41 protein-coding genes, 1 rRNA gene and 1 pseudogene are annotated in these 47975 nt (G+C 72.2%); 28 read left to right on the top strand and 15 right to left on the bottom strand.

Going from position 1 to position 47975, the window contains the following annotated elements:
• A 5S ribosomal RNA gene (gene rrf, locus ACZ7GX_RS37980) occupies positions 1-94 on the top strand; the annotation flags it as partial.
• A gap of 49 nt (positions 95-143) precedes the next feature.
• On the opposite strand, the gene ACZ7GX_RS37975 is transcribed toward rrf, so the two are convergent.
• Together ACZ7GX_RS37975 and ACZ7GX_RS37970 are read right to left on the bottom strand one after the other, a co-directional pair.
• Positions 144-1739, bottom strand: a complete 1596-nt coding sequence (locus ACZ7GX_RS37975; RefSeq protein ID WP_498784257.1) for a WXG100-like domain-containing protein — start codon at positions 1737-1739, stop codon at positions 144-146.
• A 1-nt stretch (position 1740) separates the two neighbouring features.
• Entirely contained in the window at positions 1741-2055 is a 315-nt protein-coding gene (locus ACZ7GX_RS37970; protein WP_498784256.1) for a hypothetical protein, read from the bottom strand.
• A 93-nt stretch (positions 2056-2148) separates the two neighbouring features.
• Here ACZ7GX_RS37970 and ACZ7GX_RS37965 point away from each other — a divergent pair, with 93 nt between their 5' ends.
• Both ACZ7GX_RS37965 and ACZ7GX_RS37960 read left to right on the top strand, forming a co-directional pair.
• Positions 2149-3717, top strand: coding sequence for a deoxyguanosinetriphosphate triphosphohydrolase family protein (locus tag ACZ7GX_RS37965; protein ID WP_498784254.1), 1569 nt, complete (start codon positions 2149-2151; stop codon positions 3715-3717).
• A 144-nt stretch (positions 3718-3861) separates the two neighbouring features.
• Positions 3862-6651 carry a S8 family serine peptidase gene (locus tag ACZ7GX_RS37960; protein ID WP_498784252.1) on the top strand — a complete coding sequence of 930 codons (2790 nt, stop codon included), beginning with the start codon at positions 3862-3864 and terminating at the stop codon, positions 6649-6651.
• Positions 6652-6712: 61 nt separating this feature from the next.
• Here the strand turns inward: ACZ7GX_RS37960 and ACZ7GX_RS37955 are convergent, their stop codons facing one another.
• Positions 6713-7690, bottom strand: a complete 978-nt coding sequence (locus tag ACZ7GX_RS37955; RefSeq protein WP_077005242.1) for a helix-turn-helix domain-containing protein — start codon at positions 7688-7690, stop codon at positions 6713-6715.
• A gap of 308 nt (positions 7691-7998) precedes the next feature.
• Between ACZ7GX_RS37955 and ACZ7GX_RS37950 the strand changes: the two genes are divergently transcribed.
• From ACZ7GX_RS37950 to ACZ7GX_RS37935, 4 genes are read left to right on the top strand one after another with little or no spacing between them, the layout of a single operon-like run.
• A complete protein-coding gene (locus tag ACZ7GX_RS37950; protein ID WP_498784250.1) occupies positions 7999-8574 on the top strand; it encodes a hypothetical protein in 576 nt (191 codons plus the stop codon).
• A gap of 13 nt (positions 8575-8587) precedes the next feature.
• Positions 8588-9298 (top strand): acVLRF1 family peptidyl-tRNA hydrolase, encoded by a 711-nt coding sequence (locus ACZ7GX_RS37945; RefSeq protein ID WP_498784248.1) that lies wholly within the window; start codon positions 8588-8590, stop codon positions 9296-9298.
• A 50-nt stretch (positions 9299-9348) separates the two neighbouring features.
• The gene (locus tag ACZ7GX_RS37940) at positions 9349-9759 is read left to right on the top strand and encodes a hypothetical protein (protein WP_498784246.1); all 411 of its coding nucleotides are present in this window, start codon (positions 9349-9351) and stop codon (positions 9757-9759) included.
• Positions 9760-9763: 4 nt separating this feature from the next.
• Positions 9764-10279: a SigE family RNA polymerase sigma factor gene (locus ACZ7GX_RS37935; RefSeq protein ID WP_498784245.1), complete on the top strand. Its 516-nt coding sequence runs from the start codon at positions 9764-9766 to the stop codon at positions 10277-10279.
• Between the two features lie 111 nt (positions 10280-10390).
• On the opposite strand, the gene ACZ7GX_RS37930 is transcribed toward ACZ7GX_RS37935, so the two are convergent.
• The gene (locus tag ACZ7GX_RS37930; protein ID WP_498784243.1) at positions 10391-10738 is read right to left on the bottom strand and encodes a hypothetical protein; all 348 of its coding nucleotides are present in this window, start codon (positions 10736-10738) and stop codon (positions 10391-10393) included.
• A gap of 128 nt (positions 10739-10866) precedes the next feature.
• Positions 10867-11640, bottom strand: a complete 774-nt coding sequence (locus ACZ7GX_RS37925; RefSeq protein WP_498784241.1) for an SDR family oxidoreductase — start codon at positions 11638-11640, stop codon at positions 10867-10869.
• Positions 11641-11783: 143 nt separating this feature from the next.
• Here ACZ7GX_RS37925 and ACZ7GX_RS37920 point away from each other — a divergent pair, with 143 nt between their 5' ends.
• The 4 genes from ACZ7GX_RS37920 to ACZ7GX_RS37905 all read left to right on the top strand — a co-directional run bounded on the left by ACZ7GX_RS37920 (position 11784) and on the right by ACZ7GX_RS37905 (position 17007).
• Entirely contained in the window at positions 11784-13412 is a 1629-nt protein-coding gene (locus ACZ7GX_RS37920; protein WP_498784239.1) for an ABC-F family ATP-binding cassette domain-containing protein, read from the top strand.
• Between the two features lie 177 nt (positions 13413-13589).
• Positions 13590-13799, top strand: coding sequence for a helix-turn-helix domain-containing protein (locus ACZ7GX_RS37915; RefSeq protein ID WP_015103570.1), 210 nt, complete (start codon positions 13590-13592; stop codon positions 13797-13799).
• A 66-nt stretch (positions 13800-13865) separates the two neighbouring features.
• On the top strand, positions 13866-14681 hold the full coding sequence (locus ACZ7GX_RS37910) for an enoyl-CoA hydratase/isomerase family protein (protein ID WP_498784237.1): 816 nt from the start codon (positions 13866-13868) through the stop codon (positions 14679-14681).
• A 445-nt stretch (positions 14682-15126) separates the two neighbouring features.
• Positions 15127-17007, top strand: a complete 1881-nt coding sequence (locus ACZ7GX_RS37905) for an ABC transporter ATP-binding protein (protein WP_498784235.1) — start codon at positions 15127-15129, stop codon at positions 17005-17007.
• Between the two features lie 37 nt (positions 17008-17044).
• Here ACZ7GX_RS37905 and ACZ7GX_RS37900 read toward each other — a convergent pair whose 3' ends face one another.
• Complete coding sequence (locus ACZ7GX_RS37900; RefSeq protein WP_498784234.1) at positions 17045-18589, bottom strand: penicillin-binding transpeptidase domain-containing protein; 1545 nt, start codon at positions 18587-18589, stop codon at positions 17045-17047.
• A gap of 86 nt (positions 18590-18675) precedes the next feature.
• Positions 18676-19416, bottom strand: coding sequence for an SIS domain-containing protein (locus ACZ7GX_RS37895; RefSeq protein ID WP_498784232.1), 741 nt, complete (start codon positions 19414-19416; stop codon positions 18676-18678).
• A 103-nt stretch (positions 19417-19519) separates the two neighbouring features.
• Between ACZ7GX_RS37895 and ACZ7GX_RS37890 the strand changes: the two genes are divergently transcribed.
• Positions 19520-20284, top strand: a complete 765-nt coding sequence (locus ACZ7GX_RS37890; protein ID WP_498784230.1) for a DeoR/GlpR family DNA-binding transcription regulator — start codon at positions 19520-19522, stop codon at positions 20282-20284.
• 539 nt (positions 20285-20823) lie between these two features.
• Here the strand turns inward: ACZ7GX_RS37890 and ACZ7GX_RS37885 are convergent.
• Together ACZ7GX_RS37885 and ACZ7GX_RS37880 are read right to left on the bottom strand one after the other, a co-directional pair.
• Positions 20824-22956, bottom strand: a complete 2133-nt coding sequence (locus ACZ7GX_RS37885; RefSeq protein WP_498784228.1) for a transglycosylase domain-containing protein — start codon at positions 22954-22956, stop codon at positions 20824-20826.
• Between the two features lie 134 nt (positions 22957-23090).
• Positions 23091-23480 (bottom strand): hypothetical protein, encoded by a 390-nt coding sequence (locus ACZ7GX_RS37880; RefSeq protein WP_498784226.1) that lies wholly within the window; start codon positions 23478-23480, stop codon positions 23091-23093.
• Positions 23481-23783: 303 nt separating this feature from the next.
• Between ACZ7GX_RS37880 and ACZ7GX_RS37875 the strand changes: the two genes are divergently transcribed.
• Together ACZ7GX_RS37875 and ACZ7GX_RS37870 are read left to right on the top strand one after the other, a co-directional pair.
• Entirely contained in the window at positions 23784-24602 is an 819-nt protein-coding gene (locus tag ACZ7GX_RS37875) for a lysozyme (protein ID WP_498784224.1), read from the top strand.
• A gap of 22 nt (positions 24603-24624) precedes the next feature.
• Positions 24625-25248: a hypothetical protein gene (locus tag ACZ7GX_RS37870; RefSeq protein WP_498784222.1), complete on the top strand. Its 624-nt coding sequence runs from the start codon at positions 24625-24627 to the stop codon at positions 25246-25248.
• A 73-nt stretch (positions 25249-25321) separates the two neighbouring features.
• Here the strand turns inward: ACZ7GX_RS37870 and ACZ7GX_RS37865 are convergent, their stop codons facing one another.
• From ACZ7GX_RS37865 to ACZ7GX_RS37855, 3 genes are read right to left on the bottom strand one after another with little or no spacing between them, the layout of a single operon-like run.
• Positions 25322-25912 carry a nucleotidyltransferase family protein gene (locus tag ACZ7GX_RS37865; protein WP_498784220.1) on the bottom strand — a complete coding sequence of 197 codons (591 nt, stop codon included), beginning with the start codon at positions 25910-25912 and terminating at the stop codon, positions 25322-25324.
• Positions 25913-25916: 4 nt separating this feature from the next.
• Positions 25917-26102 (bottom strand): helix-turn-helix domain-containing protein, encoded by a 186-nt coding sequence (locus ACZ7GX_RS37860; protein ID WP_498784218.1) that lies wholly within the window; start codon positions 26100-26102, stop codon positions 25917-25919.
• Between the two features lie 37 nt (positions 26103-26139).
• Entirely contained in the window at positions 26140-26985 is an 846-nt protein-coding gene (locus ACZ7GX_RS37855; protein ID WP_498784216.1) for an alpha/beta fold hydrolase, read from the bottom strand.
• 221 nt (positions 26986-27206) lie between these two features.
• On the opposite strand from ACZ7GX_RS37855, the pseudogene ACZ7GX_RS37850 reads away from it, so the two are divergent.
• From ACZ7GX_RS37850 to ACZ7GX_RS37820, 7 genes and pseudogenes are all read left to right on the top strand, one after another.
• Positions 27207-28455 (top strand): annotated as a pseudogene (locus ACZ7GX_RS37850) (class I SAM-dependent methyltransferase).
• A gap of 178 nt (positions 28456-28633) precedes the next feature.
• Entirely contained in the window at positions 28634-29332 is a 699-nt protein-coding gene (gene shbA / locus ACZ7GX_RS37845) for an RNA polymerase sigma factor ShbA (protein WP_498784214.1), read from the top strand.
• 22 nt (positions 29333-29354) lie between these two features.
• Entirely contained in the window at positions 29355-30428 is a 1074-nt protein-coding gene (locus tag ACZ7GX_RS37840; protein WP_498784212.1) for a PfkB family carbohydrate kinase, read from the top strand.
• 430 nt (positions 30429-30858) lie between these two features.
• Positions 30859-32973 carry a transglycosylase domain-containing protein gene (locus ACZ7GX_RS37835; RefSeq protein WP_498784210.1) on the top strand — a complete coding sequence of 705 codons (2115 nt, stop codon included), beginning with the start codon at positions 30859-30861 and terminating at the stop codon, positions 32971-32973.
• A gap of 291 nt (positions 32974-33264) precedes the next feature.
• Positions 33265-34206 (top strand): M23 family metallopeptidase, encoded by a 942-nt coding sequence (locus ACZ7GX_RS37830; protein ID WP_498784208.1) that lies wholly within the window; start codon positions 33265-33267, stop codon positions 34204-34206.
• Positions 34207-34482: 276 nt separating this feature from the next.
• Entirely contained in the window at positions 34483-35433 is a 951-nt protein-coding gene (locus ACZ7GX_RS37825; protein WP_498784206.1) for an LLM class F420-dependent oxidoreductase, read from the top strand.
• A gap of 2 nt (positions 35434-35435) precedes the next feature.
• Positions 35436-36017 carry a TetR/AcrR family transcriptional regulator gene (locus ACZ7GX_RS37820; RefSeq protein WP_498784204.1) on the top strand — a complete coding sequence of 194 codons (582 nt, stop codon included), beginning with the start codon at positions 35436-35438 and terminating at the stop codon, positions 36015-36017.
• A gap of 9 nt (positions 36018-36026) precedes the next feature.
• Here ACZ7GX_RS37820 and ACZ7GX_RS37815 read toward each other — a convergent pair whose 3' ends face one another.
• A complete protein-coding gene (locus tag ACZ7GX_RS37815) occupies positions 36027-36491 on the bottom strand; it encodes a peroxiredoxin (protein WP_498784202.1) in 465 nt (154 codons plus the stop codon).
• A 109-nt stretch (positions 36492-36600) separates the two neighbouring features.
• On the opposite strand from ACZ7GX_RS37815, the gene ACZ7GX_RS37810 reads away from it, so the two are divergent.
• The 6 genes from ACZ7GX_RS37810 to treZ all read left to right on the top strand — a co-directional run bounded on the left by ACZ7GX_RS37810 (position 36601) and on the right by treZ (position 46462).
• A complete protein-coding gene (locus ACZ7GX_RS37810) occupies positions 36601-37524 on the top strand; it encodes a LacI family DNA-binding transcriptional regulator (RefSeq protein ID WP_498784260.1) in 924 nt (307 codons plus the stop codon).
• Between the two features lie 121 nt (positions 37525-37645).
• Entirely contained in the window at positions 37646-39553 is a 1908-nt protein-coding gene (malQ, locus tag ACZ7GX_RS37805; RefSeq protein ID WP_498784200.1) for a 4-alpha-glucanotransferase, read from the top strand.
• 88 nt (positions 39554-39641) lie between these two features.
• Entirely contained in the window at positions 39642-39980 is a 339-nt protein-coding gene (locus tag ACZ7GX_RS37800; protein ID WP_498784197.1) for a hypothetical protein, read from the top strand.
• Between the two features lie 49 nt (positions 39981-40029).
• Positions 40030-42153 (top strand): glycogen debranching protein GlgX, encoded by a 2124-nt coding sequence (gene glgX, locus ACZ7GX_RS37795; protein WP_498784195.1) that lies wholly within the window; start codon positions 40030-40032, stop codon positions 42151-42153.
• A 287-nt stretch (positions 42154-42440) separates the two neighbouring features.
• Complete coding sequence (treY, locus tag ACZ7GX_RS37790; RefSeq protein ID WP_498784258.1) at positions 42441-44639, top strand: malto-oligosyltrehalose synthase; 2199 nt, start codon at positions 42441-42443, stop codon at positions 44637-44639.
• A 77-nt stretch (positions 44640-44716) separates the two neighbouring features.
• Complete coding sequence (gene treZ / locus ACZ7GX_RS37785; protein WP_498784193.1) at positions 44717-46462, top strand: malto-oligosyltrehalose trehalohydrolase; 1746 nt, start codon at positions 44717-44719, stop codon at positions 46460-46462.
• On the opposite strand, the gene ACZ7GX_RS37780 is transcribed toward treZ, so the two are convergent.
• Both ACZ7GX_RS37780 and ACZ7GX_RS37775 read right to left on the bottom strand, forming a co-directional pair.
• Positions 46422-46937 (bottom strand): ANTAR domain-containing protein, encoded by a 516-nt coding sequence (locus ACZ7GX_RS37780; RefSeq protein ID WP_498784191.1) that lies wholly within the window; start codon positions 46935-46937, stop codon positions 46422-46424. The two genes, treZ and ACZ7GX_RS37780, sit on opposite strands and share 41 nt — an antisense overlap.
• A 234-nt stretch (positions 46938-47171) precedes the next feature.
• A complete protein-coding gene (locus ACZ7GX_RS37775; RefSeq protein ID WP_498784189.1) occupies positions 47172-47531 on the bottom strand; it encodes a VOC family protein in 360 nt (119 codons plus the stop codon).
• Between the two features lie 73 nt (positions 47532-47604).
• Here ACZ7GX_RS37775 and ACZ7GX_RS37770 point away from each other — a divergent pair, with 73 nt between their 5' ends.
• Entirely contained in the window at positions 47605-47787 is a 183-nt protein-coding gene (locus tag ACZ7GX_RS37770) for a CsbD family protein (protein WP_053719160.1), read from the top strand.
• Positions 47788-47975 lie beyond the last annotated feature (188 nt).

The raw sequence follows: 47975 nt of genomic DNA, 5'->3' as shown, positions 1-47975 counted from the left end.
AACACCCGGTCCCATTCCGAACCCGGTAGTTAAGCCTTCCAGCGCCGATGGTACTGCACTCGTGAGGGTGTGGGAGAGTAGGACGCCGCCGAACAATCATTCCCTCAAGGGGGCGCTCATCTCGAGCGCCCCCTTGAGGCGTTTCAGCGTTCTCCGGCGATGATGTCGCCGATCTCGTCCACCGCGGGGTGGCCCGGTTCGAACGGCGCGCTGTGGGGTTCCTCCCAACCGGCGGGTGATTCGAAGACCCGAGCGCCGAACGGCGGATCGATCGGGGTGCGGCCGTGGAACGGGTCGAACGTCGGTGGTTCGGGGTTCCAGGGTGTTGCCGGCATCGTGGCGATCTCGGGGTTCGTGTAGTTGATCGGATCATCCGGGGACGTGGTGGCGTGCACGCGCTCGCCCACGTGCGCCGGGTCGACCCCGTCGAGCCCGAGTTCGCTGACGTGGTGGACGCCCGCGCCGGGGCTCGACACCAGCACCACGTCGTCGGCGTTGAGGCCGTGGTCGCGCGCCGTCTGGCCGACGACCGTCGTGCCGTAGCTGTGACCCACGACGGTGAGGTGCGCCCGGTCCTGGGTGTCCGTCGCACGAAGGCCGTCCTGGAACCGGTCGAGTGCCAGTTCGGCGTTGTCCGCGTAGATCGACCTCCCGGCCTCGGGGATGATGCTGTCGGGCGCGTCGTAGCCGACCCACGCGATGTCGGCGGATCCCTCGCCCGCGTCGAGGGCCAGCCGCCTCGCCCGGTCGATGTCACCGCCGGCCTGGCCGAGCTCGGCGTAGGTGCCGGGCACGTAGGTCGCGATGTTGCGCGCCGTGTCGGGGTTGCCGTAGGACACGATGATCTTGCCGTCGTCCGCGGTGTCGAGGCCGAGCAGGTAGTACCGGTTCTCGGGGTGCTCGGGGTCGGCCGCGGCGAGGTCGCCGCCCGGCCGGAAGCGCTCCAGCACGGCGATCTGCTCGTCCAGCTGGATGAGGCGTTCGCGCTCCTGCTCCCACAGGCCCGGGTTGTTGGAGAACTCGTCCGCCATCCGGAGCCGTTCGTCGTGCAGGGCCGCGAGCCGGTCCCGTTCGGCGCGCAGCGCGGCGATCTCCCGGTCGAGCACGGCGCGGTTGGCCTGGTCGCGGACCTCGGCGGGGATGCCGTCGAGGTTGCGGACCAGGTCGGGGTTGTTCCGCACGACGTCCTCGCGCTCGCCCTGGCCCAGGGACAGCCACCAGGTGTGGACCTCCTGCGGGGTCGCGCCCGGCGGCGGGCCGGGGACCTGGCCGACCGGCGGGCCTCCGGTGATGCGTCCGGCGGCGTCGTTCACGAGCTTGGTGGCCTCGGCCGCGAGTTGTTGGGCGAACGCGTTGCGCTGGAGGTCCTCCCCGATGCCGGTGATGTCCGCGTACCGCTCGGCGTTGGCGTCGAGGAGCTTGACGATGGCGTCCTTGGCGGTGGCGACCTCGTTGCCGAAGATGTCGGCACGGCGGGCGAGCTCGGCCATGTCGGCGGCGGTCGTGCCGGCTCGCTGGAGGTGGTGCTGGACCAGGCCGGTGAACACGGCACCCGCCTCGTCGGGCCAGTCGGCGTTCACGGAGTTCAGGCTGTGCTCGGCGGCCTTGCCGTACTCGGCGCCGGTGCGCCGCCAGCTGTCGGCCAGCGCGTGCGCGGTCTCCTCGTTCGACAGGGGCCAGGTGGCGCCCATGGCCTTCGCCCGCGTCCACAGCTCGGAGGTCGGTTCGGGGATGGCCACCTCAGCCACCACCCGGGAACGCGCCCCTGGAGCGCACGTCGGCGGCGAGGTAGTCGACCACGGCGTCGTGACCGACCCGGCCGTCGGTCAGCAGCAGCTCCGGCACGAGGCCCGCGACCTGGCGCACCTTGGCCGCGTCGGCGTCGTAGACGGCGCGGAACGCCTGTCCCAACGGGTCCGCGCCGATGCCCGCCTCACCCGCGACCAGCCCGGACTGCCCGTCCCGCCAGGTGGCGGCCAGGGTCTCGCCGGCGCCGGTGAGGCGGTGCAGCGCGGGTTCCACGCCGTCGACCTGCATGTGTGCGAATCCACCCATGGCGCCCAAGATGGCGCAGCGCGTCCGGGCGCGGCGGGCGCTGGCCGCTACCGGTCACGCGCCGTGCCGCGCGGGTGCGACTATTTTTCGACCATGCACCATGAGCCCGACCCCCGAACGCAGCGCCGCTCCGGCGGGAACTCCGCCGCCGTCCAGGCGGACCTGGCCACGAGCCCGTTCCGCGTCGACCGCGACCGCGTCGCCAGCTCGCCGTTCTTCGCCCGGCTCGGCGGCGTCACGCAGGTCGTCAGCTCGACCGGCTCCGGCTTGCTGGTGCACAACCGCCTCACGCACAGCCTGAAGGTGGCCCAGGCCGCCCGCGCCATCGCCGAGCGCCTCAACACCCGGCCCGACATCGCCAACCTGCTGGACAAGCTCGGCGGCTGCGACCCGGACGTGGTGGAGGCCGCCTCGCTGGCGCACGACCTGGGGCACCCGCCGTTCGGGCACCTCGGCGAGCAGGTCCTCGACCGGCTGGCCCGGCACCGGTTCGGGTTGTCGGACGGCTTCGAGGGCAACGCCCAGTCGTTCCGCATCGTCACGACGACCGACGTGCGCGGACCCGCGGCGGTCGGGCTCGACCTGACGGTGGCGGTGCGCGCGGCGATGCTGAAGTACCCGTGGACACGCCTGTCCTACCCGAAGCCGCACCCGAGGGACCTCCCCGCCCCGCCGCGCGGCGCCGCCGAACCGACCGACGGGCCGGGCACCGGGTCGAGCAAGTTCTCCGCCTACGTCACCGAGCTGGACGACGTCGAGCAGTCCCGCGCGTTCTACACGGCCAGGGTGGAGCCGTGGCAGCAGACGGTCGAGGCGTCGGTCATGGACACCGCCGACGACATCGCCTACGCCATCCACGACCTGGAGGACTTCCACCGCGTGGGCGTGCTCCAGCACGCCGCCGTCTCGACGGAGCTGAACACCTGGCTGGAGCACGCCGTGGAGCTGGCGGGCCTGACCGCGGCCGACCTCGCCGCCCAGGAACGCCGACCGGGCCGTTCGCTGGAGGCGCTGCGCCGCCGCCTGCACGCCAAGGACTCGTGGGCGGTGCACGACGACGCGTTCGCGCACGCGGTGGCCAAGGTGCGCGCCGAGCTGGTGGACGGCCTGCTGGCGGTCCCGTTCGACGGCTCGGTGGAGGCGGAGCAGGCGGTGGCCGGGTTCTCCGCCCGCTGGACGCGCCGCCTGGTCGACTCGGTCGGCGTGGTCGAGGAGCCCACGACCAGGTCGGGGCACGTGGTGCTGGCGGTGCCTCAGTGGCACGAGGTGCAGGTGCTGAAGTTCGTGCACCGGCGGTTCGTGCTGCTGCGCCCCGACCTCGCGCTGCACCAGCGCGGCCAGGCGCGGCTGCTCACGGCGCTGGTCGAGGCGTTGGAGCAGTGGGTCACCGACCGGCACGAGGCGAACCGGCTGCCGCGCCGGCTGCACGACCTGGTCGAGCTGGCGGGCGAGGAGTACGCGGCGCTGGCGCGCACGGACCCGTCCGTCCTGGTCGGCGCGACGGGGGAGACGCCGTCCGGTCCGGACGCCGTGCGGGCGCTGGCGCGTGGCCGCGCGGTGGTCGACTTCATCGCCTCGCTCACCGACAACCAGGCCGCGGCGCTGCTCGACGCACTGTCCGGACGAACCGGTCAGCTGTGGACAGATGCTTTTGTACTGTGAAATGTGATGGATCTACCGTCTGAGAAGTAGGCCGAACGGTGGCAGACGGTACTTGTCCGTGCGCAATACGTTGACCCCTCGGTCGGAGACATCCGACCGCAGGCCGCGTGCGTCGGGGGCACGCAAGATCTGGGGGAGACGCCTGTGCGCTCACCGAAACGCCGTTTGCGAAGAAACGCCCTGATCGCGGCGGGTGCCGCCGTGCTGCTGACCTTGGGGGCGGTGTCGCCCGCCTCCGCCGATCCGACGAAGGCGTCCAAGGGCGTCGAGGACAAGACCGCGGCGCAGATCGCCGCGCTGCAGGACATCAAGCGGTCACTCACCGAAGCCGAGTCCAAAGTGGACAGCGCGCTCGTCGTCGAGCAGCGCCGCCGGTCGAACGCCACCACGTTGAGCAAGCTCCCCGCCCTCCAGACCGGCGTGAAGGTCCACAGCGGAAACACCGTCGTGGTGGACATCCGCGCGTTCGAGGTCACCGACGACCTGGTGGCCGCCGTGAAGGCCGCCGGCGGCGCGATCCGCTCGGTCTCCACCGAGGGCAGGACGGTCCGCGCCCAGCTGCCGCTCGGCTCGCTGGCCAAGCTGTCCGCCCGCGGCGACATCCGCCGCGTCGAGACCGCCGTGGAGTACAAGACCTTCAACCAGCGGGACCGCAAGGCCGACCCGGCGCCCTCGAAGGAGGACAAGGCCAGGGAGATCGAGGCGCGCACCCGCGAGGCCCTGATCGCGCCGCAGGCGATCCGGACCGGCGAGGGCGACCGGGCGCACGCCGCGGACACCGCCCGGGACGACTTCCGCGTCACCGGCACGGGCGTGAAGCTGTGCGCGCTGTCCGACGGCGTCGACTCGCTGAGGCTCTCGCAGACCGCCGGCGAGCTGCCCGCCGCCGTCGAGGTCCTGGCCGGCCAGGAGGGCTCCGGCAACGAGGGCACCGCGATGCTGGAGATCCTCCACGACATCGCGCCGAACGCGAGCCTCGGCTTCGCCACGGCCGTCAACGGCGACGCGAGCTTCGCCGACAACATCCGCGCCCTGCGCTTCCAGCTGGGCTGCGACGTCATCGTGGACGACATCCTCTACTTCAACGAGTCGCCCTTCCAGGACGGCGTGATCGCGCAGGCCGTGGACGCGGTCACCGCCGACGGCGCGCTGTTCTTCTCCTCCGCCGGCAACGAGGGCAACGTCGCCGACGGCACCTCGGGCCACTGGGAGGGCCAGTTCGTCGACTCCGGCGTCGGCGTCGGCAAGTTCGCCGGCACCGCGCACGACTTCAACCCCTCGCCGGACGCCAAGCAGGTGTTCAACCCGCTGTCGGACAGCTCGGCCAACGTGCCCGTGACGCTGTTCTGGTCCGACCCGCTGACCTCGTCGTTCAACGACTACGACCTGTACCTGGCGAACTCGCAGGGCAACGTGGTGGCGTTCAGCCAGGGCGTGCAGGACGGCAGCCAGGACCCGTACGAGCGGCTCAACACGCCCGCGTCCGCGTTCGGCCTGCGGTTGGCCGTGGTCAAGTTCCGCGGTGAGGACAAGTACCTGGCGCTGACCGCGCTGGGCGGTCGCTTCAAGGACTCCTCCGACGGGCTCAAGAAGTTCGCCACGCCGGGTGTGACCCGCGGCCACTCCGCGGCCAAGGGCGCGATCAGCGTGGCGGCGGCGCCGGCGAACGACCCGCTGCCGTTCGACCTGGAGCCGGGCGACCCGGCCAACCCGCGCGGCCCGTTCCCGAACGCGTTCGACGGCACGCAGAAGCCCGAGCGGTTCACCTCGGACGGTCCGCGTCGCGTGTTCTTCGCGCCCGACGGCACCCCGCGCGAGGAGGTCAGGCAGAAGCCCGACCTGACCGCGGCGGACGGCGTGCAGACCAGCGTGAGCGGCTTCAACCCGTTCTTCGGCACGTCGGCGTCCGCGCCGAACGCGGCCGGCATCGCGGGCCTGGTGCTGTCCGGCAACCCCGGCCTGTCGCCCGCCGAGGTGCGGGAGGCGATGACCGCCACCGCGATCGACATCGTCGAAGCGGGCGTGGACAACCGGACCGGCGCGGGCGTGGTGCGCGCCGACCTGGTGCTGGCCTACACCGGCGCCTCGCCGCAGCCGCTGGCGAAGGCGGCGAAGCCGTCCGTGGTCAACGACGCCGACGGCAGCCAGTACCTCAAGCCGGGCACCACGGCCACGGTCACCGTGCCGGTGGTCAACTCCGGTGACGGCACGGCCGCGTCGACCAGCCTCGTGCTCACCACGCCCACCGCGGGCGTGACGATCGCGCCTCGGTCGAAGTCCTACGGGAACATCGAGGTCGGCCAGACGGTCACCAACACGTTCAAGGTGACCGTGCCCGCGTCGATGGGCGTCGGCTCGGCCGTGCGGCTGGACGCCCGGGTGACGTTCGCGGGCTCCACCTCGCCGACCACGGGCACGTTCACGCTCAACGTCGGCGAGCCGTCCCGCGACACGAAGACGTTCGCCTACGCCGGGCCGGTCGTGGCCATCCCGGACAACGACGCCACCGGCGTCGCGGTGGAGATCCCGGTCAGCGGCATCGGCCGCGGCTCCCGGATCGTGTTCTCCGTGGACGGCGACACGTGCAGCGCGACGACGGGCGCGACCACGGTCGGCATCGACCACTCGTTCGTCGGCGACCTGGTCGGCACGCTGACCTCGCCGTCCGGCGCGACGGCCACGGTGTTCCAGCGCAACGGCGCGACCGGCAACAACCTGTGCCAGGTCGTGTTCGACGACACCGCGGCGCAGCCGTTCTCGTCGGTGACCAGCGCGTTGGCGCCGTTCACCGGCACGTGGCGGCCCATCACCCCGCTGGGCGCGCTGCTGGCCGAGCCGGTGGACGGCACGTGGACGTTCAAGGTCGTGGACGGCGCCTCGTCCGACCGCGGCTCGATCCGCTCGGTCTCGCTGAAGATCAACGGTTACGTCTAGGGTTCGCCCGAGTGTGAGAAGGGCCCCGGGAGCACGCTCCCGGGGCCCTTTTGTTCACGTGTTACTTCGGCCACTCCCAGCGGATGCCGAACACGCCGGGCCCGAAACCGAGCGCCACGGCGTGCACGCCACCCGCCGCGTCCAGGGCCAGGTTGCGCCGCCGGGACGGGGTGTCGTCGCCCGCGGGCACGCTGAACTGCTGGCAGCGGGCGGGCAGGTTCGACTGGTCGAACCGCACCTCGATCACGTACTCGCGCACCGGCAGCCGGAACTTGCGGGCGAACGTGTTGTTGCCCGCCGGGTAGTGACCCTCGGCGAACAGCAGCTCGTACTCCATGATGATGGTCTCGCCCCTGGTCAGGGGTCGGTCGAACATCATCTCGGCGGCCATGATGTTGGCCTCGGTGTCCTCGACCACGCGGCCGAGGTGGCAGTTGCGCAGGTTCACCACCTGCGGCAGCACGTTGGCCTGCTCGGTCTCGAACACCAGCGCCCACCGGTCCGGGCCGTCCTGCTCCGCGCGCAGGATCTGGCGCACCCACACCGAGCGCTGACCGCCGTCCGCGGCGATCTCGATCCGGTCGTGCTGGCTGATCCGGCCCAGCTTCACGTCCGACGACGTGTCCACCTTCGTGAGCAGGTTCGCCACCCGCTCACGCCGCGCCCACAGCGCGTCGATCGGCATCATCGTCGTCGGTCGGGACCGCCTGCCGCGCGGGCGCGGCGGGCCGAGCAGCGCCGACAGGCCGGCCTGCGGCACGCCGAGCACGGTCTCCAGGTGGCGCAGCGCCTCCAGCGACTCGGGTCGCTCGGGTCGGCGTCGGCCGGACTGCCAGTAACTCAGCGTGGCGACACTGATCGTGACCCCGCGCAGCGCGAGCCGGTGCTGGATGCGGTCGAGACTCAGCCTGCTGGCTTTGATCGCGGCTCTCAGCGCCTCGGGGAACGGTCCCGTGGTGAGAAGCTGCGCAAGACTGCCGTGGCCCGTCGAGTCGAGTTCGTCGACGGACAGGTTGGGTCGACCGGCAGCGTTGGTCATTGTGACTCCCCGCTGTCATGAGATCACGCCCCAGTGACCCTACCCGCCAACGCAGGGCGTTGGTGCCTTCCAGGTGGAGTCATTGATTGGGCCATACGGGTTACGAGTTCACTGGGATGGGCATCGTTCTGTCAAGTGGTGAACATCCGTGCTCTCCCCTTTGTAAACCCACCGGTAACATTGTGCAACGGCGGCTTCGGGGTCCTGGCACCGGCCCCTTCGGTACTGGTATGCGACCGCGCGCGGAGTCGCCCCACCGGCCACCTGCCGTTGGCGGTCGTTGATCCGTTGGGCCTACTGTGTGCCCGGTGACCGCCGCCCAGGACCTCGTGCCCCTGCCGGAGGACCCGTTGACGGAGGTCGCCGCCGCCGTGCTCGGCGACGGCCACCACGTGGTGCTCGACCTGCTCGACGTCGTGCGCCACCGCGGTGGGCCGCCCGTCGACGTGGTCCGCGCGGGCGACGACCTGCTGCCCCGGTTGGCGCACGAGAACGCGCTCGACCAGGCGCTGCTGCTCGCCCGCCAGGCGCTGCGGCCCGGCGGCCTGTTCGTCGCCGCCGTCCCCGAGCTGGACAAACTCGGCCGGCTCCGGCCCACCGCGCCGCCGCCGAAGGTGTCCGGGCGCGGTCCGGAGCGGCAGGTGACCGTGCAGCTGTGGGACTGGTCGGCCGACGGCGAGTCCTACGCCTTGGAGGTCGTGCGGCTGGTGCGCGGCGCGGAGACGTGGGAGGTCGCGAACACCGTGTCGACCCGGCACCGCGTGCTGTCGCCCGAGCAGATCTCCGCCTCGCTGACCGACGCCGGGTTCGGCGCCGTGCAGCGGCTCTCGCCCGCCGAGTGCGGGCACCCGCTGCCGGTCTGGGTCGCGGTCGCGCCGGCATGAACGCCGCGCCGCCGTGACCAAGGTCCGCCCGGTCTCCGGCGGCGGCCGGGCGGTCGAGGTGCCGCCCGAACGCCTGGACGGGTGGTTCTCGCGGTTCGCCGCGCGGCACGGCGGGGTGGTCTCGACGTCGGTGACGCCTGGTCGTTGCCTGGTCACGGCGGTGGACGGGGCCACGGCCTCGGTGTCGGCCGCGTTCGGTGAATTCACCCCTCAAGGTGAGGCTGAAGGTCTGGTGCTGGACGCGTTGCTGGCGTACGCGCTCGCGCCGCGCCGGATCGGGCTGCTGCTGGTGCGGCTCGGCGGGCACAGCATCGGCGTGGCGCAGGACGGCGTCGTGCTGGTGTCGACCACGGACAGTCGTCAGGTGCACGGGCGCAACAAGGCGGGCGGGTGGTCGCAGCAGCGGTTCGCGCGGCGTCGGGAGGGGCAGGCGCGGGTCGCGCTCCAGGCGGCGGCGGACGACGCGGCGAGGGTGTTGGCGCCACGGCTCGGTGAGCTGGACGCGGTCGTGCTCGGTGGTGACCGTCAGGCGTTGGACGCCCTGCGGGGTGACCCACGGCTGAGCGACGTGTTCGCGTTGGCGTCGCCGCGCGTGTTGGATGTGCCGGAGCCTCGGCGGGCGGTGCTGGACGAGGCCGCCGTCCGGGCCCGGGCGGTGGAGATCGTCGTCCGGGAAACTCCCGGAACTCGTGACAACCCCCGCCGCACCCGACCGCATTCATAAGGGTGAGGGGGCGCCGAACCGCGGTGGCCCCGCGAACCCGAGGAGCAGTCTTGCTGCGCAAACGACTCGCGCTGGCGGCCGGGGCCGTCGTGCTCGGCGGCATCGCCGTGGCCGGGACCGCGCTGGCGTCCGGCGGTGGCGACGAAGCGCCCGCGTCGACCACGACCACGCCTCCCGTCACCTCGGTCACCACGTCGCCGATCACCACGTCGCCGATCGCCACCTCGCCGCCGACCACCGCGCCGATCGAGACCACGCCGCAGTCGACGGTCACCGAGCCGCCGATCAGCACCAGCCCCGGGCCGTGGCCGACGACGACCACCCTGCGCCCGGAGCCGACCTCGTCCCAGCCGCCGGCGACCACGACCACGGTGACCACGTCGCCGGGCGCGTCGTTCCCGGCGACGACCACGACCACCAGGCCGCCGCTGCCGACCACGACCGTCACCACGAGGCGCTGACGGCGTGAGCTGGGACGCGGAGTTCACCCACTACTTCGACCGGTGTGCCGACTCGATGCGCTTCACCGCGTTCTTGTTGTGCGGCAACCACCACGAGGCCGAAGACGTGGTGCAGTCCGCGTTCCTCAAGCTCTACCTGGCCGGGCCGAAGCTGGTGCGGCGTGACGGGCTCGACGGCTACCTCCGGCAGATCGTGGTGCGCACGTTCCTGGCCGAGCGCCGCCGCGTGCGGTGGAAACGGGAGAAGCTCACCGACGCGATGCCGGAGGTGCCCGAGCCCGGGGTGCTGAGCGAGGACCGGCTGGTGGTGTGGCAGGCGTTGGGCGCCGTGCCCGCGAAGCAGCGGGCGACGCTCGTGCTGCGGTACTGGCACGACCTGGGGGTGGAGGAGACGGCCGCGGCCCTCGGTTGCTCCGTGGGCACGGTGAAGAGCAACACGAGCCGCGGCCTCAAGGCGTTGCGGCAGAGGCTGGGACCGGAGTTCGGCGAGTTGTGGCAGGAGGTGTCGCGCGGTGCTTGAGGACGAGCTGAAGAAGACGTTCGAACAACTGAACATCAAGCCGCAGCCACGCACGTTCGGGGCCGTGGACATCGTCCACCGCGGCGCCGCCGTCAAACGCCGCCGGCGCACCTACGCCGTGGCCGCGACCGGCACCGGCACCGCCGTGGTCGCGGTGGTGGTCGCCTTCGCCCTGAACCAGCCCCCGAGGCAGGACGACAACAGCCCGGCGGGCCCGCCGATCCCCACCACGAGCAGTTCGACCCAGTCCAGCCCTTCTCCCACGACCACGGACCCCGGCGTCTCGTCGTCGGCGGAGATCCCGGCGTCCACGACCCCCACCACCACGACCAGACCCGGCCGCACCGGGACCACGACCAGCCCCAGTTCCACCTCGACGACGACCACCACGACCGTGAGGACCACGAGCCCCGGCACCACCGCCCAGTCCACCGGCACCGAACCCCTGCGAACCACCACCCGCTGACCACCGGCCCCACGACCTGCCGGCACCGCCCGCAACGTGCGGCCCGCCCTCGCCACGCACTGGCACCAGCGGCGGGACTCGTCCGTGAGGAGCCCCGCCGTCGACCCGCCGTGAGGCCGACCTACGCCAACGTTCCCGTGGCGAGCAGCCCGCCGTCCACGCGCACGGTCTCACCGGTGATCCACTCGGCGGCGTCCGAAGCCAGGAACGCGACCAGCCGCGCCACGTCCTCCGGCGTCCCGAGCCGCTTCATCGGGTATCCGCCCGCCGCCTCCTCCTCCCGTCCCGTGTACAGGGCCTCGGCGAACCGGGTCTTCACCACCGCCGGCGCGACCGCGTTCACCCGCACCTTCGGCCCGAGCTGCCACGCCAGCTCCTCCGTCAACCGGATCAGCGCCGCCTTGCTCGCCCCGTACGCCCCGATCACCCCGGTCGACCGGATCCCTCCCACCGACGCGACGTTCACCACCGCGCCGCCGTGCTCGCTCATCCACGCCTTCCACGCCAGCTGCACGAACCCGAGCGCGGCGACCACGTTGACGTCGAAGATCTTCCGCACCGCGTCGAGGTCGGCGTCCATCAGAGCGCCGAACACGGGGTTGATGCCGGTGTTGTTCACGAGCACGTCCAGCCGCCCGAACCGCTCCAGGGTCGACTCGACGGCCTGCGCCCGGTCGTCGGCGTTGCCCGCGTTGCCCGGCACCGCAAGCACACGATCAGGTGAAACGCCGGCCGTGACCGCCAGCGACTCGGCCGCCGCCGTGACCGCCTCCGCCTTGCGCGACGTGATCGCCACCGACGCGCCGCGCGACAGCAGCTCCAGCGCGATGCCGTGCCCGATACCCCGACTGGCGCCCGTGACCAGGGCCGCCCTGCCCGTGAAGTCCGAAGTCATACCGCGCAATGTATGCCGGTGGACACACACTGCTAATCCAGTGGCGCCCACCCCGTAGACTGGGGCTCGTGGTCATCCTCATCGAGTAGGTCCCGCGCCGGCCGCGCCGTTGACCTCGCATGACCACACACCCGGAGTAGAACTTGATCACCGCAACCGATCTCGAGTTGCGCGCGGGCTCGCGCATCCTGCTGTCCGACGCCACCCTCCGCGTCCAGGCCGGCGACCGCATCGGCCTCGTCGGCCGCAACGGCGCGGGCAAGACCACGTCGCTGCGCGTCCTCGCGGGCGAGGGCCAGCCGTACGCGGGCGACATCCGCCGCAGCGGCGAGCTCGGCTACCTGCCGCAGGACCCGCGCGAGGGCGACCTGTCGGTCATCGCCAAGGACCGCGTGCTGTCCGCACGGGGCCTGGACCAGCTGCTCCGCGACCTGGAGAAGATGCAGTCCACGATGGCCGAGCTGGTCGACGACGCCGAGCTGCAGGCCGCCGTGCGCAAGTACGGCCGCCTCGAAGAGCGGTTCGCCGCCCTCGGCGGGTACGCGGCCGAGAGCGAAGCCGCCCGCATCTGCGCCAACCTCGGCCTGGCCGACCGCGTGCTCGCCCAACCGCTGCGCACGCTGTCCGGCGGTCAGCGCCGCCGCGTCGAGCTGGCCCGCATCCTGTTCGCCGCCTCCGAGGGCGGTGTCGGCGCGAAGTCCAGCACGATCCTGCTCATCGACGAGCCGACGAACCACCTCGACGCCGACTCGATCGCGTGGCTGCGCGGGTTCCTCAAGTCGCACGAGGGCGGCCTGGTCGTGATCAGCCACGACGTCGAGCTGCTCGACGACGTGGTCAACAAGGTGTGGTTCCTCGACGCGACGCGCGGCGAGGTCGACATCTACAACATGGGCTGGAAGAAGTACCTCGAAGCGCGCGCCGCCGACGAGAAGCGCCGCCGGCGCGAGCGCGCCAACGCGGAGAAGAAGGCCGGCGCGCTCATGGCGCAGGCCGACAAGATGCGCGCGAAGGCCACCAAGGCGGTCGCCGCGCAGAACATGGCCCGCCGCGCCGAGAAGCTGCTGTCCGGCCTGGACGACACCCGCCAGGCGGACAAGGTCGCGAAGATCCGCTTCCCGCAGCCCGCCACGTGCGGCCGGACGCCGTTGACCGCGGAGGGTTTGAGCAAGTCGTACGGCTCGCTGGAGGTCTTCAGCGGCGTCGACCTGGCCATCGACCGCGGATCACGCGTGGTCATCCTCGGGCTGAACGGCGCCGGCAAGACCACGTTGCTGCGGCTGATCGGCTCCATGGAACGCCCGGACAGCGGCGAGGTGATCGCCGGTCACGGCCTCAAGCTCGGGTACTTCGCCCAGGAGCACGAGACGCTCGACCACGAGGCCACGGTGTGGCAGAACATCCGCCACGCCGCGCCGGACACGCCGGAGCAGCAGCTGCGCTCGCTGCTGGGCACGTTCCTGTTCAGCGGTGAGCAGCTCGACCAGCCCGCCGGCACCCTGTCGGGCGGCGAGAAGACCCGGTTGGCGCTGGCCGGCCTGGTGTCGAGCGCGGCGAACGTGCTGCTGCTCGACGAGCCGACGAACAACCTCGACCCGGCCAGCCGCGAGCAGGTGCTCGACGCGTTGCGGCGGTACGAGGGGGCGGTCGTCCTCGTCACGCACGACCCGGGCGCGGTGGAGGCGCTTGAGCCCGAGCGGGTGATCCTGCTGCCCGACGGCACCGAGGACCACTGGTCCCAGGAGTACCTGGAGCTCGTGCAGTTGGCCTGAGGCAAGGGGTTTCGCCTCTCTCACCCGAACGTGAGCACTGATCGACTCTGCGTGATCAAACGACCGCTCGCAGATCATTTCGCTTGATCACCTGGCGTTCTTGGTCTTCGTGTTCGATCATTGCGACGACAGGGGCTTTCGAAGGCCCGACCTGCTGTCTACGGAAGGCGGGACAAGGTGGCTGACCTGAAGAAGGGCGCCCGGATCACCGGCGCCACGCGGGACAAGCTGGCCGCTGACCTGAAGAAGAAGTACGAAAAGGGCGCGAGCATCCGGGCGTTGGCCGAGTCCACCGGGCGCTCCTACGGCTTCGTGCACCGGGTTCTCAGCGAGTCCGGTGTGCAGCTGCGCGGTCGCGGTGGCGCCACCCGCACGAAGAAGAAGTAAGCTACCCTCCGGTAACCACATGGCGTCGGGGAGAGACGACGCCTGACGAAACCCGGAGGTTCACGCATGTCGGCACCGACCACCATCGACGCCGACCTGCTGGAACGCGGAGGCGTGCGGCTCGTCGTGGACGGACCGCGCGCGACGATCACGCTCGACCGTCCCGACGTGCTCAACGCACAGACGCCGTCGACCTGGGTGGCGTTGCGGACGATCGGTGAACAGCTGGGCCCGGACGTCCGCGTCGTGGTCGTCCGGGGTTCCGGTCGCGCCTTCTCCGCCGGGCTCGACCGGCGCATGTTCACGGGCGCCCCGGTGGAGGGCGAACCGGGTCTGCCGGAGATCACGCGACGGGGACCCGAAGCAGGCGCCGCGCTGATCGCGGAGTTCCAAGAGGGCTTCCGCTGGCTGCGCGACCCGGCTCGGGTGACGATCGCCGCGGTGCGCGGGCACGCGATCGGCGCGGGCTTCCAGCTCGCCCTGGCGTGCGACTTCCGCGTGGCCGCCGACGACGCCAAGTTCTGCATGGCCGAGACCTCGCTCGGCCTGGTGCCCGACCTCGGCGGCACGCTGCCCCTGGTGCGCCTGGTCGGGTACTCGCGCGCGGCCGAGATCTGCCTGACGGGGCGGCGGGTCGGCGCCGAGGAGGCGTTGCGGATCGGCCTCGCGAACTCCGTCGTGCCCGTGGACGGGTTGGACGGCGCGGTCGACGCGTTCGTCGGGCAGTTGCTGCAGCCGATGCCCGGCGCCGTGCGGGAGACGTTGGCGCTGCTGGCGTCTGCGGCCGATGGTGCTTCGGAGGAGGAGCAGCTGCGGGCCGAGCGCGAGGCCCAGCTACGCCGCCTCGGTGAGCTGACCGCCCTGCTCGGCGGTCAGGGCTGACGTGCGGCCGAACACGATCGGGTGAGATCGGGCCAAAAATGTACGGAAACACTGTTCCCGTACATCGGTTGATATGACCGAGCCCCGAACCACCCCGCCTACCCCGAACCACCCCGAACCACCCCGCCCCACCGCCGCCACCCCGCTCCGCCGCCACCCCGCTCCGCCGCCACCCCGCTCCGCCGCCACCCCGCTCCGCCCACCGCCACCCCGCTCCGCCCACCGCCACCCCGCTCCGCCCACCGCCACCCCGCTCCGCCCACCGCCACCCCGCCCACGCAGCCGAGCCGGAGCCCGACCCCGAGCCGGAGCCGGAGCCCGAGCCGGGGCCGGGGCCGGGGCCGGAGCCGGAGCCGGAGCCGGAGCCCTACGCAAACGCTTCCCTGACCGCGTGTCGCCGGCGGGTGCGGGAACGTCGAGAGGGCCGGTGGCGTTACCGTCTGGCGTGGACGGATCCTGGGGATTGATGCGCAGCGCGATGCGTGCGTCGGACGCGCCGACGGCGGTGCGGCGTGGGACGTTCCGGCGAGTGCTGGCTTTCGCCAGGCCGCACCGGGCGAAGTTGGTCGTGTTCCTGCTGCTCACGGTCGTGTCGGCGGTGCTCGCGGTCAGCACGCCGGTGTTGGCGGGACGCGTGGTGGACGCGATCGTCGGCGGCCGGGACGTGTCGGTCGTCGTGTGGCTGGCCGTGGTGATCGCGGTCATCGCGGTGGTGGACGCGGGGCTCGGGTTGGTCGAGCGGTGGCAGTCGGCGCGGATCGGGGAAGGCCTCATCCACGACCTGCGGCGCGCCGTGTACGAGCACGTGCAGCGCATGCCCATCGCGTTCTTCACCCGAACGCGCACCGGCGCGTTGGTCAGCCGGTTGAACAACGACGTGATCGGCGCGCAGCGGGCGTTCACCTCGACGCTCTCCGGCGTGGTCACCAATGTCATCCAACTGGGGCTCTCCCTGGGCGTGATGTTCACCCTTTCGTGGCAGGTGACCGCGCTCGCCCTGGTGCTGCTGCCCGTCTTCGTGATCCCCGCGCGGCGCATGGGCAACCGGATGGCGGACCTCCAGCGCGAAGCCTCGACCCTGAACGCGGGCATGATCACCCAGATGACCGAGCGGTTCTCCGCACCGGGCGCGACGCTGGTGAAGCTGTTCGGCCGACCGGAGGACGAGAGCGCCGAGTTCGGCGAACGGGCCGCGCGCGTCCGCGACATCGGCGTCCGCACGGCGATGGCCACCCGCTGGTTCATGACCGGCCTGACCCTGGTCTCCGCCCTCGCCCAAGCCCTGGTCTACGGCCTCGGCGGCTACCTCGCGCTGACCGGCGACCTGGCCGCCGGCACCGTCGTCTCGCTCGCCCTCCTGCTGACCCGCCTCTACTCGCCGCTCACCGCCCTCGCCAACGCGCGGGTCGACGTGATGACCGCGCTCGTGTCGTTCGAACGCGTCTTCGAAGTCCTCGACCTCAAACCGATGATCGCCGAACCTGACCAACCGCGCCGCGTGCCCGACGGCCCGGTCTCCGTCGAGTTCGACGACGTCCGCTTCGCCTACCCGGCGGCGGACAAGGTCTCACTGGCCTCATTGGAATCAGTGGCCACATTGGACACACGCGGTGGCGAGGAGGTGTTGCACGGCATCAGCTTCCGCGCCGAGCCCGGTCGGATGGTGGCGCTCGTCGGCTCGTCCGGCGCGGGCAAGTCGACCATCGCCTCACTCGTCCCGCGGCTCTACGACACCGACTCCGGCGCGGTCCGGCTGTCCGGTGTGGACGTGCGCGAGCTGGCGTTCGACTCGATCCGGCAGACCGTCGGCGTCGTCACCCAGGACGGTCACCTGTTCCACGACACGATCCGCGCGAACCTGACCTACCCGCGACCGGAGGCGACCGAGGACGAGCTGTGGGACGCGTTGCGCCGCGCACGCCTGGACCACCTCGTCGAATCGCTGCCCGACGGCCTCGACACCGTGGTCGGCGAACGCGGCTACCGGCTCTCCGGCGGCGAACGGCAGCGGCTCACCATCGCCCGGCTGCTCCTGGCCCGGCCGCGCGTGGTCATCCTGGACGAGGCGACCGCGCACCTGGACTCCGAGTCGGAGGCCGCGGTGCAGGTCGCGCTGACCGAGGCGTTGCGCGGTCGGACGGCGGTGGTGATCGCGCACCGGCTGTCCACGATCCGCGCGGCCGACCAGATCCTGGTCGTGGAGGCCGGGCGCGTGGTGGAACGCGGCACGCACGCCGAACTCCTGGCGGCCGAGGGGCGCTACGCCGAGCTGTACCGCACGCAGTTCGACGAAGCGCCCGCCGCGGACCTGGAGTCGGCCGTCTGACCGCGTGCCGTCCGGGCGCGCCACGCGGAAGGTGCCGCTAGAGCGCGCCGAGGAACGTGCCGGTGGCGGCCACCGCGACCTTGGACGAGCCGCCGTTCACCACCAGCACGGCGAACGCGACGTCACCCCGGTAGCCCATGAACCAGCCGTGCGACCGCGTGCCGTCACCGAACTGGGCGGTCCCGGTCTTGCCGCGCACCGCGCCGTACCCGGCCAGTTCGCGCGCCGTGCCGCCGGTGACGACCTCGGCCATCATCGAGCGCAACGCGCCCGTCACCCCACCCGGCAACGCCGCCGGCGCCTGGCCCTCGGTCGGGATCTCCCGGATCAGCTGCGGCACGGGCGTGCGGCCGTTGGCCACCGTGGCCGCGACCAGCGCCATGCCGAACGGCGTCACCTGCGTCTCACCCTGGCCGATGCCCGCCTCCACCCTGGCCGGCACGGACTCGGCGGGCGGGATCTTGCCGGTGTTCGTGGTGATGCCCGCGACCGTGAAGTCCGACGCGAGCCCGAAGTAGGCGGCGGCCTGGGGCAGCGCGGTCGCGGGCAGGTCCGCCGCGAGCCGGCTGAAGCTGGTGTTGCACGACGCCGCGAACGCCCGGTGCAGCGGCACCGTGCCCAGCTCGAACGAGTCGTCGTTGGTGATCTGCCGGGTGCCGATGGTCGCCTTGCCCGGGCACGCCACCGGGGTGTCCGCCGTGGCCAGGCCACCGGTCAACGCCGCGGTCGCCGTGACGACCTTGAACGTCGACCCCGGCTCGTAGTGGCCGTAGAGCGCGAGCGGGTCGTTCCCGACCGCCGCGTTCTGCGCCACCGCAAGGATCTCGCCGGTCGACGGCTGGACCGCCACCAGCATGGCCTGCTGACCGCCGACCTGGTCGACCGCGGCCTGCGCGGCGGCCTGCGTCTTGGGGTCCAGCGTGACCGTCATCGACCGCGCGGCCTGCGCCTTCTGCTCCTGGAGCACGGCCACCGCCGTCCCCGCCGCGTCCACGACGGCGACCTGCCACCCCGGCGTGCCCTTCAACGTGCCGACGGCCTGCCGCACGGAGTTCATCACCACGGGCGCGAAGTCCGCCGGCACCGGCCGACCCGTGCGGTCGAACAACTGGCCGTCCGCGGGCGTCGTGGTGTAGGCCAGGCTCTGGCCCTCCGCGAGCTGCGGGTGCAGCACGGACGGCGACCAGTGCACGAGCCACCGGTCGTCCACCAGCCGCAGCTCGACCTTGGTCGCGTACTCGAGCGGCACGCCGCCCGGCAACGTCCACGTGACGTTCGCGTCCACCTCGGCCGTCGTGACGCCGTCGGCGACCTGCGGCAGCCGGCCGAGCTGCGCCTGGAACGACGCGCCCGGCATGCCCTGCCGGGTGCGGGCGATCACCGCGCCGGCCGCGTCCGCCGCGTCGGTGACCGCCGCCGCCTGTCCCGCCTGACCGGACGTCATGGCGGTGAAGAACTGCTGGGCGACGACGCCCGGAGCCACCCGTTCGGGCTTCTTGGCTGAGGGCTCGTCGCCCGACCACAGCACGAGCACGCCCGCGACGATCACCGTGACCGCCGCGGCGCCCCCACCTGCCAACACCCAGCGTTTCATCCTCTTGTTCACGAAATTCCCCCCTTGGCGTCCGGAGATTAACCCGGACGTGTGGAGAATTCGTGAAAGCCGACTCAGCCCAGCTGCGGCACCCGAGTCTGGTACTTGCGCAGCAGGTCGGCGTTGGCCGCGTCGCCGCCCTCGACGTTCGCGCTGCGCCACAGCGGCAGCGGCACGCCCGCCTCGGCGGCCTTGTCGAACAGGCGCACCATCAGCAGGTTCCACAGGAACGCGGTCGCGATCGTGGACACGGCGGCGGTGACGGGGTTCGCGAGCGGGTAGGTCGCGTCGCCCGGCGGCACCATGTTGTCCAGCACCACGGTGGCGTTCTCGGCGAGCGTGGTGCCCGCACGGCGGGGTGCGAGCGCGCTCGCCGCGACCGACGTCACCGCGACCACGGGGCAGCCCGCGTCCGCCGCGAGCACGGCCAGCTCCACCGGGTACGGGTTCACGCCGGAGGTGGAGAAGACGAACAGCACGTCGTGCGCGGCCAGGCCCGCTTCGCGCAGCACCTCGGCGGCGAGGCCGGAGCGGCGTTCGGCGGACGTGCTGCTCACCGCGCCGTGCATGGGCAGCAGTTCGGGGTGGTAGATCGGGCGGACGCAGGCGAGGCCGCCGGCGCGGTAGAACGTCTCGGCGACGGCGGCGAGGGAGTGGCCCGCGCCCGCCGTGAGCACCATGCCGTCCGCGCGGACGCTCGCCAGCACCAGTTCGGCCACGTCGTCCAGGGCCGCCGCGTTCTGCTGCTCCACCCTGGTGAGGTGGGTGCGCACGACGTCGCCGTAGTCGGTGTCGGTCACGGGCTCGGTCGTCATGCGGTCCTCCAGTGGTCTATACCAAACGGTGCCGGTGCCAAGTCCTACCGGATCGTCCCATCACCCGCCAGGGTGTTGACCCTTGAACATCGTCGGTGTTCAAATGAACGCCATGGATGTGTCCTGGCGTCACGAAAAAATCCTCCACCGCTTGCGGGGCGGCGAGCGGGTGTCCGTCGGTGTCCTGGCGGACCTGGTGGGCACTTCGGAGATGACGGTGCGGCGCGATCTCGACGTGCTGGAGCGGGAAGGGCTGCTCCGGCGCGTGCGCGGTGCGGCGGTGAGCATGTTGACGGGGGAGGAGACGCCTTACGCGGCGCGGGCGCGGCAGCGGTTGGAGGCGAAGCGGCGGATCGGTGGCGCGGTCGCCGGTCTGCTGGACGACGGCGAGACCGTGGTGCTCGACGGCGGCAGCACCGCGGTGGAGGTGGCGCGGTGGCTGGTCGACCGGCGGCTGACCGTCCTGCCGCTGTCGTTGCACTCGGCGGACGAGCTGCGGGGCGCGGAGCAGGTGCGGATGGTGTTGCCGGGTGGCGACATCCGGCCCGGTGAGCTCGCGTTCGTGGGGCCGTTGACGGAGCACGCGTTCCGCGTGATGCGGTTCGACACGATGGTGCTCGGCAGCTGTGGGCTGAGTGCGCGCAACGGGGTGTCGGCGCACGACCTGGGCGAGGGTGCGGTGAAGCGGGCGGCGGTCGAGGCGTCGGCGCGGGTGATCGCGGCGATCGACAGCTCGAAGTTCGGGCGCACGGCGTTCGGGCGGGTGTGCCCGGTGGAGGAGATCGACGTGCTGGTCACCGACTCGGACGCGCCGGAGGAGGAGGTGAGCCGGATTCGTGAGGCAGGGGTGGAGGTGAGGCTTGTCTGACGCCGGGGTGCGCGTGGGGCCGCGTCGCGCGCGGGTCGCGACGGGCCGGGCGGCACCGGGGTGGGCCGGGTGCGGGGTGGGCCGGGCGCGCGTGCTGCGGGCGGGTAGTCGCTCGGGGTGCGCTGCAAGGGGCAATCCGCTCGGGCCCGGGTCGCCGGGGCGACCCGGGCGGGCCGGGCGTCGTCAGGAGGCACGTGCGGGCCGGGTCGCGTCGATCCGGGATGGCTGGGAGGCGGGTGCGAGGCGTGGCGGTGGGCGGTGGGGCGGCGGCGTGGTGGTAGGGCCGTGGCGGTGTGTCGGGTGGGGTCGGGGTGGTGAGGGACGGCGGGGTGGTTCGGCGCTCGGCATAATCAACCGAGGGGCGGTAACAGTGTTTCCGTACATTTTCGGGCGATGATCACTCGATGGTGTGACGGGCGGGGACCGGGACGGGCATGAGGGGTGCCGGTGGGGACCGGGGCGGGCGTGGCGGGGTGACGGGTCGGGCGTGGCGGGTGCCGGGGGTGGGGACCGGGGCGGGTGTGGTGGTCGGCGGCCCGTCAGGGGCGGCGGTAGCGGGGTTCTACCGGGGGCAGTGGTTTCTCCGGCAGGTTGGCGTGGGCCTTGGTCATGAAGTCGAACCACGTCTTCGCGGGCAGGGTGCCGCCGTAGATGTCACCCTCGCCGCACAGGCGGGGTGGGCCCGCCTTCACGCAGATGCCCCGTGGCGACGTGCTGTCGTTGAACACCTGCACGGCCCCGGCGTAGTCGGCTGTCGCACCCAGGAACGCGGCTGACTTGTACTCCTCCGTCGTCCCGGTCTTCCCGAGCGCCGGCCGGGTCCACCCGAAATCCTTCGCCGCCGCCGCGGCCGTGCCGCGACCCTGGTCGTCCTCGCTCAGCCCGACCGCCAGCGCGTTCGCCAACGGCTCCTCCACGGCCTGCTCGCACGGCTGGTCGGCGTACCCCGTGTCCTTCCCGTGCCGGTCGGTGATCTTCATGATCGGCGTCGGCGGGCACCACACGCCGCCCGACATCAGGGTCGCCGCCACGTTCGCCAGTTCCAGCGTGCTGGTCGGCGCCGGCCCGAGGGTGAACGACGCGTTCCCGGACCCCTTGTAGAAGTCCGCCTGCGTCACCCGCAACTCCTTCTGCTTCGACTTCGGGTCCGGCGGCACGCCCGCGATGTTCGTCGCCAACGTGTCCCGCATCCCCAGCCGGTACGCCATGTCGACCACCGAGTCCAACCCGACCCGCTCCTCCAGGATCACGAACGCCGTGTTGGGGGAGGTCGCCAACGCCTCCTTCAACGGCATCCGGGGCGGGTAGCTGCCGTCGTGGTTGCGCAGGCAGTACCAGTACGTGAACGGCTCACCGGTGCCCGGACACCCCGGCGCGCCACCGCGGAACACGCGTGAGGTGTGCGAACCGGGCGACTCGACGATGCTCTCGATCCCGAGCCCGCCCTTCTCCAACGCCGCCGCGGCCGTGAACACCTTGTACACCGACCCGGCACCGAACTTGTTCTCCACCGCGCTCGGCAGGTCGAACTGCGTCTGGAACTGGTCCTTGTGCAGCCCGTAGTCGCGGTTGGCCGCCAGCGCCACCACCTCGTGCCGCTCCTTGCCCGGCCGCACGACCGCCGCCGTGTTCGCGATGCCCTCCGTCGTCTTCGGCACCTGCGCCTCGGCCGCCTGCTTGGCCTGCCGCGTGAGGTCGCGGTCCAGGGTGGTCTGGATCGTGTAGCCGCCGATCTTCAACTCGTTCAACGAGTAACCGTTGCGGGTCAGGTGGTTGACCACGAACGAGCAGTAGAACCCGAACTCCACCCCGGACCCGACGCACCCCGTCGACAGTGGACGGACCGGCGTGGCCAAACCCAGCGGCGCGCGCTTGTGCACCTCGGCCTGCTCGTGCGACAGCTTGGCGTTCTCCACCATCAGGTCGATGACCATGTTCCGCCGCTCGACAGCCTTGTCCGGCCGGGCCTCCGGGTCGAGGAACGTCGGGCTGTTCACCATCCCGGCGAGCATCGCCGCCTGCGGCACGGTCAACACGTCCGGCGTGGTGTTGAAGTACGCCTGGGACGCCGCCGCGATGCCGTAGATCGTGCCGCCGAACGGCACCACGTCCAGGTACCGCGACAGGATCTCGTCCTTGCTCAGCTGGGACTCCACGTGCACGGCGATGCGCGCCTCGCGCAGCTTGCGGGCGATCGTCTGCTCCTGCGCCTTCTTCTGCCCGCTGACGTCCTCCCGCTCCAGCACGTGCACGAGGTGGTTCTTGACGTACTGCTGCGTGATCGTGGACGCGCCCTGCGTGGTGCTGCCCTCGGACTGGTTGCGCATCGCGGCGCGCAGCGTGGCCAGCCAGTCGACGCCGTGGTGCTCGTAGAACCGGCGGTCCTCGGCGGACACCAGCGCGTCCTTCATGACCTGCGCGACCTTGTCCGGCGGCGTGAGCACGCGGTACTGGTCGTAGAGGTAGGCGAACGGGACGCCGTCCTTGTCCGTGATCGTCGTCATCAGCGGCGGCGGCGAGTCCAGCATGTTGACCGTGGTGGCCGCGACGTGGTCGCTCATCCGGTTCGACACCAGGCCGGCGGCTCCGACGACCGGGATCGCCATCCCGGCGAGCAGCAACCCGGCCACGAGGCAGAGGCCCATGAGTTTCGCGAGGGAGGCGGTGCGCATGACTGGGGAGTTACGCTCGGACGGGCGGCGGAAACACCGCGGAGTCGGGTTCACCGCAACGTCTGGACAATCGCGGTCCGACGTTTAACACCGCATTGTTCACCCGTTCGTGGACGATTCTACGCACGGTGGTGCTACGCCACGTCGTAGTGGGCGTCGGAGCGGTTGAAGGCGGCGCTGGCGAGGTCGGCCGCGTGCCGCATCGCGGCGGCGTGCAGCGCGGTCAGCGACAGCGCGTCGGCCTGCGCCCCCGGATCGCCCTCGGTGGGTTCCAGCCTCGACTCGGCGGTCACGTAGACGACGCACTCGGCGGCCACGCTGAGCCGCCGCGCGAGGAACGCCACGGCCCTCATCAGCCGTTCCGCCTCGGCCTCGGTGATCGGCACGACCCGCGGCGGGTCGGCGTCGACGTCCTCGTCGACCTGCTGTCGACTGGCCCGGCACGCGAGGCCGCGGTCCCACAGGCCGGCCGCCTCGTGCAGTGACTCGATGAACGGCTCCCAATCCACTGAGGTCGAGGTCATGGTTCTCACCTTCTGTGCGTCGCGCTCACCGGGTGAGTGCCCCCGGAAGTGGAACTTCATGCCGGCTTTCCCCGGCGGTCGACGAATTGATCGTCACCCACGCACACCATTCGATCACGTGGCGTGCCGCGAAAGACGGCTTCTGTCATTCGTTCAGGTGTAAACGACTTCTTCAGGTTGTCCGGGCACCAGCGGTGGTAGCCGTTCGAGCAGAAAGCCACGGCCGCGAGCCGGCGCCGAGCCGCCGCGAGTCGCCGAGTCGAGCACGGCTCCGCCGAGGCGGGGTGACGGGGAGGAAGTCCAATGCCGGCGCGATCCCACAAGTGGCCGTCCCTCGCGACCGCGTCGGCGGTGGTGCTCGCCTGCCTCGCCGCCCTGCACGTGCCGGCGACCGGGGCGGAGCCGGGCGCGGAGGACCCCGCCGACCACGCCGCGGGCTCGCAGATCGCCAAGCACGAGGGCGCGAACCCGGTCGACGCGGACGAACTCGTGCTCACCGGCCCGACCGTCCCCGGCATGGACGTGAGCAGCCACCAGGGCGACGTCGACTGGCCGCACTGGTGGAACCAGGGGATGCGGTTCGCCTACGTCAAGGCCACCGAAGGCACCGGTTACGTCAACCCGAACTACGGCCAGCAGTACGGCGGCTCGCACCAGGTGGGCATGGTCCGCGGCGCGTACCACTTCGCGCTGCCCGACAAGTCCGACGGCGCGGCGCAGGCGAACTACTTCGTCGACCACGGCGGCGGCTGGGCCGCCGACGGCAGCACGCTGCCCGGCGCCCTCGACGTCGAGTACAACCCGTACGGCGACGACAAGTGCTACGGCCTCGCGCCCGAGGCGATGGTGGCCTGGATCCGCCAGTTCAGCGACACCTACCACTTCCGCACCGGCCGCTGGCCGGTGATCTACACGTCCACCACGTGGTGGGACCTGTGCACGGGCCGCCTCGGTGACTTCACCGCGACGAACCCGGTGTGGGTGGCCCGCTACGCCGACAGCGTGGGCCCGCTGCCGCACCGCTGGTCGGCGCACGCGATCTGGCAGCACACGTCGACCCCGATCGACCAGAACCTGTTCAACGGCACCATGGACGACCTCGTGGCGCTGGCCCGGGGCTGAGTCGTCCGGAACGGCGGCAGCCATGCACATCGACAAGTCCCAGGGCACGCCCTTCCCCGTGCGGTGGCGCGGCTACGACCGGCGACAAGTGGACGAGGAGCTGATCCGCACCAGGTGGGAGCTGGCCCGCCTGCGGGAGGAGCTGGAGGTGCTGCGGACGGACCGGGACGGCGCCGTGGCCACCGCCGACGACCTGATGCGGGAGCTGGAGGACGCGCGCAGCGAGCTCGGCGAGTACCGGGTGCTGCACGCGGGTTACGCGAAGGACAACGCGGTGTCCGGCTGCATCCGCTACCTGATGCACGTGGCCAGGCAGAAGGCGGACGCCTTCGAGACCGACGCGCGGGAGCGCAGCGAGCAGATGCTCAAGCGGGCCGAGGAGGTGGCGCGGCAGCAGGCCGTGCTGCTCGACGAGACCGAGCAGGAGACGCAACGGCGGCTGGCCGAGGCCGAGCAGCGCGCCCGCGAGATCGTGCAGGAGGCGACCGCGGAGGCACGTGCCCTGCTCGCGACCCACGTGGACGGGCCGGACCGCTGGACCGCGGACACCGAGCCGCCGCTCGACGTGCCGATGCCGCGCATCATCTCCGGCCCGCTGCCCGTCGTGCAGCCGGACGCCGAGGAGCAACGCCCGACGTCGGCCTGAAGGAACTGCCGCCGCGCCCGACCGCCACCGCGAGCGGCCCGGCACGGAGAAGCCGACCCGGGCGCGGCGCGCTTCACCGGGGCAGGTCGCGCGGGTGGTCCACGTCGTCGCCGTCGGCCACGTCGCCGCACGGCACGTCCAGCGCACCGTGCGCCCGCAGGTAGTCCCGCGCGCCCGCGTCACCGACCGCCGACGCGGCCACCGCCGCCCAGTGCGCCGAGCCGAGCAGCACGGGGTGGCCGGGCGCGCCGCCGTACGAGGCACGCGCCAGCGCCGTCGGCGACGCCAACGCCCCCAAGCGCTCGACCGCCGCCACCGTGACGCCCGGCGTGTCCACCGGCAGCACGACCACCGCGTCGACCACTGCGTCGACGACCGCACCGACCTCGCCACCGGTCAGCGCGGCCAGCCCGGCGCGCAGCGACGAGCCCATGCCAGTGGCCCAGTCGGGGTTGTCCACCACGACGCAGCCGTCCAGCGCGGCCCTCGCGCGCACGGACGACGCCGAGGCGCCGAGCACCACGACGACCGGCGCGCACCCGGCGTCCCGCAGCACCGCCGCTGCCCGGTCGACCCACAGCACGCCGCCGTGCGTCACCAGCGCCTTGGGCCCGCCGAACCGCCGCCCGGCGCCCGCGGCGAGCAGCAACCCCGCGACCGGCATGCGGTCACACTAGGGCCTCGTGCCCCCTCAACTCCGCCCGGCTGGCCACCGCCAGCTTGCGGTAGACCCTGGTCAGGTGCTGTTCCACCGTGCTCACGGTGATGTGCAACCGCATCGCGATCGCCCGGTTGCTGTGGCCACACGCGGCGAGGGTCGCGACCCTGCGCTCCGAGTAGGTCAACTCCGTCATACGCGAGAACACGTGCGGCGGCGCGGCAGCGGTTCAATCAGGACGCGAGATGCTCCAAAAGGAGTGCCGTCAACGCCTCCGGCGCCTCTTCCGGCACCCAGTGCGACACGTCCTCCAGCATCTCGAACCGGTACGGGCCGGTGACCCAGTCGCCGGTGCTCAACGCCGCCGTCGACCCGAACGCCACGTCCTCGGTGCTCCACACGTACATCGTGGGCACGGACACCTTCCCGGCCTTGCCGCCCGGACGCCCGGCGCGGTACCAGTTCAGCGCGGCCGTCAGCGCGCCCGGCTCGGACAGCCGCCGCACGTACTCGTCCACCCGGCTCGGCGGCACCCGCCACTCGAACATCTGCCGCAGCGCCGCGCCGTCGTCGGCCAGCATCCGCTGCTCGGTGCCGCCGTTGCGCCAGTCGGTCATGTACCCGGACCGCAGGTGCTGGTCCTCGTCGGTGCGCAGGGCCTCGGCGAACGCGCCGGGGTGCGGCGTGGACACCACGGCGAGCTTCCGCACCCGTTCGGGGTGCTCGGCCGCGGTCCACCACGCCACCGCGCCGCCCCAGTCGTGGCCGACCAGGTCGAAGGTCGACCAGCCGAACGAGTCCGCCACCGCCAGCACGTCGCCGACCAGCGCGTCGACGCCGTACTCGGCCGCCCGCTCCGGCCGCACGCCGGGGGAGTAGCCGCGCTGGTCGAACGCCACCGCGCGGAAACCCTCGCGGCCGAGCACCGCCACCTGGTGCTCCCACTCGACGGCGGCCTCCGGGAAGCCGTGCAGCAGCAACACCGGCCGGCCGTCCTCGGGGCCTGCCGCGATCGCGTCGAAGTCGCCCTCGTCGGTCCGCACGCTCAGCTGTTCGATCACGGTGATCTTCAGTCCCATCACTCGACCGGTCCACGTGTTCCGGTGCGCATTCTCGCGCGCGGTGGCGGGCCGAAGTCGCGCCGGGCCGCCGCTCCGGCACCGACTTGCCCGCACCACCGGCGGTGCCACCATGAAAGGGCGCCGGCCACGCGTGGGCCGGCGCCACCACCCGTCCGACGGCCGCCGGCGATCCACGGCGTTGTGGGCACCGCGCGCCGGCAGCCCCAGGAGTGGCCGACATGATGCCCAGAACCAGCCGGCGTCCCCTCGACCTGCCCCGCCCGGGCGAGGGCGTCTGGCCCGGCCTGTGGAGCCCGCCCCGGTCCGTCGTGCGGGCGCGGATCGCCGAGGTCCTGTTCCGCCGCGCCGTGCGCGCGTTGCCGGTGCGCGTGCTGCTGCCCGGCGGGCAGGTGCTCGGCGCTGGCGGTCCGGGCGCGCCCGACCTGCGCGTGCACCGGCCCGAGGCGTTCTTCCGCCGGCTCGGCGTGGACGTCAAGATCGGGTTCGGCGAGGGGTACATGGTCGGCGACTGGACGTCCACCGCGCTCGCCGACCTGCTGACCGCGTTCGCGGCGAAGCTGACCACCCTGATCCCGCCGGGGCTGCAGCCGCTGCGCCGCTGGGTCGAACGCCGCCACCCCGCCTCCGACGGCAACGACGTCGTCAACGCGCGGCGGAACGTCCACCGGCACTACGACCTGTCCAACGACCTGTTCCGGGTGTTCCTCGACGACACGATGACCTACTCGTCGGCCTGGTTCGACGGCTCCGGCGGCACGCTGGCCGACGCGCAGCTGCGCAAGATCGACGGCGTGCTGGACTACGCGGGCGTGCGCGCGGGCAGCCGGGTGCTGGAGATCGGCACCGGCTGGGGCGCGCTGGCCATCCGGGCCGCGCGGCGCGGCGCGACCGTGACCTCCCTGACCCTCTCCGCCGAGCAACGCGCGCTGGCCGTGCGGCGGGCGGAGGAGGCCGGTGTCGGCGACCGCGTCACCGTCCACCTGCGTGACTACCGGGAGGAACGCGGCCGGTACGACGCGGTGGTGTCGGTCGAGATGATCGAGGCCGTGGGCGCGGAGCACTGGCCCGCCTACTTCGCCGCGGTCGACCGGGCGCTGGCCCCCGGCGGCCGGTTCGGGCTGCAGTCCATCACCATGCCGCACGACCGGATGCTCGCGAGCGCGTCCAGCTACACCTGGATGCACAAGTACATCTTCCCCGGCGGCCTGATCCCGTCCGTCCGGGCGATCGAGGACGCCGTGCGCGAGCACACCTCGATGCGGGTGGTCGACAGCCGCGAGTTCGGCCGCGACTACGCCGAGACCCTGCGCCGGTGGCGGGAGCGGTTCGGTGTCCCGGTGGGACGAGGTGGCCTCGCTCGGCTTCGACGAGACGTTCCGGCGGATGTGGGAGTTCTACCTGGCCTACTCCGAAGCGGGCTTCCGGGTGGGCTACCTGGGTGTCCGCCAGTTCGCCGCGGTGAAGTAGCCGATCACCGTCACTGGGCCGAACGGCTCGTCCGCCGTCACGGTCGGGTGCTGTCCTGACCACGCTGCGTCGGATCGTGGTCGGCTTTGGCCTGTGCGGTATCAGGAGCCCCGCTGCGTGCTCCTCATCAGTGAGCCGGGATGGCCGGAGGTCCGACAGAGGGTGAGGAGGTCGCCGGATGGTGCAGCAAGCGTCCGTGCGGGCCGACGTCGAGGTGGGGGTCGGCGCGGTCCGCTACGCCGCTGACGTGCCCGGTCGGCCCGAGGTCAGGCTGGTCGTCGGCGAGGGCCCGCGACAGGTGACCGCCCAGTGGCTGGCGGAGGCCGAGCTGTCCGAGCTGGTCGACGAGGCGCTGCTCGGGGAGCCGCGCGCGATCGGCCAGCTCCTGGCGCGCATCCAGCCGCTGGTGCTGCGCTACTGCCGGGCCAGGGTCGGGTCGAGGGAGCGCACGCTCGTCTCGGCGGAGGACATCGCCCAGGAGGTCTGCCTGGCCGTGGTGTCGGCGCTGGGCACGTACCGCTACGAGCCGGGCTCGTTCCTGGCCTTCGTGTACGGGATCGCCGCGCACAAGGTGGCCGACGCGCGAAGACGCGCGGTGCGCAGCCGGGCCGAAGTCGTGCCCGAGCTGCCGGACACGCCGACCCTGGAGGCCGGGCCGGAGCAGCGGGCCATGACGGGTGAGCTGATCGGCCACGTCGCGCAGCTGCTGCAGAAGCTGCCGGAGCGGCAGCGGGAGATCCTGGTGCTCAGGGTCGCGGTGGGGTTGTCGGCGGAGGAGACGGCGGCGGCCGTCGGCTCGACCGCCGGCGCGGTGCGCGTCGCGCAGCACCGTGCGCTGGCCCGAATGCGCGAGATGTTCGCGGCTGTCGACGGCTGACCCGGCCTGGCATCGTTGGGTCATGGCCGCCACGCCTCCGCTCGTGACTCCGTCGGCTTCACCCCCCGCGTCGGAACCGGTGTTCGACGTGCTGCTGTCCGGGACGGTGTTCCTCGACATCATCTTCACCGGCCTGCCCCGGCCGCCCGCGCCGGGCACCGAGGTCTGGGCCGAGGGGCTCGGGTCGTGCCCGGGCGGCATCGCCAACCTCGCCGTGGCGCTGAGCAGGCTGCAACTGCGGACCGCGCTGTCCGCCGCGTTCGGCGAGGACGCCTACGGCGACTTCTGCTGGGAGGTCCTGGCCGAGCAGGAGGGCGTCGACCTCACCTACTGCCGCCGGTACTACGGCTGGCACTCGCCGGTGACCGTCTCCATGGCGATGGACCGCGACCGGTCGATGGTGACGCACGGCCACCGGCCGCCGGTGTCGGCCGACGAGATCCTGAACCCGCCGCCGCGGACGCGGGCGTGCTTCGTGCACGTGGGCGCCGAGGACGAGCGGTGGGTGACCCAGTCGAAGGAGCAGGGTGCGCTGCTGTTCGCCGACATCGGGTGGGACCGGACCGAGCTGTGGGCGCCCGAGCTGCTGCGGCGGCTGGAGCACTACGACGTGTTCCTGCCCAACGACGCCGAGGCCCAGCGGTACACGCGCAGCGACACGCCTGAGCGCGCTGCGATGGCGTTGGCCGAGCACGTGCCCGTGGTGGTGGTGACGCGGGGTGGTGGGGGAGCGGTGGCGGTCGACTCGGCCACCGGGGAGGTGGTGGACGTGCCGGGGCTGAACGTCGCGCCGCTGGACTCGACCGGCGCGGGGGACGTGTTCGGCGCCGGGTTCGTGCTCGGGACCTTGTCGGGCTGGCCGCTGGCGGACCGGGTGCGGTTCGCGAACCTGTGCGCCGCGCTGTCGGTGCAGCACTTCGGCGGGTCGCTCTCGGCGCCGGGGTGGGTGGACATCGCCACGTGGTGGCGGACGGTGTCGCGGCGGCCGGACGAGGAGCTCAAGGGCTACGGCTTCCTGGAGGACGTGCTGCCGAACCACGCGGGGGTCGAGGTCCGCCGGGCCAGCGCAACCATCCGCCTACGCGCCTCCGACTGACCACCACCACCCGCGTCGCCCGCCACCGCCGGACCGCCCGCCGCTGCCTTGCCGCTGCCGACTGAGGACCGCCGACCGAGCACCGCCGCCGACACGCCGGAAAGCCCGCCGGAACCACCCGATCGTGATCTTGTCGGCGGCGAACACCTGTTCGATCATGGACCTGTCGCCGCACCGATCGGACCCGGCGCCGACGGGGTGGGCGTGCCGCCGGGTGGGCGTGAGGCTGATCACCTCGCGGTGCCTGGCGGGCTCCGCCGTCCGGCCCAGTGGGGTTTGACCACGGGCTCCGGTGGGCAGGAGTAACTTCGACAACCGTCGTCGAAGATCGCGCCCGAAACTTCTGCTCCTCGCGGAGCAACCCGCGGTGCTCTTCGTGCGACTTAGTCAGTGGGGGTTCCCGCGGGGTTGTGGAAGGGGTTGCTGGTCGGTGTTCGCCGCGCGCGCGACAGGTCTGGTCAAGTTGGTGGGGTTGTGCCTGATGGCGGGCGTGCTCGTCGCGGCGGTGCTGTTCCCGGTGGTCGGGGGTCTCGGCCTGGCGTCCAACCGGGCCGCGGACACGGTGGACCAGACCTCCGGTGAGTTGACCAAGGCCGAGCTGCCCCTCGTGACGACCGTGCTGGACATGCACGGCCAGCCGATCGCCTACCTCTACGACCAGTACCGGGTGCCCGTGCCGTCCGAGGGCATCGCGGACACGATGAAGGCCGCGATCATCGCGATCGAGGACAAGCGGTTCTTCGAGCACAAGGGCGTGGACTGGCAGGGCATCGCCCGTGCCGCCGCCAAGGCGGGCGTCGACGGCGAGACCACCCAGGGCGCCTCGACCCTGACCCAGCAGTACGTGAAGAACTACCTCGCCTTCGTGGTCGGCAAGGGCTCGGAGGAGGCTTACGAGAAGGCGACCGAGGTGACGTTGGGCCGCAAGATCAGCGAGGCCCGGATCGCCACCCAGCTCGAGCAGAAGATGAGCAAGGACGAGATCCTCACCGCCTACCTCAACGTCGTCCCGTTCGGCAACGGCGCGTTCGGCGTCGGCGCGGCCGCCCGCACCTACTTCGACACCACCCCGGACAAGCTGACCGTGCCGCAGGCCGCGATGCTCGCCGGCCTGGTCAACGAGCCGAGCAGGCTCAACCCGGGCTCCGACGTGGACGCCGCGATCAAGCGCCGCAACACCGTGATCGACCGGATGCGCGACAACGGCGCGTTCGGCCCCGACGCGAAGGTCGCCGACGAGAAGGCCGCCGAGTACAAGGCCACCGACATCGGCGTCGTCCCCGACCTGAAGCTGCTGCCCAACGGCTGCGTCGGCGCGGGCGACGGCCCGGTCTACGGCTTCTTCTGCCGCTACCTGGTCGACTACCTGGAGAAGGCGGGCCTCCCGACCGAGGAGCTGCTGCGCGGCGGGTACACGATCACCACCACGATGGACCCGGTCGCGACCCGCGCGGCCAAGGACGCGGCCATGGCGCAGGTGCCCAAGACCCAGCCGGGCATCGCCAACGCGATGGCCGTGGTGGAGCCGGGCGCGGACAAGCACCGGGTGCGCGCGCTGGCCGCCAACCGCGACTTCGGCAACAACGCCGACGCCGGGCAGAGCGCCTACTCCATCCCCGCCGAGGTGACCAAGTTCGGCGCGGGCTCGATCTACAAGGTGTTCACCGCCGCGTCGGCGCTGGAGCGCGGCGTCACGGGCATCGACAAGCAGATCGACGTGCCGAAGACCTACACCTCGAAGGTCTACAAGGACGGCAGCAAGCCCTACACGGTCAAGAACGCGGGCGACTACAAGGAAAAGATGACCTTGACCGAGGCGCTGGCCCAGTCGCCGAACACCGCGTTCATCATCCTGGAGGAGAAGGCCGGGCTGAACAACGTGGTCGACATGGCCTACCGGCTCGGGTTGCGCGAGTCGATGCAGGGCGTCGACTGGCGCGGCGACCCGCTCAAGGCCGACGGCTCCAACGGCCCGTCCCAGGGCGACGTCTACAAGCGGGACAACAGCGGCTCGTTCACCCTCGGCGCGGGCCCGACCAGCGTGCTGGAGCTGTCGAACGTCGCGGCGACGATCGTGAGCGGCGGCAAGTGGTGCCCGCCGACGCCGGTGGAGAAGGTCGTCGACCGCAACGGCCGGCCCGTGCAGCTGAAGGAAGCGCCGTGCGACCAGGCCGTCGCGCCCGAGGTGGCGAACGCGCTGGCCGTCGGCATGAGCGCGGACACCAAGCCCGGCGGCACGGCGGCGGGCGCGGCGTCCGGCTGGAACCGGCCGATGATCGGCAAGACCGGCACCACCGAGAACCACTGGTCCGTGGCGTTCATGGGCGCCACTCCGCAGTTCGCCGGGGCGGTCATGACGTTCACCGATGGGGTGGCGCCGCAGGTGATCTGCAACGGCACCCCGCCGAGGCTGTGCGGCACGAACGACGCCGGCGGTGTTTACGGTGGTCAGGTGGCTGCGCCGACGTGGTTCAACGCCATGCGGGTGATCCACGAGGGCAAGCCCCCGGCCGACCTGCCGCCGGTGAACCCGCGCTACCGGTAGTCGACCTTCGTCACGGGTTACGTCACGCCCAAAGTTGCCTCTGACCTGGGCTTTTATAACGGCCTGATACGGAACTTACGGTTACTCGAACACGCAGTGTGACGATCAGTGGGGTGTGTCACCAAAAAGCACTAGTCGTAGTGCTGAGGCTTGCCCTTTCTTGTTACATCGGGTTACGGTCCCCGCCGCATGTCACGGTTCGGTCACCATAGGGACACGGCGTCGCTCCCCGAAGGCGCCGCCAGCCTGGATCCCCCGCCAGGTGTCCCTGTGGCCGGGCCGTGCTCCCCGATGCAGGAAGGCACTACCTTGGCACGGCACACGAAAGCGGACGGTCGACGCGCGTTCCTCGCGCCCCGCACCCCGTCCCGCAACCGCTCCCATCGCGCCGAGTGCGATCGGAAGCCCGTCAGTGGCCGGGTCGCGGCCGCAGTGGTCGCGGCAGGCGCCCTCGCCACCGGCGTGGGCGCCGCCGGCGGCGGGTTCGACGGTGGCGACACCCGGTTCCTCCCGGTCGGCGCCAGCTCGGACCTGGCGGCGGCGCTCGTCCACAGCTCGGCACCCCGACAGGCCGACGTCCGCACGGTGCACGCCGTCGACCCCGCGTTCGAGGCGGCGAAGCTGATGCGCTCCGAAGGGCTCCTCGTCCGGCAGCACGTCGACCAGGCGATCCGCCACGCGTCCGAGGGCTTCGTCGCCCGGCAGGCCGAGCAGAAGCGGCAGCAGGAGGCCGCGGCGGCCGAGCAGGCCCGCGTCGACGCCGAGAACGCCCGGATCGCCGAGGAGCAGGCCCGGGCGGCCGAGCAGAAGGCCGCCGAGGAGGCCGCTGCCGCCGCGGCACGGCGTCCGACGGTCGCCAAGCCCGCCGAGGGCTCGTTCACGTCCGGCTTCGGCGCCCGCTGGGGCACGACGCACTACGGCGTGGACATCGCGAACTCCATCGGCACCCCGATCCTGTCCGCGATGGACGGCGTCGTGGTCGAGGCGGGCCCGGCGTCCGGCTTCGGCCTGTGGGTGCGCGTGCAGCACAACGACGGCACCATCACCGTCTACGGCCACGTCAACGAGACCCTCGTGTCGGCCGGTCAGCAGGTCCACGCGGGCCAGCAGATCGCCACCATGGGCAACCGCGGCCAGTCCACCGGACCCCACCTGCACTTCGAGGTGTGGATCAACGGCTCGCAGAAGATCGACCCGGTCGGCTGGCTGGGCGAGCGCGGCATCTCCCTCTGAGACCTCGCGCACCGCGGCAAGCGCGCTGACGCTAGACACGCGCGAACCCCGCGCCAGGGCCACGCACGACGGGCTTGTCGGCGCGTACCACGTTCTGCCCCGCCGGGCTCAGTCCGGCGGGGCAGAACGGCGTTCGGGGCGGTCTGCGCACCGTCCGGGTACCCGACCCGGGGGTGGGTGGCACGTGTGCTGCGTCACCCGGCCGTGCGGCCATGGCATACCGACTGGTCGGTACCTGAGGTACGGTGGCGGCCGGACACCTTCAGGGAGGCGATCGTGGGTCGTTGGGGAATCACCCTGCCGCTGACGGGCGTGCCGGTGCTCGACCACCGCGCGCTGGTGGCCGAACTCGCCGAGCTCGGCTACACCGACGTGTGGTCGGCCGAGACCGCGGGCACCGACGCGTTCACGCCGCTGGCGCTCGCCGCGCAGTGGTCCGACCGCGTCCGGCTCGGCACCGCCATCGCGCCCGTCTACACGCGCGGGCCGGCGACGCTGGCCATGACCGCCGCGACGCTGGCCGAGGTGTCCGGCGGGCGGTTCGTGCTGGGCATCGGGTCGTCCTCGCCCGCGATCGTCGAGCGGTGGAACGGCGTGCCGTTCAGCGAGCCGTTCAAGCGCACCCGGGACACGCTGCGGTTCCTCAAGGCCGCGCTGGCGGGCGAGAAGGTGTCCGAGGAGTACGAGACGTTCGCCGTGCGCGGCTTCAAGCTGGAGCGCGCGCCCGAGCAGCCGGTGCCGATCATGCTGGCCGCGCTGCGCCCCGGGATGCTGCGGCTGGCCGGCCGCGAGGCCGACGGCGCCATCACGAACTGGCTCGCCGCCGACGACGTGCCCAAGGTGCGCGCCGAGATGAGCGGCGGCGAGCTGGCCGCCCGGATCTTCGTGTGCCCGACCGAGGACGCCGACGCCGCCCGCGCGCTGGGCCGCATGCTGATCAGCACCTACCTGACCGTCCCCGTCTACGCGGCGTTCCACGACTGGCTCGGCCGGGGCGAGGCGCTGCGCCCGATGCACGAGGCGTGGGCGTCCGGCGACCGGCGTGGCGCCGCCGCGCTCATCCCGGACGAGGTGGTGGACGCGCTGATCGTGCACGGCAGCGTGGACGAGTGCCGCGCGCGCGTGGCCAAATACGCGTCCAACGGCGTCGACACGCCCGTCATCGCCCTGCTGCCCACCGGCGCGGACCAGTTCGACCTGGTGCGCGCGCTGGCGCCGGGGGCCTGACCGTGGCGCGGCGGACCGGGGCGACGCCCGAGCGGATCGTGGGCGCGGCCGTGCGGTTGTTCGCCGCCAAGGGGTTCGACGCGACGACCGTGCAGGAGGTCGTCGAGGCCGCCTCGGTCACCAAGGGCGCGCTCTACCACTACTTCGGCTCCAAGGACGACCTGCTGTTCGAGATCTACCGCTCCCTGATCGGGCGGCAGATGGCGGACCTCGACGCGATCGTGGCGGCCGGGCTGGACGCGGCCACCACGGTGCGGCGGATCGTGGTCAGCCTGGTCGAGACGACGGCCGACAGCGTGGACGAGACCGCGGTGTTCGTGCGCGAGATGCACCGGCTCGACGCGGACCGGATGGCCGCCTTCCGGTCCGAGCGGCGGCGCTACCACGAGACGTTCCGGTCGGTGGTCGAGCAGGCCCAGCGGGACGGCGAGTTCGGCTCGGCCGTGCCCGCCGACACGGTGGTCCTGATCGCGCTGGGCGTGGTCAACCAGCTGCCGACCTGGTACCGGCCGGACGGGCCCAAGTCGCCGGCGCGGCTCGGCGCCGAGATCGCCGACTTCGTGCTCGCCGGGCTGCGGCCGTGACGGCGGGGGTCAGCCCGCGCGGTTGGCCCGTTCGCGCAGCGCGGTCAGCGCCTTGTCGGCGTGCGCGTTCATGGCGAACTCGGATTTGATGACTTCGATCACGGTGCAGTCGGTGTCGATGACGAACGTGTGCCGCTTCACGGGCAGCGGGCCGAAGCGGCGCTTCACGCCGAACGCCGCGGCCACCTCGCCGTCGACGTCCGACAGCAGCGGGTAGTCGAAGTCGTGCAGGGCGGCGAACTGGTTCTGCCGCTGCACGGAGTCCGGGCTGATGCCCACCCGCTGCGCCCCGACCTGGGCGAACTCGGTCGCCAGGTCGCGGAAGTGGCAGCTCTCCGCGGTGCACCCGGAGGTCATCGCGGCGGGGTAGAAGAACAGCACCACCGGCCCGTCGGCGAGCAGGTCGGACAGCGCGCGCGACGTGCCGTCCTGGTCGGGCAGGGTGAAGTCGGGTGCCTGGTCGCCGGCCTTCATGGCAGTCCTTCCGCAGGGTGTCGATCACGTCTCGCAGGGTGCTCGCGACGAGGCAACCGTACGGTTCTCGCTAATCTCGTACCAGGCCGGGAGGTGTGAGTTGACGAGCATGTCCGACGTGGCGCGGGCCGCCGGTGTGTCCGCGGCGACGGTGTCGCGCGCGCTGCGCGGCGAGCCCGGCGTGTCCGACGCGACCCGCCGGTACGTCACCGAGGTCGCCAAGCGCATGCGGTACGCGATCGCCCGGGACGCCTCCAGCCTCGCGGGCGGGCGCCGGTACGCCGTCGCGGTGCTCACGGCCGACGTCGGCCGCGGCGACCTGCTCGCGGGCGCTGAGGGCGCGTTGCGGCAGGCCGGGTACGACGTGCTGCTCTACGTGCTGCGCGACGACGAGGCGCGCGAGCGGTTCTTCGAGGAGCTGCCGCTGGCCCGGCGGGTCGACGGCGTGCTGGCGCTGGCGGTCAACCTCACCGACGCCGAGGACGCCGCGCTGGCGGGCCTGGACGTGCCCGTGGTCGCGGTGTGGGACGACGACCTGCGCGAGGCGCTGCGACTGGCCGTCGGCCACCTCACCGCGGTGGGCCACCGGGACGTCGCGCTGGTCCTCGCCGGCGACATCGACGAGTCCTACGACGAGGTGCTCCTCGAGCGGGGCCTGGCACTCCGTCCGGAGTGGACGCTGTGGTCGTCCTCGACGGTGGCGGGCGGCGAGCAGGTGGTGGACGCGCTGCTGGACGGCGAGCGCCTGCCGTCCGCGGTGATCAGCACGAGCGGCGAGGTGGCGCTCGGCGTGTTCCTGCGGCTGCGCCGCGACGGGCGCGACGTGCCCGGCGACGTGTCGATCGTCAGCCTGGAGGGCACGGACCTGGCGCGCGCCGTCGGCATGACGGCGGTGGAGGGCGCGTGGCGCGAGCGCGGCGAGCACGCCGTCGAGGTGCTGCTGACCCGGTTGCGCGGCGAGCGGGACGAGACCGAGCCGCCGTCGGTGCGGCTCGTGGTGCGCGAGTCGACCGGTCCGGCGCGCGAAGTGTGACCGTCGAGGTTTGGACGTCACTCGGCTGGGTTATCAACCACGGGCAACCTCCTGCAACCTTCGGGTGACCACCTGTCACCGGTCTGGATTCGAACCGACGGGGAAGGCGAAGCTGTCCGACGTGGACGACGAGCTCGCGGCACTGGCCGAGGCCCACGGCGTGGCCACCCACTACGAGGACGCCAACCAACGCCGAGCGGACGTCGACCCCGACGTGGTCGTCGCGGTGCTCGCGCAGCTGGACGTGGACGCCTCGACGCCGGAGGCGGTGCGACGCGCGCTCGCCGCGCCGAAACCACCCCCGAGCACGGTCGTCCTGCGCGAGGGCGAGGTGCTGGACGAGAGCGGCCCGGAAGGAACCCGCACGGTCGAGCTGGAGGACGGCGGCCGGGTCGAGCTGCCCGCCGCGCTGCCGCTCGGCTACCACCGGCTCGGTGCGCGGACCGTGATCGTCGCGCCGCGCAAGCTCCCGCCCGTCCCCCGGGCGTGGGGTTGGATGCTCCAGCTCTACGCGATGCGCTCGGCGCAGTCGTGGGGCATGGGCGACTACGCCGACCTGGCGACCCTGGCCCGGCGCAGCGCGACCGAGCTCGGCGCGGGCGTGCTGCTGGTCAACCCGGTGCAGGCGATCAGCCCCACCCTGCCGGTGGAGCGCTCGCCCTACTCGCCGTCGAGCCGCCGCTTCGCCAACCCGCTCTACCTGCGGATCTCCGACATCCCGGCCTACCGGGCCGCCGACGCCGCGACCCGCGCGGAGATCGACGCGCTGTGCCCGCCCAACGACACCGAACTGATCGACTACGACGCCGTGTGGACCGCCAAGGCCAAGGCGCTCGAACTGCTCTGGCGGCACGAGGAGCACCGCGCGCCCGAGGGCGACCTGCTGGACTTCGCCCGGTTCTGCGCGCTGGCCGAGGCGCACGGCCCCGACTGGCGCGAGTGGCCGCCGGCGCAGCGCGACCCGGCCACGGCCACCGCCGACCCCGAACGGGTGGCGTTCCACGCGTGGTTGCAGGAGCTGTGCGAGCAGCAACTTGCCGCCGCGCGCCGGGCCGCGCGCGACGCGGGCATGCCCGTCGGCGTCGTGCACGACCTGCCGGTCGGCGTGCACCCCGGCGGCGCGGACACGTGGGCGGTGCGGGACGCGTTCGCCGCGGACGTCACGGTCGGCGCGCCGCCGGACGCGTTCAGCCGCCTCGGCCAGGACTGGGGCCTGCCGCCGTGGCGGCCCGACCGGCTCGCCGAGCAGGGCTACGAGCCGTTCCGGGCCGTGGTGCGCAGCGTGCTGCGGCACGCGGACGGCATCCGCATCGACCACGTCGCGGGCCTGTGGCGGCTGTGGTGGATCCCGCCGGGCGAGGCGCCCGGGCGCGGCACGTACGTCCACTACGACCCGGACGCGATGCTCGCCGTGCTGACGCTGGAGGCGCACCGGGCGGGCGCCGTCGTCGTGGGCGAGGACCTGGGCACGGTGGAGCCGAAGGTCACCGAGGCGTTGCACGAGCACGGGATGCTCAGCTCGGCCGTGCTGTGGTTCCAGCGCGAGTACGACCTGCCGGACCACCCGCTCATCCCGCCGGAGAAGTGGACCGCGTCGGCGATGGCGAGCATCTCCACCCACGACCTGCCGACGGTGGCCGGGTTCCTCGCCGCCGAACACGTTCGGGTGCGAGCCGAGCTGGGGCAGTTTGACGGGCCGGTGGACGGGGAATATCAAGCAGCCGAGCGAGAGCGGGCCGAGTTGCTCGAACTCCTCAAGCAGGAAGGTGTGCCTGCCGATGACTTGGTTACCGGGTTCCACGCTCTGCTCGCGAAGGTCCGTTCCGTGCTCGTGCTGACATCGCCGCAGGACGCGCTGGGCGAGACGCGCCAGCCGAACCTGCCGGGCACCACAGACCAGTACCCGAACTGGCGCATCCCGCTGCCCCTGGCGCTCGCCGACCTGTTCGACGACCCGGGCGTGCGGCGGGTGGCGGGCGCGCTGGCGGGCTCCCGCCCGTCCGCGGCGGGCGGGTCCGGTGCGCGGTGAAGCGCAACGTGCACGTCACAGCGCGCGGCCCGGCCGCGGAGTATCGTCAGCCAGTCACCCGCGCCATGGTTGGAGGTGGCAGTCACCCGTGAACACCGACTTGATGTCCCGCACCGGGCTCGTGCCCGAGCAGATGGTTCCCCAGAGCAGTCCGGTGGGCGTCCTGGAGGCGGCCGTCGAGAAGGTCCTGGTGGACGTCCGGCCGTCGAACCTGGCCGACCCGCTCGCCGGGGTCCGGGCCGCCGAAGAGTCCTTGAAGGACGCCCTGAGGCGCACCGACGCCGGGTCGGACGACGCGCTTACCCAGGCGGTGGCCTGCGCCGAGGCCGCCTGCGAGCACCTTCGCTACGGCGAGCTGCAGGAAGCGAGGCTGCTCCTCGTCGCCGCGCGCGGCGAGCTCGTCAGGTCGCACGCCGGCCGGACGTGACCTAGAACGGTACGGATCGGCTCGTTCCAGTTCGTCCGGAGGAAACCCTGTGCGGCCCTGGCCCGGAACCCCCTACCCGCTCGGCGCCTCCTACGACGGCGTCGGCACCAACTTCACCCTCTTCTCGGAGGTCGCGGACTACGTCGAGCTGTGCCTGTTCGACGACGACGGCGCCGAGACGCGCGTGCGGCTGCCCGAGGTGGACGGCTTCGTGCACCACGGCTACCTCCTCGGCGTCGGCCCCGGGCAGAAGTACGGCTACCGCGTGCACGGACCGCACGACCCGGAGCGCGGCCTGCGCTGCAACCCGAACAAGCTGCTGATCGACCCGTACGCCAAGGCGATCACCGGCGACGTCGACTGGGACGAGTCGCTGTTCGGGTACCGGTTCGGCGACCCGGACGCGCGCAACGACCTCGACTCGGCGGGCCACGTGCCGCTGTCGGTCGTGGTCAACCCGTTCTTCGACTGGGCGAACGACCGGCCGCCGAAGACGCCGTACAACGAGTCGGTCGTCTACGAGGCGCACGTGCGCGGCCTGACCATGCAGCACCCCGAAGTGCCGCAACGGTTGCGCGGCACGTACGCGGGTCTGGCTCACCCCGTGGTGATCGACCACCTCAAGGGGCTCGGCGTCACGGCGCTCGAACTCATGCCGGTGCACCACTTCATCACCGATCACGGGCTGGTGGAGAAAGGCCTCCGCAACTACTGGGGCTACAACACCATCGGGTTCTTCGCGCCGCACTCCGGTTACGCGGCGATGCCGGAGTCGGCGAACCAGGTGCAGGAGTTCAAGGGCATGGTGCGCGCCCTGCACGAGGCGGGCATCGAGGTCATCCTCGACGTGGTCTACAACCACACCGCCGAGGGCAACCACCTCGGTCCCACGGTGTCCATGCGCGGCATCGACAACCAGGCGTACTACCGGCTGGTGGACGACGAGCCGCAGTTCTACACCGACTACACCGGCACCGGGAACTCGCTGAACGTGCGCAGCCCGCACACGTTGCAGCTGATCATGGACTCGCTGCGGTACTGGGTGACCGAGATGCGCGTGGACGGGTTCCGGTTCGACCTGGCCGCCACCCTGGCCCGCGAGTTCTACGACGTCGACCGGCTGTCGACGTTCTTCGACCTGGTGCAGCAGGACCCGGTGGTCTCGCAGGTGAAGCTGATCGCCGAGCCGTGGGACGTCGGCCCGGGTGGTTACCAGGTCGGCAACTTCCCGCCGTTGTGGACGGAGTGGAACGGCAAGTACCGCGACACCGTGCGCGACTTCTGGCGCGGCGAGCCGGCCACGCTGGGCGAGTTCGCCTCCCGCATCACCGGGTCGTCGGACCTGTACCAGGACGACGGCCGGCGGCCGTACGCGTCGGTCAACTTCGTCACCGCGCACGACGGGTTCACGCTCAACGACCTCGTGTCGTACAACGAGAAGCACAACGCGGCCAACGGTGAGGACGGCCGTGACGGCGCGGACGACAACCGGTCCTGGAACTGCGGGGTCGAGGGGCCGACCGACGACCCCGAGGTGAACGAGCTGAGGGCCAGGCAGCGGCGCAACCTGCTGGCCACGACGCTGCTCTCGCAGGGCGTGCCGATGCTGCTGCACGGCGACGAGCTGGGGCGGACGCAGCAGGGCAACAACAACGCCTACTGCCAGGACAACGAGCTGTCCTGGGTGGACTGGACGCTGGCGGAGAAGAACCGGGACCTGGTCGAGTTCACCTCGGCGTTGACCGAGTTCCGCAGGCAGCACCCCGTGCTGCGGCGGCGCCGGTTCTTCCAGGGCAAGCCGATCCGCAAGGGCGACGAGCTCCGCGACATCGCCTGGTTCACACCTTCGGGTGAAGAGATGACGGAGCAGAACTGGGGCGACGACTTCGGCCGCTGCGTCGTGGTGTTCCTCAACGGCGAAGGCATCCCCGACCTCGACCCGAGGGGGATGCGGGTGCTGGACGACTCGTTCCTGCTCGCGTTCAACGCGCACCACGAGGACATCGAGGTCACCCTGCCCGAGGAGGGCTACGGCGCGAGGTGGACGGTCGTGATCGACACGGCGACGGGCGAGGTGACGCCGCCCGAGCAGGGCGAGGTGGTCGCCGGTGGCGGCACGCTCACGCTGGTCGCGCGGTCGCTGGTCGTGCTGCAACGGCTGGAGCAGGAGTGACGGAGCTGCCTGAACCGCCGAAGCTCTCTGAGCCGCCGGACCTGTCGGGCCCGCCGAAGCTCTCGGAACCGCCGAAACCGCCCCAACCGTCGGCCCTTCCGGAACCGCCCCAACCGTCGGCCCTTCCGGAACCGCCCCAACCGTCGGCCCTTCCGGAACCGCCCCAACCGTCGGCCCTTCCGGAACTGCCCCAACCGCCGGACCTGTCGGGACCGCCGAATCCGCCGGACCTGTCGGACCGGCCGGACCGCCCGGAACCGCCGGAATTGTCGGACCCCGCCGGTAAAATCGAAGCAGGGGACCCCCAGGGGGGACGCCTGCGCAGCGATGCGGTCGGGGCGGCGCCGGCGTCGACCTACCGGATCCAGTTCACGCCCGACTTCACCTTCGCCGAGGCGGAGGCCGTGGTCGACTACCTCGACGCGCTGGGCGTCGGCGCGCTGTACGCCTCGCCCGTGCTGGAGGCCGTGCCCGGCTCCACGCACGGCTACGACGTGGTCGACCCGACCCGGGCCCGCGAGGAGCTCGGCGGCGAGTCGGGGCGGGTGGCGCTGCACAAGGCGCTCCGGCGGGCCGGGCTCGGGTTCGTGCTCGACATCGTGCCCAACCACATGGCGGTAGGCCACGACGACGTCAACCGGTGGTGGTGGGACGTGCTCCGGCACGGCCGGGGGTCGCGGTACGCGAAGTTCTTCGACGTCGACTGGGACTCCGGGCCGCTGCTGCTGCCGTTCGCCGGCGACGAGGCGTCGGAGGAGGAGCACGAGCACTACCGGCTGGTGTTCTGGCGGCGCGGCAACACCGAGCTGAACTACCGGCGGTTCTTCGACATCACCACGTTGGCCGCGGTGCGGGTCGAGGACCCCGAGGTGTTCGACGCGACCCACGGCGAGGTGCTGCGGTGGGTCGCGGCGGGCGAGGTGACCGGCCTGCGGGTCGACCACCCCGACGGCCTGGCCGACCCCGGCGGGTACGCGCGGCGGCTCCGGGAGCGCGCCGGCGTGTGGCTGGTGGTGGAGAAGATCCTCGGCGCGGACGAGCGGCTGCCCGTGAGCTGGCCGGTCGACGGCACCACGGGCTATGACGCGCTGCGCGAGGTGTGCGGGCTGTTCGTGGACCCGGCGGGCGAGGCGGCGTTCACCGCGCTGGCCGAGGAGTTCGGCGTGCCCACCGACTTCGCCGCCGTCGAGCACGAGTGCCGCGAGCTGGTCACCCGCACGATCCTGCGCGCGGAGGTCCGCCGGATCGCGGCGCTGGTGCGCGACGCCGACCCGGCGGAGGCCGAACGGGCCGTCGCCGAGGTCATGGTCAACTTCCCCGTCTACCGCTCCTACCTGCCCGAAGGGCTGGACGCGTGGACGGCGGCGGTGACCGCGGCGACGTCGCCGGCGGTGCGGGCGCTGGACCGGCAGGTGCGGGCCGAGCCGCAGGGCGAGCTGGCCACGCGCATCCAGCAGACGTCCGGCATGGTCGTCGCCAAGGGCACCGAGGACACCGCGTTCTACCGGTACACCCGCTTCGTGGCGCTCAACGAGGTCGGCGGCGCGCCGGACCGGTTCGGGGTGCCGCCCACCGAGTTCCACGCGCGTGCGGCGGCACGTGAAGCGGGCTCGCCCGCGGCGATGACGGCGTTGTCGACGCACGACACGAAACGCTCCGAGGACGTCCGGGCCCGGCTCGCGGTGCTGGCCGAGCTGCCGCAGGAGTTCGGCGAGCTCGTGCGCCGGTGGACCGCCGCGCACCCGATCGACGAGCCGTCGTTGAACATGCTGGCGTGGCAGTCGCTGGTCGGCGCGTGGCCCATCACCGCCGAGCGGATGAGCGCCTACCTGGACAAGGCGGCCAAGGAGTCGAAGGTCCGCACCACCTGGGTCGACCACGACGAGGCGTTCGAGGCGGCCGTGGCGGCGTGGCCGGAGCAGGTGCTGTCCGGTCCGGTGGCGGCCGAGGTGGCGTCGTTCGTGGAGCGGATCGTCGCGCCGGGCTGGTCCAACGCGCTGGGGCAGAAGCTCGTGCAGCTCACCGCGCCCGGCGTGCCCGACGTGTACCAGGGCACCGAGCTGTGGGACCTGTCGCTGGTCGACCCGGACAACCGCCGACCCGTGGACTACGACGTGCGTCGACGGCTGCTGGCGCGGATCGAGGACGGCTGGCTGCCGGACGTGGACGACTCGGGCGCGGCCAAGCTGCTCGTCGTGCAGCGCGCGTTGCGGTTGCGCCGGGAACGGCCCGAGCTGTTCCGCGGCTACCGGCCGCTGGCGGCGTCGGGGCCGGCCGCACCGCACGTAGTCGCGTTCGAGCGGACCGGGCTGGTCGCGGTGGCCACCCGGCTTCCGGTGGGATTGGCGAACGCGGGTGGCTGGGGCGACGCGGTGCTGCCGCTGCCGCCGGGGGAGTGGACCGACGTGCTCACCTCCCGCCCGGCCGCCCCTCGACTGGCGGACCTGCTGGACCGCTACCCGGTGGCGCTGCTGGTCGCGGACTGAGCCGGCGGACGGATCGAGTCGGCTGGGCCGACGAGCGGACTGGGTCGGCTGGGCCGACGCACGGACTGAGGAGAGCTGTGGGTTTCGCGGTGTGGGCGCCGGCGCACGAGCGCGTCCGGGTGCGGGTCGACGGTCGGGACCACGAGATGACGGCCGGTGACGGCGGGTGGTGGCACTCGGACGCCGAGGGGGTCGACTACGGGTTCCTCCTGGGCGACTCCGACGACGTGCTGCCCGACCCGCGGTCGCGGTGGCAGCCGGACGGCGTGCACGGGACGTCCCGGGTCTACGACCACGCGGCGTTCGAGTGGACCGACCAGGCGTGGACCGGGCGCGCGTTGCCCGGCGCGGTGGTCTACGAGCTGCACATCGGCACGTTCACGTCCGCCGGCACGTTCGACGGCGCGGTGCGGCGGCTGGACCACCTGGTCGACCTCGGCGTCACGCACGTCGAGGTGATGCCGGTGAACTCGTTCGACGGCACGGCGGGCTGGGGCTACGACGGCGTGCTGTGGGGCGCGGCGCACGAGCCGTACGGCGGGCCGGACGGGTTCAAGCGGTTCGTGGACGCCTGCCACGCGCGGGGCCTGGCCGTGCTGCTGGACGTGGTCTACAACCACCTCGGGCCCTCCGGCGCGTACCTGGACCGGTTCGGGCCGTACTTCGCGGGCAGCAACGACTGGGGACCGGGCCTGAACCTCGACGGCGAGGGCGCCGACGAGGTCCGCCGCTACGTGATCGACAACGCGGTGGGCTGGCTGCGCGACTTCCACGTGGACGGGCTGCGGCTGGACGCCGTGCACGCCCTCGTGGACCGCAGCGCGCTGCACCTGCTGGAACAGCTGGCCGTCGAGGTGGACGCCCTGTCGGCCGCCGTGCGCCGGCCGCTGACGTTGATCGCCGAGTCGGACCTGAACGACGCCAAGCTCGTCACCGCGCGGGAAGGCGGCGGCTACGGCCTGCACGCCCAGTGGGACGACGACCTGCACCACGCGCTGCACGTGGCGTTGAGCGGCGAGACGTTCGGCTACTACCCGGACTTCGAGGGCGCGCTGGGCAGGACGCTGCGCGAGGTGTTCCTCCACGCGGGCACGTGGTCGTCGTTCCGGGGCAGGCGCCACGGCCGTCCGGTGGACCGCGACCGGCTGCCCGGCCACCGGTTCCTCGCCTACCTGCAGAACCACGACCAGGTCGGCAATCGCGCCACCGGCGACCGGCTGTCGGCGACGGTGCCGTGGCGGCGGCAGGCGGTGGGCGCGGCGATCGTGCTCTGCTCCCCGTACACGCCGATGATCTTCATGGGCGAGGAGTGGGCGGCGAGCACGCCCTGGCAGTTCTTCGCGTCGTTCCCGGACCCGGAGCTGGCCGAGGCCGTGCGCACGGGGCGGCGGCGGGAGTTCGGCCGGCACGGGTGGGGCGAGTCCGAGGTGCCCGACCCGATCGACCCGGAGACCGTGCGGCGGTCGACGCTGCGCTGGGACGAGGTGTCCGAGCCCGGCCACCGGGAGCTGCTCGACCTCTACCGGGCGTTGATCGCGCTGCGCCGGTCGCGCCCGGAGCTCGCGGACCCGCGGCTGGACCGGTTCGCGGTGCGCGAGGAGGGCTCGGTGCTCGTGCTGCACCGGGGTTCGCTGCGGGTGCTGTGCAACCTCGGGGAGGACGCCGTGGTGCGGCTCGACGTCGAGGCGGGCGAGGTGCTGCTCGCGTCGGCGGAGGTGGAAGTGGACGGGCAGGCGGTGCACCTGCCCGCCGACTCCTTCGCCGTCGTCGACGGCGCGTCGGTCACGCACCCTGGTCGGGGACGAGCCAGCCGACCTCGGTGAGCTTCTCGGCCAACAGCCGACCGGCCGACTCGACCTGGTCGGCCAGCTGTCTTCGCACCTCCGGCCGGTCGTCGCCGGAGTGCTGGGCCGCGTCGTAGGCCGCGACCAGCCCGCGTGCCGCGTTCACCACCTCGACACCGGGCCACTCGGCGGCGGCGACCTGGCCGTCGCCGGGCTCGGGTTCGGCCTCGGCGGACGCGTGGACGGCGCGCACGGCCTGCCGCGGTCCGAGCTCGGTGGAGAGGTCGAGCAGCTTCAGCGCGATCGTGTGCAGCTTCACGTTGTGGTGCTGCGACATCCGCACGAGCAGCTGGAACCCCTCCTGGGGCGTGCAGCCCTGCACCGCGGATATCAGGCCGGTGGCCTGCCCGATCACAGTGCGCGTCTGCACCGCTTTGCGCAGTCCCACGATCTCGGCCTCGAGGCTGGCGATCCGCGCGGTCAGCGAATCGTCACGCCCGTTGTCCCCGACCACGGTCGGGCTCCTCTCTCGCACGTCGGTACCGGTCAGCCAGGCCAGCGGTGCGAGAGCGTCCGGACACGCGGGTGCCAGCACCCGGCAAGCCCGACAGCTCTCGCTGACCCTGGTGCCCTCGCGGGCGCCGGGTGGCTTGCGGCTGGCTTTTCAACCGCGTAGACGATCACCGTAGTAGAGGACGGGTGGCGCGGTGCAACTGGCAGGGGTTTTCCGCGTGGCGCGCGGCGGGTTTCAGCTCGGCGGCAGCACGCAGAACTCGTTGCCCGCCGGGTCGGCGCACACCACCCACGGCAGTGCCGGGTCGGCGTCGACCACGCGCGCGCCGAGGCCGGTGAGCCGTGCCACCTCCTCGTCGCGGTCGCCGTCGGCGGCGAGGTCGAGGTGCAGCCGGTTCTTGGCCTGCTTCGGCTCCGTGACGGGCTGTAGCACGAGCATCGGACCGGCGCCCCTCAACTCGGTGTACTCGACCCCTTTCGGGTCTTTCCAGCGGCGTTCGACGCGGTACCCCAGTGCCGTGCACCAGAAGTCCTCCACGACGCTGACCAGCTTGGACGGGCAGTCGACGGCAATGGCGAGGATGCGTGCGGTCATGCCGTCGGAGTTTCCCCGTTCGGGCGACGGGTATCCGTCGGGGGACGGAGAAGTCCCGACGAGAGGAACGGTCATGGGGACCGACGACAAGGTCAGCAACAAGGCCGAGGAACTCAAGGGCCGGGCGAAGGAAGCGGTCGGCGACGCCACCGACAACGAGCAGTGGCAGGCCGAGGGCCGCGCCGAGAAGGCCAAGGGCTCGCTGAAGCAGGCGGGGGAGAAGGTCAAGGACGCCTTCCGTGGCGACGACCGCTAGTCGCACCGGCACCTCCAGCGCCGCCGGGTTCGTGCCCGAGGGCGCGGACCTGGCGGCGCTGCGCCGTGGGGGGGGGGGGGGGGGGGGGGGGGGGGGGGGGGAGGAAGGGAACAAAGAAGGGGTGGGAGGGGGGGAGGGGGGGAGGGGGGTGGGGGTGGGGGGGGGGGAGACCGGAGGAAAGGGAGGAA

It is taken from the genome of Actinosynnema sp. NPDC037264 (genome assembly GCF_055603705.1).
The sequence above is the reverse complement of the archived record's forward strand: the minus strand, read 5'-3'. Positions and strand labels throughout refer to the sequence as shown.

Coding starts and splice junctions, on each gene's coding strand:
- ACZ7GX_RS37970 (WP_498784256.1), bottom strand. CDS start 2,055: ATGGGTGGATTCGCACACATGCAGGTCGACGGCGTGGAACCCGCGCTG.
- ACZ7GX_RS37965 (WP_498784254.1), top strand. CDS start 2,149: ATGCACCATGAGCCCGACCCCCGAACGCAGCGCCGCTCCGGCGGGAAC.
- ACZ7GX_RS37955 (WP_077005242.1), bottom strand. CDS start 7,690: ATGACCAACGCTGCCGGTCGACCCAACCTGTCCGTCGACGAACTCGAC.
- ACZ7GX_RS37925 (WP_498784241.1), bottom strand. CDS start 11,640: ATGACTTCGGACTTCACGGGCAGGGCGGCCCTGGTCACGGGCGCCAGT.
- ACZ7GX_RS37910 (WP_498784237.1), top strand. CDS start 13,866: ATGTCGGCACCGACCACCATCGACGCCGACCTGCTGGAACGCGGAGGC.
- ACZ7GX_RS37895 (WP_498784232.1), bottom strand. CDS start 19,416: ATGACGACCGAGCCCGTGACCGACACCGACTACGGCGACGTCGTGCGC.
- ACZ7GX_RS37890 (WP_498784230.1), top strand. CDS start 19,520: ATGAACGCCATGGATGTGTCCTGGCGTCACGAAAAAATCCTCCACCGC.
- ACZ7GX_RS37885 (WP_498784228.1), bottom strand. CDS start 22,956: ATGCGCACCGCCTCCCTCGCGAAACTCATGGGCCTCTGCCTCGTGGCC.
- ACZ7GX_RS37880 (WP_498784226.1), bottom strand. CDS start 23,480: ATGACCTCGACCTCAGTGGATTGGGAGCCGTTCATCGAGTCACTGCAC.
- ACZ7GX_RS37875 (WP_498784224.1), top strand. CDS start 23,784: ATGCCGGCGCGATCCCACAAGTGGCCGTCCCTCGCGACCGCGTCGGCG.
- ACZ7GX_RS37870 (WP_498784222.1), top strand. CDS start 24,625: ATGCACATCGACAAGTCCCAGGGCACGCCCTTCCCCGTGCGGTGGCGC.
- ACZ7GX_RS37865 (WP_498784220.1), bottom strand. CDS start 25,912: ATGCCGGTCGCGGGGTTGCTGCTCGCCGCGGGCGCCGGGCGGCGGTTC.
- ACZ7GX_RS37860 (WP_498784218.1), bottom strand. CDS start 26,102: ATGACGGAGTTGACCTACTCGGAGCGCAGGGTCGCGACCCTCGCCGCG.
- ACZ7GX_RS37855 (WP_498784216.1), bottom strand. CDS start 26,985: ATGGGACTGAAGATCACCGTGATCGAACAGCTGAGCGTGCGGACCGAC.
- shbA (WP_498784214.1), top strand. CDS start 28,634: ATGGTGCAGCAAGCGTCCGTGCGGGCCGACGTCGAGGTGGGGGTCGGC.
- ACZ7GX_RS37840 (WP_498784212.1), top strand. CDS start 29,355: ATGGCCGCCACGCCTCCGCTCGTGACTCCGTCGGCTTCACCCCCCGCG.
- ACZ7GX_RS37830 (WP_498784208.1), top strand. CDS start 33,265: ATGCAGGAAGGCACTACCTTGGCACGGCACACGAAAGCGGACGGTCGA.
- ACZ7GX_RS37815 (WP_498784202.1), bottom strand. CDS start 36,491: ATGAAGGCCGGCGACCAGGCACCCGACTTCACCCTGCCCGACCAGGAC.
- ACZ7GX_RS37810 (WP_498784260.1), top strand. CDS start 36,601: ATGTCCGACGTGGCGCGGGCCGCCGGTGTGTCCGCGGCGACGGTGTCG.
- ACZ7GX_RS37775 (WP_498784189.1), bottom strand. CDS start 47,531: ATGACCGCACGCATCCTCGCCATTGCCGTCGACTGCCCGTCCAAGCTG.
- ACZ7GX_RS37770 (WP_053719160.1), top strand. CDS start 47,605: ATGGGGACCGACGACAAGGTCAGCAACAAGGCCGAGGAACTCAAGGGC.